Below are 57,671 nucleotides of genomic sequence, written 5' to 3'. Positions count from 1 at the left end.
ATGTGTCCAGAGCGGTGAAGGGGGCTTTGACCCCGGGAATCAGGGTTTCTGTCAGGGCTCGGTCGTATTCTTGCGGAAAATCGAAGGGGTGTTCGACAAAAATATCGATGGGGGTTTCCGGATGGGTATCGCTGAATAGCTGAAATACCTTCATTCCCTTGTCCCGTGCCCACCTTTCACGGGTTTTGCGGTCTGCGAAATCTTCAGCTCGAACCGGTATGGTGGGGCGATAGTCGAGGTCTTTTAACGCCTGCAAAGCGGCGAGAATGTTTTCAGGCACCAATTCGATAACCAGATCCGCGTCTTTGGTGTAACGCAGGTAGCCATGAGCATTCACGGCCAGACCTCCCGCCACCAGGTAGCGGACATTCGCCCTGTTCAGGGCGGTGATGATGGCTTCGAAGCTGTGCAGGCGCATGGCATTCAGAATACAACAAAAAAGGCCGGTCAGATGACCGGCCTTTTTCGTTCGCTCGGATCAGAACTGGCTCAGGAAGCCATTTCCTTGATGCGGGCATTCAGGCGGCTCTTGTGGCGAGCAGCCTTGTTCTTCTTGATGATGCCCCGGGTAGCCATGCGATCCAGATAGGGGATGGCTGCCTTGTAGGCTTCTTCGGCCTTGGCCTTGTCGCCGGCGTCGATGGCCTTGAGGACCTTCTTGAGACCGGTGCGCATGGCAGAGCGCATGCTGGCGTTGTGCTTGCGACGCTCTTCCGACTGGCGGGCGCGCTTCTTTGCGGACTTGATGTTAGCCAAGACTAGCTCCTGATGAATCTGCTTTCGGGTTCAGGTACCGCCCCTGGCGATTTGGCCCTGGGCGCGGCAACCTCCGGTGACAGTGGCACCGAAAGCCGCGTATCATGCGGAAAAACCGGCTTCCTGTCAAGGGTGGCAGGTGGAGTACGCAGTTCCCAGTTCCCAGTGAACAGAGGGTGCCGGCCGGGGCCGGGTGCCAATGCCTGAACGAAGGGGCGAAGTTGCAGCGCTTAAGCAGAAAAAACAATAACTTGGCCAGTCTCCCGTCAGCCCGTCGCGCTTCGGATTGGCCGCTGTGCCCAAGGGCCGGCATGGTCGCCGCTGTTCCTTTCTGGCCGGCCGAGGGTCGGGCATGAGTCTGTTGCGTTCGACGGGGCTGGTGGGTGGCATGACCCTGCTGTCGCGCATTCTCGGCTTCGTGCGCGACGTGGTGTTTGCCCGTTTCTTCGGCGCCGGGCCGGTCATGGATGCCTTCTTCGTCGCCTTCAAGATTCCCAATTTCATGCGCCGCCTGTTTGCCGAAGGTGGTTTCTCCCAGGCCTTCGTGCCGGTCGTGGGGGAGTATCGCAGTCAACGCGAGCATGCCGAGGTGCAGGCCCTGGTGGATCGCGTGGCCGGGGTGCTGGGGGGCTTTCTGGTTCTGATCACCCTGATCGGAGTGATTGCCGCGCCCTTGCTGATCCTGATGTTTGCGCCGGGTTTTGATGGCGAAGACGGGCGCCGCGAGCTGGCCACGGCCATGCTGCGCTGGACCTTCCCCTATCTGCTGTTCATCTCCCTGGTTTCGCTGGCGGCCGGCATTCTCAACACCTACGGGCGCTTCGGGGTGCCGGCCTTCACGCCGGTGCTGCTCAATATTGTACTCATCGCTGCCGCCATCTGGGGGGCGCCACTGTTCGAAGAGCCGAGCATGGCCCTGGCCGTGGGTGTGTTCGTGGCCGGGGTGGTGCAGCTGCTCTTCCAGATCCCCTTTCTCCGCCGCCTGCGTCTTCTGCCCCGTCCGCGCTGGGACCGGCGGCACGAGGGCGTGCGCCGCATCATGCGCCTGATGGCGCCGGCGGTCTTTGGATCCTCGGTGGCCCAGATCAACCTCCTGATCGATACCATCATCGCTTCCTTTCTGGTGGCCGGCAGTGTCAGCTGGCTGTACTACTCGGATCGATTGATGGAATTCCCCCTCGGTGTCTTCGGCATTGCCCTGGCCACGGTCATCCTGCCCGGTCTCAGTGCCCGCCATGCCGAAAAGGATCCGGTGGCCTTTTCCGATACCCTGGACTGGGCACTGCGTCTGGTCTGGCTGGTGGCGGTGCCGGCGGCGGTGGGATTGCTGTGCCTGGCCGGGCCCATGCTGGCCACCCTGTTTCAGTACGGCGAATTCAGCGAGCACGATACCCTGATGGCCAGCTACAGCCTCATGGCCTATGCCATGGGCCTGGTGGGTTTCACCCTGGTCAAGGTGCTGGCGCCGGGCTATTTCGCGCGCCAGGATACAAAGACACCGGTCAAGGCCGGTGTGGTGGCCATGGGCTCGAACATGTTGCTCAATCTGGCCATCGTCCTGCCCATGGTGCTCCTGGGCTTCGCGGCGCCTCACATGGGGCTGGCGCTGGCCACGTCGCTGGCGGCCTTCATCAATGCCGGCCTGCTGTTTGCGGGCCTCTGGCGCCGGGGCATTTATCGTCCCCGGTCTGGCTGGCGACGGCTGTTCCTGCAGGGGCTCGCCGCCAATGCCTTGATGGCGGTGGTGGTTCTCTGGCTGGCCGGGCCTCTCGAGGGCTGGGTGACGGCCGGCGCCCTGGAACGGGTCGGGCAGCTGGCCATCTGCATTGGGGCCGGCATGGTGGTCTATGGCCTCATTCTCCTGCTTCTGGGCCTGCGACGGCGGCATCTGGACGGCGCAAGCACGCCGGGCGGCTGATATAATGCGGCGTTTTTGCGGGGGCCGGTCGATTGCCCGGGCCCCATCATCCGGGAGCCTGCCGCTTTGCGCCTGATTCGTGGCCGTCACAACCTGCACCGGGCCCGCCGGGGCGGGGCCGTGACCGTTGGTAATTTCGATGGTGTGCATCTCGGCCACCAGGCCATGCTGAACCGGGCCCGGCAGGCGGTTGCGGACGGGCCACTGACAGTGATCAGCTTTGAACCCCGGCCTCTGGATTACTTTCTGGGCGAGCGGGCACCGAGCCGGGTGACCGGTCTGCGAGATCGTTGCCGCCTGTTGGCCGCGGCCGGTGTGGATCAGTTTCTCCTGCTGCGTTTCGACGCCGCACTGGCCGGCCTGTCACCCCAGCGCTTCGAGGAGGAGATTCTCGTCGGGGGACTGGCGCCGGACTATGTTCTGATCGGTGATGATTTCCGCTATGGAAAGGCTCGTGCAGGGAGCGCGGATAGTTTGCGGGTGGCCGGTCGGCGGCATGGGTTTCGCCTGGATGTGATGCCCACGGTCGAGGGTGAGGGCACTCGCGTGTCCAGCACCCGGATCCGCGAGCGCCTGGAGGGCGGCGACCTGGAAGGAGCGGCGCGACTGTTGGGGCGCCCGGTGCAGGTCAGTGGCCGGGTTCGTCACGGGCGCCGTCTGGGACGGGAACTGGCCTATCCCACGCTCAATCTGGCCGTGCATGAACGCCTGGCGATTCGCGACGGGGTCCATGTGGCCCGAGTGACCTTGCCGGATGGGCACGGTGTTCGCCCGGCCATTGCCAGTCTCGGCCGGCGTCCCACCGTGGATGGGCGCCGTCGCCTGCTGGAAGTGCATGTATTCGACTGGCAGGGTGAATTGTATGGGCAGCATGTCTGCGTGGACCTGCTGCATCATCTGCGGGATGAAGAACGTTTCGAGCATCTGGAGGCCCTGAGGGCCCAGATGGACAGAGACAGCCGCCAGGCCCGGGCCTGGCTGGCTGAACAGACACACACAGACGACAGGGCAGGGTGAGACGGTGACCGATTACAAAGCCACGCTCAATCTTCCGCAGACCGATTTCCCCATGCGCGGGAATCTGGCCAAGCGCGAGCCGGACCGGCTCAAGGCATGGGAAGACAGCGGTCTGTATCAGAAGATCCGTGAGCGCTTCCAGGGGCGACCGAAGTTCATCCTGCCCGATGGCCCGCCCTACGCCAATGGCGATATTCACATCGGCCACGCGGTGAACAAGATCCTCAAGGACATGGTGATCAAGTCACGCACCCTGGAAGGCTTCGACGCGCCCTATGTGCCCGGCTGGGATTGTCATGGCCTGCCCATCGAGCTGAAGGTGGAGGCCAAGGTCGGCAAGGTGGGCGACAAGGTGGATGCCCGTGCCTTCCGCCAGGCCTGCCGCGACTATGCCCATGAACAGGTGGATCGCCAGCGCAGGGATTTCAAGCGCCTGGGGGTGCTGGGGGACTGGGATCGCCCCTACCTGACCATGGATCCCCAATACGAGGCGAATCAGCTGCGTGCCTTCGGCAAGATGATCGAGCGTGGTCATCTCTACAAGGGCTACAAGCCGGTGCACTGGTGCATGGACTGCCGTTCGGCCATGGCCGAGGCGGAAGTGGAGTATCAGGATCACACCTCGCCGTCGGTGGACGTGCGTTTCCCGGTGGTGGAAGTGGCCGACCTGGCCGCGCACTTCGGGATTGATGCCGGGCAGATCGATGGCCCGGCCTTCCTGCCCATCTGGACCACCACGCCCTGGACCCTGCCCGCCAACCGGGCGGTGGCCCTGAACGCGGATCTGGAATACGGCCTGTATGCCGTCAAGGGGCCGGAGGGGCAGGCCTTCACCGTGCTGCCGGTGGTCATGATGGACGAGGTGATCCAGCGCTGGGGCTGGTCGGACCCCCGTCAGCTGGCTGTCGTGGCGGGTCGTGAGCTGCTCAAGCTGCGCCTGCAGCACCCCTTCCTGGATCGGGAATCCCCGGTGGTGCTGGGCGAGCATGTGACCACCGAATCCGGTACCGGTGCCGTGCACACTGCCCCGGGCCATGGTCAGGAAGACTACCTCATGGGCCTGCAGTACGGCCTGCCCATGGATCATCAGGTGGACGAGCGGGGCGTATTCACCGCCGATGCCGAGCATGTGGCCGGTGAACATGTGTTCAAGGCCAATCCCCGCCTGGTGGCCCTGCTGGAAGAGAAGGGCATGCTGCTGCATCACGAGAAGTACCAGCACAGTTATCCCCATTGCTGGCGGCACAAGACCCCGGTGATCTTCCGCGGTACGCCCCAGTGGTTCGTGAGCATGGACCGGGGTGGCATGCGCGAGGCGGCACTCAAGGAAATCGGCCAGGTGAAGTTCACCCCGGAGTGGGGCGAGAACCGCATTCGGGCCATGGTGGAAAACCGGCCGGACTGGTGTATCTCACGTCAGCGCAGCTGGGGCGTGCCCATTGCGCTCTTCCTGCATCGCGAGAGCGGCGAGCTGCATCCGGAAACCCCGCGCCTGCTGGAGGAAGTCGCCAGGCGGGTGGAGCGGGAGAGCATTGACGCCTGGTTCGAACTGGACCCGGCCGAGCTGCTGGGCGAGCAAGCCGCCGAATACGACAAGGTTACCGATATCCTGGATGTCTGGTTCGACTCGGGCATGGTGCACTTCTGTGTGCTGGAGCAGCATGAGCAGCTTCAGTTCCCTGCGGATCTCTTCCTGGAAGGCTCGGATCAACATCGTGGCTGGTTCCAGTCTTCCCTGCTGACCTCCGTGGCCATCAATGATGTGGCGCCCTACAAGGGCGTGCTCACCCACGGTTTCACCGTGGACGAGAAGGGCCGCAAGATGTCCAAGTCGGTGGGCAATGTGGTGGCCCCGCAGAAGGTCTTCAATTCCATGGGCGCCGATGTGCTGCGTCTGTGGGTGGCGGCCAGTGACTATCGTGGCGAGATCGCCGTCTCCGACGAGATTCTCAAGCGGGTGGCGGACAGCTATCGCCGCATGCGCAACACCCTGCGCTTCCTGCTGGCCAACATGGCCGGCTTCGAGCCGGAACAGCATGCCCTCAAGCCGGAGGAGATGCTGTCACTGGATCGCTGGGTGGTGGCGCGTGCTGCCAGTCTGCAGGAGGATATCCGCGGGGCCTACGATCGCTACGAGTTCCATACCATCTACCAGCGCATCCACAATTTCTGCGTGAATGACCTGGGTGGCTTCTATCTGGATGTGATCAAGGATCGCCAGTACACCACCCAGGCGGACAGCATTGCCCGGCGGTCCTGCCAGACGGCTCTGTGGCATATCGCCGAGGCCATGGTGCGCTGGCTGGCCCCCATCCTCTCCTTTACCAGTGAAGAGATCTGGTCGCATCTGCCGGGCGACCGCAGCGAAAGCATCTTCCTGGAAACCTGGTACGAACTGCCGACCGCGGACGCCGGGGATGTCGACTGGGAGTCCGTCATTGCCGTGCGCGATGAAATCTCCCCGATCCTCGAGCGCCTGCGCAACGAAGACCGCATCGGGGCTTCCCTGGATGCCCGTGTCACCCTGTATTGTGACGGCGAGCTGCAGTCGCAGCTGGCTGCCCTGGGAGAGGAGCTGCGTTTCGCCCTGATCACCAGCGAGGCCCGTGTACTGCCGGCCAGCGAGCGGGGTGACGAAGCGGAAGCCGCCAGCGAAGTCGAGGGTCTGTGGATCCTCGCCGAACGCTGCGATCACGAGAAATGCGTACGCTGCTGGCACCGCCGCAGCGATGTGGGCGAGAACAGCGAACACCCCGAGATCTGTGGCCGTTGCGTGAGCAACGTGGCTGGCGAGGGCGAGGTTCGGCGTTACGCCTGAGGTAGAACAGAGGAACCACCGAAATCGCCGATCACACCGAAAAAAGGAAGATCGATCAAAGAGGCACAGAGAATCGATTCTTGCCTTCATCCAGCTGGCTTCGGTGTTTTTCGGTGTGTTCGGTGGTTTCAAGGTTTTTTTCATTCAGCCAGGAGAGCTGCAATGCTGGGTGTTGACATCAAGAAGCCGAAGGGGACGGGTGCGCTGATCTGGCTGATCCCCTCGGCTGTCATTGTGGTGCTGGACCAGATCACCAAGCTGTGGGCCGAACGAGCGCTGGATTTTGCCCAGCCGGTGAACGTGCTGCCCTTTCTCAACTGGCGGCTGCTTTACAACGAAGGGGCGGCCTTCAGCTTTCTGGCCGATGCCGGCGGCTGGCAGCGCTGGTTCTTCATTTCCCTCACAACCGTCGTCAGCATTGGCATCATCGCCTGGCTGCTTTATCTGCCCCGACGGGGTGAAGGCCGTTTGGCCTGTGGCCTGGCCTTCATTCTCGGTGGTGCGGTGGGCAATCTCATCGACCGCATTGCCTACGGCCATGTCATCGACTTCATCGATGTCTTCTACGGCAGCTGGCACTGGCCGGCCTTCAACATCGCCGACTCCGCCATCACCATCGGCGCCATTCTGGTCATCATCGACAGCTTCTGGCCGCAGCGGAAGGGAGTCTGACCCAACCCCCTCGTGACCGTAATCGTAATCGTATTCGGCATTCCCAAACATTGAGAAACCCCCGATCACGACTACGCTCACGAGGGTGGCATAACCCCCCGACACAGCAGGGTTTTTCCCACCACCTGGCCCTGCGGTACAATACGCCCCAGCAAGTGCCACCACTCCCTTGAGGCGGTCCCATGCAAATCCTGCTCACCAATCCCCGCGGATTCTGCGCCGGTGTCGACCGCGCCATCGAGATCGTCGAGCGGGCGCTCGAGATCTACGGTGCCCCCATCTATGTCCGCCATGAAGTGGTTCACAACCGCTATGTGGTCAACCGCCTGCGGGATCAGGGTGCCGTGTTCGTGGAAGAACTGCATGAGGTGCCGGATGACGCCATCGTCATCTTCAGCGCCCACGGGGTATCCAGGGCCGTGGAGGAAGAGGCCGAGCGTCGTGGCCTGAAGGTCTTCGATGCCACCTGCCCGCTGGTGACCAAGGTTCACCTGGAAGTACATCGCTACGCCCGCGAGGGACGTGACGTGATCCTTATCGGGCACTCCGGGCATCCGGAAGTGGAAGGCACCATGGGGCGCTTCGATACCCGCTGGGGCGGGAAGATCCACCTGGTGGAAGTGCCCGAGGACGTGGCCGGTCTCCAGGTCAACGATCCCGAGAGCGTGGCCTTCGTGACCCAGACCACCCTGTCCATGGATGACACCGCCCAGGTCATCGAGGCGGTCCGACAGCGCTTCCCGGCCGTCGCCAGCCCCCGCAAGGAAGATATCTGCTACGCCACCCAGAACCGCCAGGATGCCGTCCGCGGCCTTGCCGGCCAGGTGGAGGTGATGCTGGTGGTGGGTTCGCCCAACAGCTCCAACTCCAATCGTCTGCGCGAGATGGCCGAACGTGAGGGCGCCCGCGCCTGGCTGGTGGATGGCCCCGAGGATCTCAAGCGTGAATGGTTCGAGGGTGTGGGCAAGGTAGCGGTGACCGCCGGTGCCTCGGCTCCGGAAGTGCTGGTCCAGCGGGTGGTGGAACGCCTTCGGGAATGGGGTGGCCAGGGTGCGGAGGAAACCAGTGGTCGCGCCGAGACGGTCACCTTCTCCCTTCCGCGATTGCTGAGGACCCGGCCCTCGGACAAGGCGAAATCTGCTTCCTGATCGGTGCCGCATGATCAGCATTCGGGGGAGGGCATTCTGTCGGGATCCCGGGTGCTGCGCACGCGCCCCATCACATTGATGATCACGGCCCGATCCGCCGTGGTCTCACCCCGTCGGCACATCAACAGGGTGCCATTCGTGCTCCTTCGGCCATCCGTCCTCAGTGTGAATGCCTGGCGGTTGGCCTGAAGGCCAGGTGCCGAACCCGGGATGACGCGCAGTATCTGATCGGGATCCCGCAGGCGGTTGCCACTGCCCCCATGCTGGTGTCGGTATATGAGCCACCCCTCGGACCATGCCTGTGTATTCCGTTCGCAACTCAAGCCATCAATGGTGGGGCACAGCGTGACCGGCACCCCGAGTCGAATGGATGCGTCACGTGCAAAGTGCAGACTGCTGACCAGCCGATTGGTGGCCGCCGTCATGCGGGCTTCCTGTATCGTGCGATCCAGGCTTGGCAGCCCCAGGCCCAGTAGCAGACCGGCGATGACCAGCACGATCAACAGCTCCAGAAGTGTCATTCCCCTTACACGGATACTCCCCACGTCTCCCCCTCCAGACTGACGGCTTGTTCAGGAGCACGTTAATGACGGGAGATAGCGGCTCGCAATAGCGGGACAGACGATGTCTGAAATATCTGACAGGACTTGCAGAAAAAACGGCAGGGGCGGGGCAAGAAGAAAGACCGGGGTGCGAGGTGCACCCCGGTCGTTTCATGCACATCGTATTCGGCTTCAAAGACCGCTGGCGTCGAGGAAGTCCTCGTCGTGCGGGTTGCCGCTGGTGTTGGAGAAGCTGCCAGTGTCCTCGGCCTGGTTCAGCAGTGCACTGCGAGTGTTGTAGAAGGCACTCGAACTGGCGGACTGATTGCTGGAGCTCAGGAAAAGGGCAGCACCGCCGGCCACATGGGGTGCGGCCATGGAGGTACCACTCATGGTTTCCGTACCCCCACCGGCCGAGGTGGAGAGGATGCTGGCGCCCGGCGCGGCAATGGCGACCGGAGCGGAGTTGTTGCTCGTCCAGCTGGCGCTGCGATCGCCCCAGTTCGACCAGCTCGTCCAGTCGTCGTTGGAGTTGGTGGCGCTGACCGTGATCACGGCATCGTCATAGGCAGCCGGAACGGCACCCGCGGCATCGGCACCGGAGTTACCGGCGGCCACAACCATCACCACGCCCGCGTGCTTGGCATTGCAAAGCGCCTCATGATAGCTGTCATCGCCGCTGAAGCCATTGCTGGTGCATTCGCCGGTCTTGGAGCCGCTACCGCCCAGGCTCATGTTGCCAACCACCGGCTCACCCAGTTCGATGGCCTGCTGGGTTACCCAGTCCACGCCGGCGATTACACCGGAGCGGCTGCCAGAGCCGTTGTCACCGAGCACTTTCACCGCCCAGAGAATGGCATCCGGGGCAACGCCGACCACGTCGATGTCATTGTCCAGAGCGGCAACGGTGCCGGCCACATGAGTACCGTGACCATGGCCGTCGTCCCAGTCGGCGGCGCAGCGACCACCGCGGCAACGTTCAATTGCATAACCACCGGCCACATTCAGGTCGTCGTGGCGGGGGTCAATGCCCGTGTCGAGGATGTAGACGTTGATACCGGCGCCGGTGTTGGGGTTGTCCTGTGAACCCACGCGGTCAATGCCCCAGGGCACGGTCTGGCCGCCGCCACCGCCGCCGCCGCCGCCACCACAATGGGGGCAGTTGCCTTGAGCGATGCTCATTTCGGTATCAATGTTGACACTGGCAACTCGGGGGTGATTGCGCAGCGAAGCCAGACGGGCTTCGGGCACGGAAGCGGAGAAGCCGGTCAGGGCAGCGCCATAGACATGCCGGGGCTGCAGGCCAAGGCCATGAGCAAAGTTTCGCGCCTCGGCACGATTGTTTACGTGTTCAGCGGCCGGACCACCGTCATTCAGGCTGACAATGACGTCGATCATCCGGTCGTTGTTGGCCAGCGCTACGCTGGAGGTAAGAACAAGGCTCGCCGCGCAGGCGATCAGTAAGGTCTTCAATCTCATGTCAAACTCCCATTTAAGTCCGTCAATGACACTCAGCTCACGAGTCCCCCCCGGGATCGGGCGCACCCGATCCTTCACCGTCCTGGAACCCGTTTGCATCATCCATGGGAGCGAATGAAGCAAGGCGCCACCATGACGCCTTGAAGAAATAAGCTAGTCGAGGATATGACAAATGCAAGTTGAATCAGTGGGAAGTGGGACAAGAGGTGGTGGCTAACCCTGATCGCGTCTGTTGATAAATAAAGCAAGTCATTGATAGAAAACATATATGGTGTTTCTGCCGCTTGTGGCGTTTTAAAAGAACGGAAAGTTGCGTATTTCATTCTTGTAAAAGAAAAGCCGGGGCAGTGCCCCGGCTTTAATTCGCTTGCCTTATTGATGTTTTATTGTGTTGCTTCCTTACAAACCGCTGGCATCGAGGAAGTCCTCGTCATGCGGATTGCCACTGGTGTTGGAGAAGCTGCCAGTGTCTTCCGCCGTGTTCAGCAGGCCGCTGCGGATGTTGTGGAAAGCGCTGGCATCCGCCGACTGCGGGTTCGAACGCAGCAGCAGGGCCGCACCGCCGGCCACATGAGGGGCGGCCATGGACGTACCACTCAGGCTCTCGGTGCCGCCGCCCAGGGCGGTGGACTCAATTGCGGCGCCGGGGGCTGCAATGGCGACCGGAGCGGAGACATTGCTGGTCCAGCCCGCGCTGTCATCACCCCAGTTCGACCAGCTGGTCCAGTCGTCGCCTTCCGAGGTGGCGCTCACGGTGATCACAGCATCGTCATAGGCGGCCGGAACGGAGCCGGCGGCATCTGCGCCGTCATTGCCGGCAGCCACCACGAAGACCACGCCCACGTTCTTGGCGTTGCAGATGGCTTCATGCATGGCGTCGTCGCCGCTGAAGCCGCTATCCGTGCACTCGCCGCTCTTGGAGCCGCCGCCGCCAAGGCTCATGTTGGCAATGGCCGGTTGACCACTGGCCTGAACCTGTTCGGCGACCCAGTCGATGCCATCAATGATGCCGGCGAAGCTACCGCCACCACCACTGTCGAGCACCTTGACCGAGTGCAGGGTGACATCCGGGGCGACACCGACCACATCGATGTCGTTGTCGATGGCACCGACAGTACCCGCCACATGGGTACCATGGCCCTGGTCATCGTCCCAGTCAGCCAGACATTCGTCGTTGCTGCCGCCGGCGAAGGGACCACCACCGGGCCCGCCACCGCCTTCTTCACAGGTTTCAACGGCATAGCCGTTGCCCAGGTTGTCGGCCAGATCGTCATGGCTGGCATCAATGCCGGTGTCCAGGATGTAGACGCTGATGCCGTCACCCGTGTTGTTATTGCCGTCGGCGCCCACGCGCTCGATGCCCCACGGTGTGGTCTGTTCGCCATCATCACCGTTATCGTCGTCGCCGCCATTACCACCGCAATGGGGGCAGTTGCCCTGCATGGTGGTGACTCGACCGTTGATGGTGACGCTGTTCACACGTGGGTGATCACGCAGGGCCTCTAGGCGGGCTTCGGGAACTGAGGCGGCAAAGCCGGTCAGAGCCGCCCCGTAGACGTGGGCAGGTTGCACACCAAAGCCGGCTGCAAAGTTGCTGGCTTCGGCCCGGTTGGCCGCCGCTTCGCTGGCGGGACCGCCATCATTGAGACTGACAATGACATCCACATGACGATCGCTGTTCGCCATGGCGGAGAAAGACGCAACAGCCAGAGCAGCCGCTGCAATGCTTGAGGTATAACGCATGTAATCCTCCCAAAATTAAGGTTTTGATAAACCTTGCGTCACCATGAACAGCACCCCCGCCCCGCTGTGACAGAATCCTCTGTCTGATGCTGTCAGGCCGTTCCCTGAGTGAAGAAACGCAAAGTGGCATCCGCAGATACCAGTTTGTAGGCCTAGGCCAGGACACCTGACATTGCAATGAAAATGGGGAATTGTTACCAAAAAATAGAAGACCAGTTGAGATCGAAATGCGATTGATGGCCCGCCACTGTCGGCATCTGGTGATATTTGGGGCAATCGGTTTTTTTTGCTATCGACCTGTCAGATTCCGCGGATTGTTTAGGGCTATGATGAAAAAAGAAAGGCCGGGGCAAGCCCGGCCTTTCCTGCTTCCTGATTTGGCGTTCGCTCGGACTCAGAGTCCGCGAGCATCCAGGAAGTCTTCGTCATGCGGATTGCCGCTGGTGTTGGAGAAGCTGCCTGTATCTTCCGCACTGTCCAGGAGAATGGAACGCGCGTTGAAGAAAGCACTGGAATCCTGGCTTTCATTGCTGGATGCCAGGATCAGTGCAACGCCACCGGCCACATGGGGGGCAGCCATGGAAGTGCCACTCATGGTCTCAGTGCCACCACCGGTCGAGGTGGAGAGAATCGCAGCACCCGGCGCGGCGATGGCGACCGGAGCGGAGTTGTTGCTGGTCCAGTCAGCACTATCGTCGCCCCAGTTGGACCAACTGGTCCAGTCGTCACCCACTTCGGTGGCGCTGACCGTGATGACGGCATCGTCGTAGGCGGCCGGAACGGCATCGGCCGCATCGCCGCCGTCGTTACCGGCAGCGGCCACCGTGATCACACCGGCATTGCGGGCATTGCAAAGGGCCTCGTGATAGCTGTCGTCACCGACAAAGCCATCATCCGTGCATTCACCGGTCTTGGAGCCGGAACCGCCGAGACTCATGTTCGACACCACGGGTTCACCCAGGTCGATGGCCTGTTGGGTCACCCAGTCAATGCCTTCAATGACACCGGATCGGCTGCCGGACCCACTATCGCTCAGCACCTTCACGGACCAGAGGATGGCGTCAGGGGCCACGCCGACCACATCGATGTCATTGTCCAGCGCCGCGACCGTGCCGGCCACGTGGGTGCCGTGGCCGTGGCCATCGTCCCAGTCAGCGGAGCAACCACCACCGCGGCAATTCTCCACGGCGTAACCACCGGCCACGTTCAGGTCGTCATGATCCGGGTCGATACCGGTGTCGAGGATGTAGACATTGATGCCGGCGCCGGTATTGGCGTTGTCCTGGGAGCCAACCCGTTCAATACCCCAGGGGACGGTCTGATCATCGCCGTCACCGCCACCGCCGCCACAATGCGGGCAATTACCCTGAGCGATGCGCACCTCGCCATCCATGTTCACGCTGGCGACACGGGGGTCGTTACGCAGTGCATCAAGACGGTTTTCGGGAACAGAGGCGGCGAAGCCGGTGAGAGCGGCTCCGTAGACACGAGTCGGCTGAATGCCGACGCTGTTCGCCACATCACGGGCAACCGCACGGTTACTCGCATGTTCTACAGCGGGACCGCCGTTCTCAAGGCTGACGATCACGTCGATCATGCGGTCATTGTTCGCGGAAGCAGTCGAGAAGGAAAGGGCCAGGACAGCCCCGACAAGCATACTGCTGAAACGCATAAGACACTCCAAGTTCAGGTTTGTGGAAACCTTTGCGCATGCAAGCAGAGACCCCCCCTGCTGTATGTGCCCCTTTTCCCTGGGTCACTGCCTGCGCTGTCCTTGAGTGTCGAAAACGCAAAGTGATGTCCGCAGACATCGACTTTCAGGCCTAGGCCAGGACTACGGTATTTGCAAGAAAAATGGGTTCTTGTTCCCAAGAATGGGAGTCGCCAGGGAAGGAGTGAATCGCCGGAAAGACACGCCTGTCGCGCATTATGGCCACGTCGGCCCAATTCGGAGAAAATGATTATCGACGATACGAGCTTCCGGCAAGGTTGGCGCTCATGGACGGGGCGCGCCATTGTGGCTGAGTGGCCAAATCGCTATAATCCGCCGCCTGTTGCCGGAGTAGCTCAGTCGGTAGAGCAGCGCATTCGTAATGCGAAGGTCGCAGGTTCGACTCCTGTCTCCGGCACCATTGAATCATCGAGGCCATCCAGTTTTGGGTGGCCTTTTTTGTCGGTGGGGGCGGGAACCCGCGACCTTCCATTGTTTGATGCGAAGGTCTCCGGTTGCGGGGCTCGTCCCTGAGCCCCGCCCTTCGCTGCGCTCCGGGCTTCGCGACAGATCGCTCCCGGCGATCTGTTCGACTCCTGTCTCCGGCACCACAGTCTCAACGAAGCCACCCAACCCTGGGTGGCTTTTTTATGCCTGAAGGCAACCGCCCGGCTCGTTGTCGTTGTCGTAATCGTAATCGGCTTCTGATCAGCAGCAGCGAGCCTTGAACTCCGAGAAAAAAAGCTAACACCCCGCGCTGGTGGTATTTTTTTCGATTTCTCTCGTAGCATCGAAAATGCCGACAACGACAACGACAACGACAACGACAACGACAACGACAACGACAACGAGTGCCGCCGTCTTCCCTCATCCCGGATGCCTGAAGGCAACCCCCCGGTTCGTAGTCGTAGTCGTAATCGTAATCGGCCTTTAAACAGCAGCCCCGAGCCCCGAACAAAAAAGAACCAAAACTCCGCCCTGGTATTGTTTTCCGGATTTCGCTCGTAGCTCGTAGCTCGCCGCTTGAAAAAGCCGATTACGACTACGATTACGACTACGAGGACACGGCGGATTAGGGGAGGCCATTTACGCTAGAATGACCCGCACCCAGCAATCCCCCGTCCCGGAGCACGAATGATGCGCCTGACCCTCACTTTCCTGGCCAGCCTGTTTCTCCTGTCACTGCTCACCGCCTGCGGTGACGAGGGGCCTTCCCATGGCCCGGGGCAGGGGAGTCGGGAGGCGGCGGAAACCGATGACTTCTATCTGCAGTCCGCCTGGCCGGCGTACCTTGCTGCCCACGGTGCCGGCAGCCCGTTCACCCCGGCACGCAGTGACTGGGAGCGGGTGGAGGCGCTGGAGAGCAGTGAACGCCTGAGCGAGGATGCACTCTGCGGGACGGTGGAGGAGGCCACCGAGGCCTGGGCCCGGGCGCGGGATCTGCTTGGACCATTGCAGGCGGAGCATCTGGATATCACCCTTCGCGGCCGTGAGCTGGACGATGGCCTGGCCGAGGGCCTGTTGCAGCGCTGGGGTTTCAGGGATGACTCGCTGGCCGGGATTGACCACCGCGTGCGCTTCCGGCGTGCCGGTGAATGTCTGACCATCGAGCGCGTGGAAGCGCGCCACTATTGTCGTCGCGGTGTGGAGCGGGGCGCGCGCTGTCTGTGATGATCCATTCGCTGCGCCTCGGGCTGGTCGCTGCCACCCTGCTGTGCCTGCTGGGCGTGGCCTTCCTGCTGCTGCAAAGGGTGGGCAGTGAGCGGGATCCGGCCGAGCCGGTGGGACTGCCGTCACTGGCCAGCGGATCGGCCATTGATTGGCATGACTGCGATGACCGCGTTCCCGGCGGTGTCCTGGCCCGCTGTGCCTGGTTTGACACCGGTGTGCGTGACGGCGCGGGTAACGCCGTTCGTCTGCCATTGCTGCTGATACGGCGTGACGGGGAGCCGGCTCACGGGCCGCTCACGGTCCACCTGCCCGGCGGGCCGGGGGCCCCCGGTGGTACGGACAGTGATTCCGCCTGGATGTGGGGCGCGTGGCTGCTGTCCAACCGTTTTCCCGGGCGCCTGCTGGTCTTTGATCCGCGCGGCACGGGCGAGGCGGAGCCGCGTCTTGCCTGTCCGGGCCGGCAGCAGCAGGTGAGTCAAATGCTGGCCCAGGCCATGAGCCCCCAGGAGGAAGCAGCCGCTTCCCGCGACCGGCTGGCGGCCTGCCGCCAGCAGTTGCTGGATGTTGGTATCGAGCCGGAGCAGTTCGCGGCCCACCACATGCTGGTGGATGTGCCCGATATCCTCGATGCCATGGGCGAACACCGGGTCCGGCTGCTGGGACTGTCCCATGGCTCTCGGCTTGCGCTGGCCCTGATGCGCGAGCACCCCCGGCGGTTCTCGGCGGCGATACTGGATGGCGTGTTTCCGCCCCATATCGATCCGCTGGGCAGCCTCGCCGAGGTCTACGGGCAGTCGCTGGAGCGACTGTTCAGCCATTGCCGGCAGCAGGATGACTGTCGTGAGCTGGAACTGGAGTCCCGTTTTGACGCCCTGTATGAACGCCTGGCCGCTCAGCCGCGTCCGGTCAGCTTCCTGGGGCCGGGCGGGTCGGCGAAGCTTATCTGGCTGGACGAGCGCCGCTTCTCGGATATTGTCTTCGCCGCGCAGGCCTACCCGGAAAGCCTCGCCGACCTGCCGGCGGCCATTGTGGCCGCGGAAGGGGGCGATTTTTCCCGCCTGGCGTCACTGCTGGATCAGGTGCTTCTGCCAGCCCTGAGCCCCGACGGAAATGACCCGGTGTACTGGGCCTCCATTTGTGCCGAGGCGCCTGCCGTGGATGCCCATGCACTGGATGGAAAGATCGAATCGGCCAGCCACGGGCACCGATTGTCACCCTCACTCTGGCACTACCATCCCTGCGACAACGGTTGGGGTGGCCAGGGTCTGCCGAACGCCTTCCGGGTGCCCGTGCGTGTCAATCACCGGGTATTGCTGGTGGCGGGGGAGCTGGACCCGGTCACGCCGGCCGCCTGGGCGGTAGATCAGGCCAATCGGCTGCCCGATGCCCATCTCCTGCTGGCCCGTGGCCGAACCCACGGTCTGGTGTTCAGCAACCGCTGTGTGAGTGAGGCGGTGATGGATTTCCTGCGTGATCCGTCACGTTCGGATCTGCCTGGCGCCTGCCCGGCACCGCGTCGCGTCTTCGACATCCCGGGCGGCGGTGACTGAGGAAGGTCTGTACAGAGCTTCCTCAGGTGGTCACCTCAGCGGTAGGGATCCTTGTGGTCAGCGCCTACTTCCTGCCCGCAGTGAAAATCCAGGCGGCGTGCCTCGGACAGGGTGATCTGAATCAGGGTCTCGTAGTCGTCAAAGGCTTGGGATTCCTCGCTTTCCAGGCGCTCGTGCCGGGAGCGGGTGCGCGGCGACTGTTCGATCAGGGCGCAGCAGTCCTTGTAGGGCTGGATGGCATTCTCGTATGTGGCAATACGCCGTGCGATGTCCACGATCTCCTGCTTGTCCAGCCCCACCAGGGGGCGCAGGATGGGCAGGGTCACGGCGCGGGATTTGCTCACCATGTTCTCCAGGGTCTGGGAAGCCACCTGGCCCAGGCTGTCGCCATTCAGCAGTGCCAGCGCCCCGGTTTCTTCGCACAGGCTTTCAGCCACCCGCGCCATGAAGCGCCGGAACATGATCACGCCATAGTCGCTGGGTGACGCCAGCATGGCCAGGTCGAAGTGGGTGTAGGGCACCAGATAGAGACGGGAATGGATGGTAAAGCGGCTCAGGTGACGGGCCATGGCCACCACCTTGTTGCTCTCCGGGTCGTTCTGCTGCTGGTGGGTGGCCGTGAAGTGAATGAAATCCTGGGGGCAGCCGCGTTTGGCCATCATCCACGCCGCCACCGGGGAATCGATGCCACCGGAGAGCATGGTCATCAGGCGCCCCCCACTGCCCACCGGCAGGCCACCCATGCCCGGCAGCCGCTGGCAGAAGACATACAGGCCTTCCGGATAGATGTTGATCTGGAAATTGCGATCGGGACGATTCAGGGATACCGCTTCCCAGTCGCTTTCGCGCACGATTCGGGCGCCCAGCTCCCTCTCCATTTCACTGGAGCGGCCGGGGAAGCGCTTGTCCACCCGGTTGATGCTGACGCGGAAACGCTCGCCCCGACGATGACTTTGCCGGGCCAGCTCCAGCAGGTGCTCGGCGGCTTCCGCCATGTGGCTTTCATCCGGCCGCTGGGCGGCGGGGATCCAGCGGGTCGGATAGATCCACACCAGCCCGGCCGCCTCGGACAATGCCTGAATGGCCCGGTGCAGGCTGTCACCGGCCGTTTCCGGCACTTCCACGTAAAGGCGCTTGTGCTGCCAGCGCACCGGCCATGGCAGGCCTTCCGCCTTGAGACGCAGGCGAATGTTCTCCCGCAGACGCTGCTTGAAGTCATTCAGGTTGCGGCCTTTCAGGGCCAGCTCCCCGTAGGTGAGCAGGATGCGGTTGATGCCCTGGTCCGGGTGCTGGATGAGCGCTTCGGCTTGAGTCATGTCGCTTCTTCAGTGGCTGTCGTTGGCGGCCGGAAAAGCCGCCCATGATAACATTGACGCCTCATTGCCCGCCCCGTCGCCGGGCCATTTTGCGCTCTGGAGTGTGTCGTGCCGGCAGTACAGTCGCCGTATCAGCATCCCGACGGCCGCATCGAGCGGGAACTGGAGGTCAAGCGTAGTCGTTTCATTACCCGGATCGGCCACGCGGACAGCCGCCAGGCGGCCATGGATTTCATCGCCGATTGCCAGCGTGATTATCCGGATGCCCGCCATGTCTGCTGGGCATTCGTGGCCGGCAACCCGGCTGGCGGCGCGGAAATGGGCTGCAACGATGCCGGTGAACCCGCCGGCACGGCCGGCAAACCCATGTTGTCGGTGCTGGAACACAAGAATCTCGGAGATGTGGTCGCCGTCGTCATTCGCTATTTCGGCGGTATCAAGCTGGGGGCTGGCGGTCTGGTGCGCGCCTACGGGGCGGCCGTCCAGGCCGCGCTGGACGGTCTTCCGCTGGTCTGGCGTCGGCCCACCACGAACCTTGAGCTGATCTTCGGTTTCGAGCATGAAGATCTGGTCCGGCGTCTGGCCGCCGCCGAGAATGCCGAGCTCGGTGATCCGGTATACGGTCAGCAGGTTCGCCTGCCGCTCACGCTGGTGGACGATCGGGTGGAGGCATTCAGCCGTCAGCTGACCGAGCAGAGCCGTGGCCAGATCCGAATCCGGCAGGACGATGATCGTCAGCCGACTGATCAAGAGGAGACAGGATTGTGAGTGATGACGCCCGGTCGGAACTGCGACTGGAATCCGGCGAGTACGCCCGCGTGGTGGCGCCGGCCCTGGCGGCTGCGGCGGAAACTGCGGCCGAGCGGGGGGACCCGAAGCTGTTCAATGACATGGCTTCCATGCTGGCCCTGATGTGGATGGTTTCGGCCCTGGTCTCGCGCTTTCGCGAAGCGGTTCCCGCCGAGCAATGCGCCTCTTCCGAGGAAGCCTTGAAGGCGGCGCCACTGGGTGCCTGTGCCCTGGTGTTCACGGAATCCGGGCTGGAGGAATCAGCCGTTGATGAATGCCTGTCGGCATTGCACAGCGCCGGGCGCATGCTGGAAGCGGAGCGGATTCATGAAGCCGGTCGCGCGAGCCTGGATGAAGCCTGGCAGGCGCTGGAGCGGGGGCAGCACGAGGCCGGTATCGAGGCCCTCCGGCACTGTGCCCGCGAGCTGGCCACCGCCGTGGATACCTGGGAGGCGGCGCGGGGCAGGCCGCCGCAGTAGGCCCTTGGCGGCGGGCGCGAATGGATGCTTCAGTAATCAGTAATAGGTTCGGCAGTCGATCCAGCGTGTCTGCCCCCATTCCCGTTCTTCGCAACGGAAGTCGCCCCGGGCCGTGGTGGGCCGATGATGAGGATCCCGTGCGGTTGCCGGGTCTTCTGGGTCTATAAGCCGCAGGGCATGGAGTTGACGTGCTTCCCGTTGATCCTGAAGGGACTGCCTGCATCGGGTATAGCCGGTGGACGGAAAGCTGTGGCCTTCCTGCTCACAGCGCTCATGATCCTTCATGGCCTGATCAATGGCCGCCTGACGGTCACGTGCCCGTTGATCCTGTACGAAGTTGGCGCATGCGGCCAGCATTGAGACCAGGATCAGGGTCAGGCAAAGCTTGGTGAGATTTGATGCCGGCATGATGCCTTCTCCCGGTTCGGTGTGCGTTTCCTGTTCTTTCTGGCAGAATTGACGCAGTATTGCAACGATACCGGCCTGCATGCACTTTCGGGACAGGAGCACCGCGCGGCATGAATAGCACAGGGCAGGTAGCCGTCACCGACAGGGATGTGGATAGCCAGGTGCGCTCGGAGATGATCCGGCGTCTGTACACCTATTCCTTTCCCGTTCACATTGTCTCCATCCCTGCCGCGTTCCTCATTGCTGCCCTGTTCGCGGAGGTGGCCAGCCCACGAACACCGTGGATCTGGGCAGCCAGCCTCGCGGGCGTGGAGGCGCTTCGCTTGCTGGCCTGCCTGCTGTTCTTTCACCTGCGTGGTCATGTCACCGCGCCGCGCCTCTGGTTCGCGCTCTTCGCCCTGGGCCTTGCCGCCGCCATGCCCGTGTGGGGATTTGCCGGCGTGCTGTTCTTCGAGCCCGAGCAACCGGTGTATCAGGTTCTGGTGGCCATCATGTTGATCGGGATCATGGGGATTGCACTGCCCTTGCTGGCGCCGGTGCTCTGGCTGTACATGTCCAGCCTGGTGGTGGCCCTGGGGCCGGTGTTCGTCATGCTGCTTCACAGCCGGGAGACGCTCAGCGATGTCACGGCGGTATTGATCCTGTTGGCGGTTCTGGTTTTGGCCCTGGCGGCCATTCGCATTCATCGCGACCAGGTGGACGCCGTGGCCGCACGCCACTCCTATGCGTCGGCGGCAGAATCCCTGCGTCTCGAGGTGGATGAACGACGCAAGATCGAAACCGAGTTGCGGCGACGGGAAACCAGCAGCCAGCGACGCAAGGCCTTGCTCATGGATCTGGCCAGGGATCCCGTGATTGCCGATGGCGATCTCAAGCGAGCCTACGGCAGTGTCGCCCGGAAACTCACCCGGGGTCTTGCCCTGACGCGGGTCAGCGTGTGGGTGATCTGCAGCGAATCCAGATTGCTGCGCTGTGAAGTGGTACTGGACGGCGATCGGCTGGACATGGAACCGGCTGTCTCCATGACGCCCCGATTTGACGGTAATCTCCGACGCTCACTCCGGCATTCGAGGACGCTCGTCATTCCGGATACCCGCTCGGACGTCAATGCCCGGCATTACTGGGACGACTATTTCAAGCCGCTTGGCATCCTCTCGGTCATGGTTACACCTTTCCGGCGTCAGGGGCGGGTACGCGGTTTCGTCATGGCCGAATCGCGTATTCAGCGCTTCTGGACGGAAGATGACGACAACTTCATGAGTTCCGCCGTAGACTTCATCTCACTGGCCATGGCGGCGGCCGATCGTCACAAGGCCCAGCACCGTCTGCAGGAAATGGCGACTCTGGACAGCCTGACCCGTCTGCCCAATCGCAACGCCTTTCAGGAATTCGTGCGTGACACCTTGCAGCGGGCTCGGGAAGAGGGCACGCGTGTGGGTCTTTTGTTCGTGGACCTGGATCGATTCAAGGCAATCAATGACTCCATGGGGCACCACGCGGGCGATCTGGTGCTGCAGGAAATGGCCCAGCGTCTTCTCGACAGCACCCGCGAGGGAGATTGGGTGGCGCGCCTGGCGGGCGATGAGTTCACCGTCATCGTCCGCAATCCGGAAAGCCTCGAAACGTTGCGCGGTATCGCCAACCGCATGCGAAAGAACCTGATCCGGCCCATGATGCTGGAGGGCACGGAAATCACCCTGACCTGCAGCATCGGCATTTCCCTGTTTCCGGATGATGCCGATGAGCCGGAACGCCTGCTGCAGAATGCCGATGCCGCCATGTACGAAGCCAAGAAGGAGGGGCGCAATCGCTATGCCTTCTTCACGCCGGAATTGCGGGAACGGGCCGTTCGCCGGCTCAATCTGGACACCGAACTGCGTCGGGCCGTCGAGGAGGGTGCTTTCGTTCTGCACTATCAGCCCATCGTCCGTTCCGATGATGGCGGCATGATTGGTGTGGAGGCCCTGGTGCGCTGGCCTCGCGAGGACGGCGAGATGATTTCTCCCGGTGAATTCATTCCCCTGGCCGAGGAGACCGGTCTGATTGTTCCCCTGGGCGAATGGGTGCTCAACGAGGCCCTGCGGCAGGTCAATGAATGGGAAACCACCGTGGGCGAGTCGCTCAGTGTCAGCGTCAATTTCTCCATGGTGCAGTGTCGCCAGGGCGGGTTGCCGACAGTGGTCAGCCGTGCCCTGAGTCGCCATCAGGTGTCGCCTCAGCGGCTGGTGGCGGAAGTGACGGAAAGTGATGTGCTGATCGGTCAGCAACAGTATCAGGCCACATTCGATCGCCTGCGGGAGCAGGGTGTTCGGGTGGCCATGGATGACTTCGGCACCGGCAGTTCATCACTGGGGCAGCTCAAGCGTCTGCCGGTGGACGTGCTGAAACTGGATCGTTCCTTCGTTCGTGACATTCTCACGTCCAGCCAGGACGAAGCCATTACCCGCGCCGCCATTTCCATGGCCAATGCCCTTGGCCTCAGCGTCGTTGCGGAAGGGGTGGAAACGGAAGCGCAACGCCAGCTGCTGATTGATGCCACCTGTCCCTTCATGCAGGGCTTTTTCTTCAGTCGCCCCCTGCCGGCTGCGGAGATCAGCGATATCCTCACCGGCAATCAGCGCCTGCCCCTGACCGGCTAGGCAAGCCCGGTCATTGCCACCATTCAAACCTGAACCTGACCCCCGCTTTTCCGCGGAGAACCAAAAAAAGCCCCGCACACTGGCGGGGCTTCTTGCGCTGCCTTGCAAGGCCGGATCAACCGGCCGTTTCGGCGCCGGCCGCCTTCTTGCTGACCTTTTTCTTCTTCTTCGCCTTGCCGGCGTGAGCCTCGGGCGGACGCTCCGGTTCCAGTTCGTCCACCGCAATGGCGGCCGCCGTGGCCTTGGCCGCTTCCCGAACGAGTTCAGCCTCCTGCTCGGAGAGGACGTTTTCCTTCACGCCCCGTTCCAGCGCTTCCTCCAGGTTGTTCGGGTTCAGGCGGAGCTTGAGCTCCTTCTGCAGTCGCGCTTCCAGCGGTTCGGCGGCCAGTACCCGCTCCATGGCGTATTCCACCTTGCCCACCGGATCATTCGGATCGTTGCTGGCCCAGACGCCACGGGTCAGGCGATCACGAGCCGCCGAGGGGGTCAGCAGCAGGGAGGCCACCTGATGACCGAGACGGTCATTGGGCCGGCGATAGCTGCGGCCGATGGGCATCACCACCCACTTCACCAGGCGACCCAGGAGCGGTGAGGGGAAGTTGCGGAAGATCTCTTCCAGGCGATCCTCGATGGTGTAGAGGGAGTCCTGGCAGGCCCAGTGGACCAGTGGCAGATCCGAGGCCGGGCGGCCCTGATCCTCGAACTGCTTGAGCATGGCGGAGCCCATGTACAGGTGGCTCAGCACGTCACCGAAACGGGCGGACAGCTTTTCCTTGCGCTTGAGTTCACCCCCCAGCAGAAGCAGGGTCACGTCGGCCGAGAAGGCAAAAGCGGCGCTCATGCGCGAGAAGTGGCGGTAATAACGGCTGACTTCGCCGGCTTCCGGACTACGGATGAACAGGCCGCGAGAGAGCCCGGTAACGAAGGCCCGCACCGCATTGCTGATGGTGAAACCGATGTGGGCGAACAGAGCGCGGTCGAACTTGCGCACGGCCTCGCCTTCATCTTCCATGCCCACGCATTCCATTTCCTTGAGCAGGTAGGGATGACAGCGAATGGCGCCCTGACCGAAGATCATCAGGCTGCGAGTCAGAATGTTGGCGCCTTCCACGGTGATGCTGATGGGCACGGACTGATAGGTGCGGGCCAGGTAGTTGCTCGGCCCCATGATCACGCCCTTGCCGGCATGCACGTCCATGGCGTCGTCCACTACCTGGCGCATGCCTTCGGTGCAGTGGTACTTGAGGATGGCCGACAGTACCGAGGGTTTCTCGCCCAGGTCCAGGGCGCCGGCGGTCATCCGGCGCATGGCTTCCATGCGGTAGGTGTAACCGGCAATCCGGGTCATGGCTTCTTCCACCCCTTCGAACTTGCCGATGGGGGTGCGGAACTGCTTGCGAACCCGGGCATAGGCCCCGGTGGTGCGGCTGGACATCTTGCCCGCACCGGTGCCGAGTGCCGGCAGGGAAATGGCGCGGCCCACGGACAGGCAGTTCATCAGCATGCGCCAGCCCTGGCCAATGTACTCCTCGCCGCCGATGAGGTACTCCATCGGTATGAATACGTCCTTGCCGCGGGTGGGGCCGTTCTGGAAAGAGGCATTGAGCGGGAAATGGCGCTGGCCGATTTCCACCCCGGGGGTGTCGGTGGGGATCAGGGCCAGGCTGATGCCCAGGCTCTTCCTGTCGCCCAGCAGGCCGTCCGGGTCATAGGCCTTGAAGGCTACGCCCAGCAGCGTGGCCACGGGTGCCAGCGTGATGTAGCGCTTGTCCCAGCTGATGCGGAAGCCGAGCACTTCCTTGCCGTTGTGTTCGCCCTTGCAGACGATGCCGGTATCGGGAATGGCGCCGGCATCGGAGCCGGCATGGGGGCCGGTCAGGGCAAAACAGGGGATTTCTTCGCCCTTGGCCAGGCGCGGCAGGTAATGATCCTTCTGCTTGTCCGTTCCATAGTGCAGCAGCAGCTCACCGGGTCCCAGGGAGTTGGGCACCATGACCGTCACACCCACCGAGGGGCTGCGGCTGGCCACTTTCATCACCACTGAGGAGTGGGCCAGTGCCGAGAAGCCCAGGCCACCGTACTCCTTGGGAATGATCATGCCGAAGAAGCGGTTGTCCCGGATGAACTTCCAGACCGGCGCCGGCAGGTCATTCAGCTCATGGGTGATCTGCCAGTCGTCGATCATCTTGCACAGCTCTTCGGTGGGGCCGTCCACGAAGGCCTGCTCCTCGTCCGTCAGCTGGGGCGAGGGGTAGCTCAGGAGCTTGTTCCAGTCTGGCCGCCCGGTGAAAATATCGGCGTCCCACCAGGTGTTACCGGCATCCAGCGCCACCCGTTCGGTTTCCGAAATGGGCGGCATCACGGAGCGGAACCACTTCAGCAGGCGCGCACTGAGCAGTGCGCGGCGCAGGGGCAGTACGTTCAGTGGAATGGCAATGGCCAGGAACACGATGCCGGCAATCAGGGGGAATGCCCCGCTGATCAACCAGTTGGCGCCAATGAGGGCGGCGAAGGCGGCAGTCCAGACGGTCAGCCTGGAACGGGAATAGGCCAGGGCCAGAGCCAGTGCTACGGTGACGAGAAACCAGACGAGGCCGGACATGGAGTCCTCCTGAATCGATGATGTCGTAAGGAAAGCTTTCTGTGCCCGCGAGGGCGAATTCAAACGCTTGTTTTATCGGGCGCTCAGCATACCATAACGGGCGTCGGTGACCACGTGACCCAGGTCAAGTCGAGGGTTCGGTCACGCGCATGGAAAGATCCACCGCCCGAACGTGCTTGGTCAGAGCCCCGATGGAGATGTAATCCACGCCCGTCTCCGCCACCGCCCGCAGGCCTTCCCGGTCCAGGCCACCGGAGGCTTCAAGACGGGCATTGCCGGCGGCAAGGTCTACCGCCTGGCGCAGCATGGGCAGGTCGAAATTGTCCAGCATCACGATATCCGCTTGGGCTGCCAGTGCTTCGCGAAGTTCCTCCAGGCTTTCCACTTCCACTTCCACCGCAATTCCCGGATGGCTGCCACGGGCCGCGTTGACGGCCGCCTTGATGCCACCGCAGGCCGCGATGTGATTCTCCTTGATGAGAATGCCGTCGAACAGACCGCTGCGGTGGTTCTCGCCACCACCACATCGAACCGCGTATTTCTGCGCGGTGCGCAGGCCGGGGATGGTCTTGCGGGTGTCGAGAATGGTGGCCCGGGTTCCGGCGACGATCGCCACATGGGCCCGTGTTTCCGTGGCCGTGGCCGATAGGGTCTGGAGGAAATTGAGTGCCGTGCGTTCGGCGGTAAGCAGGCCACGGGCCGGTCCTTCCAGCTCGCACAGCACCTGCTCTGGCTCCACCGCATCGCCGTCCCGTACCCGCCAGTGGATCCGGATGGCAGGATCCACACTCAGGAAGACGGCTTCCGCCCAGGGGGCTCCGCAGAATACGGCCTGATCCCGGGTGATGATCCGGGCCGTCGTGGTGGCGCTGGCCGGAATGAGTGCGGCGGTGATATCGCCTTCACCCAGGTCTTCCTCAATGGCTGCGCTGACCTGGCGAGGCAGATCGTCCGGTACTGGAATCACGATTGGCTCCTGAGCGAAATGGCCGGAGCGCGGATTATACAGGGGATGTGTCGTCTATTGCGGAGTGCGGAGGACGAGTACGCCGTCGCGTTGTTCCAGCTCCAGGGGGCCGAGAAAGTTCATGCCCAGCAGGACCTTGTCCATGTCCATGGCGGGGTTGATGCTGGCGCGGATATCGTCCTGCCGGATACCGCCAAGATTGACGTTCAGTCGGGTTGCGTAACTGTTTACCCGGCCACCCGCTGTCAGGGTCGGGATGATATGCCCTCTTTCCAGGCCAATGCGGTCGGCCAGATGGCCGGGTACCGATATGGTCGTTGCTCCCGTGTCGAGCAGGAAGGTGACCGGATACCCGTTGATTTCCCCCTCGGCCAGATAGTGACCCTGGCGGTTCCGTTGCAGACGGAGTTCCAGTTGCTGGTCGTTGACGGCGGTGGCACCGACCTGCCGGTTGGGATGTTCGCGATCGTCGAGTACCCCTTCGAAGGCCAGGGTCAGCACTCCCAGCAGGGTGAGAAAGGCGAGCAGGGCCATGACCATGGCCATGCGGTTTTCGTTGGCGGCACTCATGGGCGGATTATGGCCCCAAATGGAGCCGGCTCGTCAAAAAAAACCGCGTGGCCGAGGCCGGCCACGCGGTTTTTTGGGTCAATTGTTCGTGTGCGGCTCAGAACACGAGTCCGTGGCGCGCGGCCACCATGAACATCAGCATGGGGATGGACAACACCACATTGGTGCGGGAGGCCATGGTGGCAATCTTCTTCGCTTTGGCCTTGGCCTCATCGGAGGCTTCCACCAGGCCCAGCACCTTCTTCTGGTTGGGCCAGATCAGCACCCAGACATTGATCAGCATGATGGTACCGAGCCACACGCCGATCCCCATGGGAAGACCGTAGGAGGCATCGAAGCCACCCGCGAAGCCCAGGGAAAAGGCATTGGCAAACTGCTGGATCATGGACAGATAGATCGCGCCGGAGACCCAGGTCACCACGGCCGCCCAGCGGAACCAGAGCAGGGCGCGGGGTGCCACGTACTGGTTGATGGCCGCCGGGCCGGGCCCTCCCGAGTCCGCACCGGCCGCTGCCACGGCCGGCATCTGCACAAAGTTGAAGTAGTAGAGCAGGCCAATCCAGGTGATGCCGGCGATGATGTGAGTCCAGCGCCAGAATTCCAGCATCTGGAAGTTGAGCCAGCTGGCACCGGCGGCCAGATTCACGGCCACGGCCAGTATGAAGGCCAGCAGGATGCCGAGGATCCAGACACCCTTGATGGAGTTGAGTGGGTTCATTGATTCACCTCTTGGTCAGTGCTTGACAGGGCATGCGATAATATCCGTGTCCGCTCCGGCTCCGGAGTGGACGGTTTCCTAAAACCCTAGGACAGATCAGCCAGATTACAAGCTGGTTGCTTCTGAATTATCCGCAAACATCCTATCTTCGCGCCGAGGTGACTCGGTGGCGGGAACCAGTCAACGCACGTTGAAGGAGTCTGATAGTGAGCCACGAGTTGATGCAGCTGCCCTACGCCATGGACGCCCTGGAACCGCATATTTCACGGGAGACGCTGGAATATCACTACGGCAAGCATCACCAGACCTATGTGAATACGCTCAACGACCTGATCAAGGACACGCCGGATGCCGATCTTGATCTGGAGAGCCTGATCCGAAAAGCCTCGGGCAAGCTGTTCAACCAGGCCGCCCAGGTCTGGAATCACAATTTCTACTGGCAGTCGCTGAGCCCCAATGGCGGGGGCGACCCGGAGGGTGAGCTCAAGGTGGCCATCGAAAGGGAATGGGGTTCCGTGGACGCCTTCCGCAAGGCATTCACCGACAGTACGGTGGCCAATTTTGCCTCCGGCTGGGGCTGGCTGGTGAAGAAGGCCGACGGTGGTCTCGCCATTGTGCAGACCGATGACGCCGAAACCCCGCTCACGGATCCGAGTGTGACTCCGCTGCTGACCTGCGATATCTGGGAGCATGCCTACTACATCGATTACCGCAATGCGCGGCCGAAATACATGGAGGCGTTCTGGAAGCTGGTCAATTGGGAATTTGCAGCCAGGAATTTTGCGGGCTGATACCTTCCGTCATCTGTCTGCTCCGCCCCCTGACATTGCGGCAGGGGGCGGGTTATCATCCAATCCATGTCACAGCGCCCAAGTGAGTCCATGTCCCAGTCCAGCTCCCGCCGCTATCTCAAGGATCCGGTCAGCTACGATCCTTCCGACACGCCGCGCCCCATGCCGGCCAGTCCCGAGCCGCCGCCCAGTCCCTGTGTGGGTGTCTGCACCATGGACGATGATGGCCATTGCATGGGCTGCCTGCGCAGCCTCACCGAAATCGCCCAGTGGACGGAGCTGAGCCCGGAAGAACAATGGGACATCGTCCGTCAGTTGCCGGAACGTGATCCGGCCATGGGCGCCTGAAGCCCGCCGGGAGGTCAGCCAGAGCATGGATCCGGTCAGCCTCTCCATCTTCGTCAATCGCATCAACGCTGTCTGCGAACAGATGGGTGCCGTTCTGCGGCGGGCTGCCTTCTCGCCGAACATTCGTGATCGCCTGGATTTCTCCTGCGCTCTGTTCGATGCGGATGGGGCCCTCTGCGCACAGGCCGCCCACATTCCCGTTCACCTTGGCAGCATGGCCTTCGCCATGGGGGGTGTGGTTCGCCATCGTGACTGGCAGGACGGTGACATCCTGGTACTCAATGACCCCTACCTGGGCGGTACCCACCTGCCTGACGTGACCGTCATCATGCCGGTTTTCCTGGGTCAGGCCCTGGCCGGCTTCGTGGCCAATCGTGCCCATCATTCCGACATCGGCGCCGACACGGCGGGGTCCCTGCCCCTGTCCCGCACCCTGGAGGAGGAGGGGGTGATCATCCCGCCCACGCTGTTGGGCAAACGCGGGGAGATTGACAGCGATTGTCTTGCCGGACTGACGCGGCGCATGAACCGCCCCGAGCAGGTGGCCGCTGATTTCTCGGCCCAGGTTGCCGCCGCGCGCTCAGGCCGGGATCAACTGGCTCCACTCCTGCAAGGCATGGGTCTGTCCGCCTGGAAGCAGCACTTGCAAGCCGTCAATGACTACGCTGAACGGCTGGCAGGCCAGGCCCTCGCCCGAATCCCCCATGGCCGTTACCACTTTTCGGACTGCATGGACGATGACGGTTTTGGTCACTGGGATCTGCCCATCAGGCTGGCGATGGTGGTGGGGCCGGATGGGGTCTCACTGGATTTTTCCGGCAGCTGCGAGCAGGTGGCCGGCAACATCAACTGCCCCCTCTCGGTCACGGCGGCGGCCGTATTGTACGTCTTCCGCTGTCTCATGCCGGAAGAAACGCCGGGTACCGCCGGCGCCTTTCGGCGTATCGTGATCCATGCCCCCGAGGGCAGCCTGCTCAATGCCCGGGCTCCGGCTGCCGTTGCCGCCGGTAATGTCGAGACCAGTCAGCGCATTGTGGATGTGGTGATCGGTGCCCTGGCCGAGGCCATGCCGGATCGCATGCCCGCGGCCAGCCAGGGCAGCATGAACAACCTGGCCATGGGATCCCGGCATGGTGCAGGCTGGGACTATTACGAGACCCTGGGGGGCGGCACCGGTGGCCATGCCCGGGGCAGGGGGCTGGATGGTGTTCACAGTCATATGACCAACACCCTCAATACCCCCGTCGAGGTGATCGAGATGGCCTGGCCGCTCCAGGTGCTTCACTATGGTTTTCGGCCCGCTTCCGGCGGCAGTGGGCAGAATCCGGGCGGTGACGGTATCGTTCGCTGTTATCGTTTCCTGGAGACGGCCGAAATCAGCTTGTTGACCGAACGTCGGCGTCACGGGCCCTGGGGATTATCCGGTGGCGGCGAGGGAATGGCTGGCCGCAATCGCCTCAACGGGCGGGATCTCGGGGGGAAATGCCATCTCCGGGTTCGCGCGGGCGACTGTCTGACCGTGGAGACCCCGGGGGGTGGCGCCTGGGGCCGGGCCGGGCGGGCGTGATACAATAAATGCCGTCAACGCGCCAAATTCCGAATCGCAACGTGAGTGGCAATGACAAGATCGACTTCCCTCAAGCACCTGCTTATTCTCGTTCTGCTTCTGCCCATGGCCTGCGCCCGCTTTGGTGGTGGCGAAATTGATCCCGACGACGACCGCTCCATCGCCCGGGGCGTCCATGCAGAACTTCGGCATGCCCCGGTTCGGGGTGCGTCCGGTCTGGATGTCGAGGTAGAAGACGGCGTGGTCACCCTGACTGGTGGGGTTCAGGAGCCTTCGGGCATTGGTGACATCGTCATGCGAGTGGAGAGCCTGCCGGGCGTTCGCCGCGTGGTGTCGAACATCGAATTTGACGGTCGCGATCGGGATCGTGAGGAGCAGGCCGCTCCACCACCCGAGATGGAGCGCCAGAATCACGACTAGCCCGACCGTGAATGGACGGAGGGTCATTTTTTCCTCAATCAATCCGAGAAGTGTGAATCATGGATATCGAACAGAAAATCAAAGAGCAGTTGGGTGATAACGCGATCCTTCTTTACATGAAGGGAACGCCGGATTTTCCCCAGTGTGGCTTTTCGGCGCAGACCGCCCAGGTGATGAAGCAAATCGGCGTGCCGTTCGCCTATTTCAACATCCTGGAAGACCAGGAACTGCGTGAGCGTCTCAAGGAATATTCCAACTGGCCCACCTATCCTCAGCTGTACGTGAAGGGTGAGCTGATCGGTGGCTGTGACATCATCATGGAAATGTTCCAGTCGGGCGAGCTGGAAAAGGAGCTCAAGGCAGCCAGCGAGGGGTGATTGCCTTGCCCCACCCCGAGTGGTCATGCGCCGGCTGCAGGGCGCCCGGGGTGGGCTCTTTCGACGGCACTAGTTGCCAATGGCTTCTTCGTACTGATCGCGAAATCGATTGACGATTTGGCAGAACAGTTCCGCCGTTTGTTCGGCATCGTAGGCCGCCGAATGGGCGGCGCTCTCATCCCAGCTCAGACCGGCGGCATGGGCGGCTCTGCGCAGAACCGTCTGCCCAAAGGCTACGCCACCCAGGGTGGCGGTGTCGAAACTTGAGAAGGGATGGAAAGGGTTGCGCTTGATGCCGGCCCGTTCCACGGCGGCATTCATGAACTGCAGGTCGAACCAGCTGTTGTGCCCCACCAGGATGGCCCGGGTGCAGCCGGTTTCCTTGACCTGGCCGCGAACCTGCTTGAAAAGTCGGCCGAGGGCGTCCCGTTCATCCATGGCCGGGCGAAGGGGATGATCCGGGTCGATGCCGGTGACTTCCAGTGCCGCCGGCTCGATGTTCGCGCCTGGAAACGGCCGCACGTGGTAGCGGTAGGTCTCGCCCCGATAGAGCTCCCCTTCGTCGTTCATGTGCAGCAGCACGCCGGCGATTTCCAGCAGGGCATCGGTGGCGGGGTTGAAGCCGCCGGTCTCCACATCCACCACCACCGGGAGAAAGCTGCGAAAGCGGTCGGCAATGCGTGGGCCGTTGTTTTCCAGTCGTTGTTCCTCGCTCATCAGGGCTCCAGTCGGCTTGAGGTCCAGGCCACACTTTCGCCAGCACGGAAAGGAATGACGATTTCCTTTCCACCCATGGGCAGCTGATCCGGAACACTCTTGTCCTTGCGCTCCAGACGAACCGAGCCCTTGTTCCGGGGCAGACCGTAGAAATCCGCGCCGTTGAAACTGGCGAAGGCTTCCAGATTCTCGAGTTTCCCGGCCCGGTCGAAGACTTCCGCGTAAAGTTCCAGGGCGGTATGTGCCGAGTAGATGCCGGCGCAGCCACAGGCTGATTCCTTGGCGCCCTTCGGATGTGGCGCACTGTCCGTCCCAAGGAAGAATTTGGGAGAGCCACCGGTGGCGGCACTGACCAGGGCGCGACGGTCTTCCTCCCGTTTCAGTACCGGCAGGCAGAAATGATGAGGACGCAGCCCGCCCCGAAAGAGTGCGTTGCGGTTTTCCAGGAGATGCTGGGGAGTGATGGTGGCCCCGACCCGCAACGGCGCGGATTCAACGAACTCCACCGCTTCCCGCGTGGTGATGTGCTCGAAGACCACCCTCAGGGGCGCGAAGTCTTCCACCACCCGGCTGAGCACTTCATCGATGAACCGCTTCTCGCGATCAAAAAAATCCACTTCATGTCGTGTGACTTCCCCATGCACCAGCAGGGGAATGTCGTAATCGGCCATGGCATCCAGGGCCGGGCGCACATGCCGGATATCGGTGACACCGGAATCCGAATTGGTGGTGGCACCGGCCGGATACAGCTTGAAGGCATGAATATCGGGATGATCGGCCGCCGCCCTGACAGTTTCCTCGCTGGTGTTGTCCGTGAGGTAGAGCGTCAACAGCGGGCGAAAGCCGCTGTCTGACGGTGTCGCGGCGAGAATGCGGTCCCTGTAGGCCTCGGCCTGTTCCACCGTGGTGATGGGTGGCTGCAGGTTGGGCATGATGATGGCACGGCCAAAGATGCGAGCGGTTTCCGGTACCACGGCCTTCATGGCCTCACCATCACGCACATGCAGATGCCAGTCGTCCGGCCGGGTAATCTCGAGTTGATCCATGAGCGTTACGGATTCCTGCTGATCATCGGGACGGCCATTGTAACAGCCGCGCCAATGCATCGCTGAAGCGCCGCTGACGGTCGTCTGACGGTCGTCCTGTCGTGGCAATCGCAAGTGGACGGTCACCCGGTCGTCTGATCAGAGAGCTCCTGGTTGTCTTGCAGGAAATGCATCCATTCCACGCCGAAGCGTACTCCGAAGCCGGTAATGTCCGTGCCGATGTGTCCCAGCCCGCCCTTGCGGTGGCCGGCAGAGAGATCCACATGAACCCAGGGGATATCCGTGCCCACGAAGCGGCCGAGAAAGCGGGCGGCATAGAGATGATCCGCTTCTGCGGGGGGGCGGCACTGGAGAACATCTGCGACACCGGATTCGAGATCCTCGTCGTAGTCTTCGGCATAGGGCAGGGGCCAGACACGCTCGCCCGTACGTTGGCCACAGTCAAGCAGGGGCTGAATCCAGTCCGGGCGGTTGCTGATGGCACCACTGATGCGATGGCCCAGCGCGGTCACGCAACTGCCGGTAAGCGTCGCGTAATCGAGAATGGCGCGTGGCCGTTCCCGACGGGCCAGAGCCAGGGTGTCGGCCAGTACCATGCGACCCTCGGCATCGGTATTGACGATTTCGATGGTGGTGCCGTCCACGGCCGTGACCACATCATTGGGTTTGGCTGCCCGGGAACCGATGTGATTCTCCGCCAGGGCCAGCCAGCAGTCCACCGGCTGGGTGAAGCCAAGGCGGCTGAGGGCAAGCAGACTGCCCAGAGCCACCGCGCTTCCTTGCATGTCGCCATGCATGCCGTACATGCCGTCCGCACTCTTGAGATTGGTGCCGCCGGTATCGAAGCAGATGCCCTTGCCCACCAGTGTAAAGGGTTGGCCGCTCGCCCCGCTGGGACGATATTGGAGGTGCAGAATGCCCGCATCCTCGGTCGGGCTCGCTTCCACGACCGACAGGAAGGCTCCGGCCCCCAGACGCCGCAGTTCCTTCACGCCGAGAAAACGGCTTGTCCAGCCTTCCCGTTCTGCCAGTGTCTCGGCCAGTTCCCGGTAACGGCCGGGGGTCAGGTGATTGGGCGGCAGGTGGGTCAGCCAGCGGGCCAGATTGTTGCCTTCCGCCGTGGCTTCGGCCCGATGAATATCGGGGGCACCCAGGTTGCCGAACAGTGTCAGCGCTTCCGCGGCGGCTGGGTCCTTTGGTGGTTTACCCAGCTTCGGCAGGGGAAACCGGGCGGCCAGCAGCGCGGCGACGGCGGCTTCCGCCAGGCGCTCGGCCGGACGCGCGTGCATGCCGCAATTGATCAGGGCGATGGCCTGCGGGTGATCATCCATCAGGCCGGCCATGGCTTTTCGCATCAGATTGAGCGCCCCGAAGGTGTCGATCCGGTCACTCACCCGAAGCAGTGCCAGGCGGGCCTCGCCGGCCGAAAGGAAAAAGGGGCCGCTGCCCTCCGGTGATTGTGCCAGGCGAGCCTGCGCACGCTTCGCAATGGACGTCGGCAGGTGGTGGCCCGCGCCGTTCGCCGTTTGAAATCCGCCCGCCTCGCCGTCAGCGTCCATGATCAGGATCATGGCATCAAATTCCCGGATTCTGTTCTCATCCGGCAGGCTTGTGTCCTGTTTTATCTGGATTTTCGGACATTCGGGCAATACCGTCGACATGGCTGAATCCTTGACCTTGAGAGGGTAAAAAACGATCATAGCGCCTGTTTGAAGCAGGCGGCGAGGCTGGCCTTCGGGACGGGCCTGCCGTCTTGCCATGCCCGAATCAGCCTTCCCCGCGCATTCCGCGGCCCCGCGGCCCCGGTAATGCTGCCACCCGGCATCCTACGCCAGGGCGCCGGAGATTGAAGCAAATTCCTTCGTACAAGGACCTATTTCATGGCGGACAACGAACGATTCAAAGATGTGGACCCGGAAGAGACCCGGGAGTGGATTGAGTCACTGGAATCCGCTCTCGCCATCCATGGTCCCGAGCGCGCGCACTATCTGCTCGAGCAGCTCATTGACCATGCCCGTCGTTCCGGGGCCTATTTGCCCTACCGGCCCAATACGGCCTATCTGAACACCATTCCCACCGCGCGTGAACCGGGCTACCCCGGCGATCGGGAGATGGAAAAGCGCATCGAGGCCATGATCCGCTGGAATGCCATGGCCATGGTGGTGCACGCCAACCGCAAGGGTACCGAGCTGGGCGGTCATATCGCCAGTTATGCTTCTTCGGCCATTCTCTATGAGGTGGGTTTCAACCACTTCTGGCGGGCGCCCAGTGAGGATCATCCGGGTGACAAGGTCTATATCCAGGGCCATTCCTCCCCGGGGATCTATGCCCGCAGCTACCTGGAAGGCCGCCTCAGCGAGGAGCAGCTGCTGCATTTCCGCGAGGATGTGGGCGGCAAGGGCATCACTTCCTATCCCCACCCCTGGTTGATGCCCGATTACTGGCAGTTCCCCACCGTATCCATGGGGCTTGGCCCCATCATGGGTATCTATCACGCCCGCTACATGCGTTATCTGGAGCACCGTGGCCTGATCGATGCCAAGGACGCCAAGGTCTGGTGTTTCCTGGGTGACGGGGAAATGGATGAGCCGGAATCCCTGGGCGCCATCAGCCTGGCCGCCCGCGAGGGCCTGGACAATCTCATCTTCGTGGTCAACTGCAATCTGCAGCGCCTGGATGGTCCGGTGCGCGGCAACGGCAAGATCATCCAGGAGCTGGAGGCCGACTTCCTCGGCTCCGGCTGGAATGTAATCAAGGTGATCTGGGGCAATCGCTGGGATCCCCTGCTGGAGAAGGACACCCAGGGTCTGCTGCGCCGGCGCATGGAAGAAGCCGTGGACGGCGAATACCAGAACTTCAAGGCCAAGGGCGGCGCCTACACCCGCGAGTATTTCTTCGGCAAGTATCCCGAGCTGAAGGAAATGGTCGCCAATATGTCCGATGAGGAAATCTGGCGCCTGAATCGAGGGGGGCATGATGCCCGCAAGGTCTACGCCGCCTATCACGCCGCCACCCGTCACAAGGGCCAGCCGACGGTCATTCTGGCCAAGACGGTCAAGGGCTTTGGCATGGGCAAGGCGGCCGAGGCGAAGAACATCGCTCACCAGCAGAAAAAGCTCGGTGAAGAAGACCTCAAGTATTACCGTGACCGTCTGAACCTGCCGATCTCGGACGAAAAGATCAATGACGTGCCGATCTATCGGCCCAAGGAAGACAGTCCCGAGATCAAGTACATGAAGGGGCGGCGCAAGAAGCTGGGCGGTTACCTGCCGGCCCGCGAGGATCGCTCGCCGAAACTTGAAATCCCGGCCATCGATATCTTCAAGCAGTATCTCAATGGCACGGATCGCGAGATTTCCACCACCATGGCCTTCGTGCGCATGCTCACTTCACTCACGAAGGACAAGAAGATCGGCAAGTACATCGTGCCCATCATTCCCGATGAGGCGCGGACCTTCGGCATGGACGGCCTGTTCCGTCAGCTGGGCATCTATAGCTCCGTGGGGCAGCTTTATGAACCCCAGGATGCCGACCAGCTGATGTTCTACAAGGAAGACAAGAAGGGGCAGATCCTCCAGGAAGGCATTACCGAGGCCGGTGCCATGTCCTCCTGGGTGGCCGCAGCCACTGCACCAGCCAACTGGGGTGTGCCCACCATTCCCTTCTACAGCTACTACTCCATGTTCGGTTTCCAGCGCATTGGCGACTTTGCCTGGGCGGCCGGGGACATGCAGGCCCGTGGCTTCCTCATGGGGGGAACCGCCGGTCGTACCACGCTGAATGGGGAGGGCCTTCAGCACCAGGACGGTCACAGTCACATCCTGAGTTCGACCATCCCCAATTGCGTGTCCTACGATCCCACCTTCGCCTATGAAATGGCGGTGGTGGTGCATGACGGCCTCAAGCGCATGTACGAAGACAAGGAAAACGTCTTCTACTACATCACCATGATGAACGAGAACTATGCCCATCCGGCCATGCCGGAGGGAGCGGAGGAAGGCATCCGCAAGGGCCTCTACCTTTTCCGTCAGGGTGACAAGCGCAAGAAGAAACGGGTTCAGTTGCTGGGTTCGGGCACCATCTTCCGGGAAGTCATTGCTGCCGCCGAATTGCTGGAAGAGGATTTCGGTGTTGCCGCGGATATCTGGAGCGCCCCCAGCTTTACCGAATTGCGTCGTGACGGCATGGACGTGGATCGCTGGAATCGTCTGCACCCGGATGCGAAGAAGCCACGCCGTTCCTGGGTGGAAAAGCAGATGGAAGGCTTCGACGGCCCGGCCGTGGCGGCAACGGATTACATCCGCGCCTTCCCGGACCAGATTCGTCCCTGGATGAATCGTCGTTACCTGACTCTGGGTACCGATGGCTATGGTCGCAGCGACAGTCGCGAGAATCTGCGTCGCTTCTTCGAAGTCAACCGTTACCACGTTGCCATCGCGGCCCTGAAGGCCCTGGCCGATGAAGGTCAGCTTGATGGCAAGAAAGTGGCCGAGGCGATCAAGAAATATGGCATCGACCCGGATGCGCCCAACCCCGTCACGGTGTGACGGGAGGCTGCAAGGGACAGGCTGGGCCGGCTCGAAACCGGTATAAATGAAATTTGGATACAACCTGGAAAAAGGCAACCCCATGGCGGACAAGATCCAAGTCAAGGTCCCGGACATCGGTGATTTCGATGCGGTCGAGGTCATCGATGTGCTGGTGTCGGAGGGTGACAGTGTCGAGGCCGAAGACGGCCTGATTACGCTGGAAACCGACAAGGCGGCGATGGATGTGCCGGCGCCGGAGGCGGGCAAGGTGGTCAGTCTGAAGGTATCCGCCGGCGACAAGGTTGCTGAAGGAACGGTCATTGCTGAACTGGAGGTTGCCGGAGACGGGGGTTCGGATGAAGGCGCCTCTGCTGACGATCGTGATTCGGGCGACGCCGGAGAAAGCGAAGCGTCCGCGACGGATGCGCCGAGTGAAGAGGCATCCGGCGACCGGGAAAAGGCCGCCCCGGCGGGTGAAAGAAAGGAAGTCGAGATTACCGTTCCCGATATCGGTGACTTCGACGAGGTCGAGCTGATCGACGTGCTGGTGTCGGAAGGTGATGAGGTCGAGGAAGAGCAGGGTATCGTCACCCTGGAAACCGACAAGGCCGCCATGGATGTACCCGCGCCCCACGCCGGAACCATCAAGTCCGTGAAGGTCAAGGCCGGTGACAAGGTTTCCGAAGGCAGTGTGGTTGCGGTGATGGAAGCCCTGGTGGGCGGTGGCGAGAGTGAAGCCGCCGCCGATAGCGCGTCATCTGAGTCTGTCGCCCCGGCGACGACCGGGAAGGGTGAGGTGGTAGCGACCGAAACCAGGGACACGGCCGGCACTGACAAGCGCGCCGACCGGGGCTCCCTGCAGGCCATAGACGAGTCCGGTTTCGCCAAGGCCCATGCCACGCCATCGGTGCGCCGATTCGCCCGGGAGCTGGGCGCCGATCTGGTCAAGATTCACGGTTCCGGCTACAAGGGCCGCATCACCCATGAGGACGTCAAGAAATGGGTGAAGTCCCAGCTGCGGGGTGCCGGCGGTGGCGCCGGTCTGCCCCAGGTGCCGGAGATCGATCACTCCAAATTCGGTGATGTGGAACGGGTGCCGCTGGGCCGCATCAAGAAGATATCCGGTCCCCGCCTGCAGGCCAGCTGGGTCAATGCGCCTCATGTCACCCAGCACGACGATGCCGACATCACGAAAATGGATGCCGTGCGCAAGGCGCTCAAGTCCGACGCCGAATCCATGGGCATCAAGATGACACCGCTGGCCTTCATCATGAAGGCCTGTGTGCACGCCCTGAGGGAATTCCCCGATTTCAACAGTTCGCTGGACCCGGATGGCGAACACCTGATCATGAAAAAGTACTTCCATCTGGGCTTCGCCGCGGACACCCCCAATGGTCTGGTGGTGCCCGTGATTCGGGACGTGGACGAGAAGAATGTCTTCGATGTGGCCCGGGAACTGGGTGAGCTGGCGGAAAAGGCCCGCAACGGCAAGCTGCAGCAGAAGCACATGCAGGGCGCCTGCTTCACTGTCTCCAGTCTTGGCGGTATCGGAGGTACGGCCTTCACGCCGATCGTCAATGCACCGGAGGTGGCCATTCTCGGTGTCTCCAAGGCCGAGATGAAGCCGGTCTGGAACGGCCAGGACTTCGAGCCACGCCTGACGCTGCCCCTGTCCCTGTCCTATGACCATCGGGTCATCGACGGCGCCGCCGCCGCCCGCTTCACCCGTTACCTGGCGGATGTCCTGGCCGATTGCCGGAATCTGGTGATGTAAGAAAGGAAAGCTTCAAGCTACAAGTCCCAAGCTACAAGCAGGCACTGCCAGCTTGTAGCTTGCAGCTTGTCACTTGAAGCTGGACCAACTCGAAGCCCGTTCATCGGAATTTGAACACAAACTGGAAGAAGGCACTCCCATGGCCGACAAGATCCAAGTCAAGGTCCCCGACATTGGCGATTTCGATGAAGTTGAAGTCATCGACGTGCTGGTGTCCGAGGGTGACAGTGTGGAGGCCGAAGAGGGCCTGATCACTCTTGAGACCGACAAGGCCGCCATGGATGTGCCGGCGCCGGAGGCGGGCACGGTGGTGAGTGTCAAGGTGAGTGCCGGTGACAAGGTCTCGGAAGGGACGGTGATTGCCGAGCTGGAGGGGGCGAGTGCATCCTCGGGCGACAGCGACAGCGACAGCGACAGCGACAGCGACAGCGACAACGACAACGACAACGACAACGACAACGACAACGACCAGGGGACGGCGGCGGGAGCTTATGCTGGCAAGGCCGACAAGCATTGCGATCTGCTGGTGCTGGGTTCGGGGCCCGGGGGATACACGGCGGCGTTCCGGGCGGCGGATCTGGGGCTGAAGGTGATTCTGGTGGAGCGCTACGAATCCATTGGTGGTGTCTGCCTGAACGTGGGCTGTATTCCCTCCAAGGCCCTGCTGCATGCGGGCAAGGTCATCGATGAAGCCGCCGCCATGGCCGACCATGGCGTGGATTTCGGGAAACCCAAGATCGATCGCGGCAAACTGCGTGAATGGAAAAACCAGGTCATCGGCAAGCTGACCGGGGGTCTGGCCGGTCTGGCCAGAAAGCGCAAGGTGGAGATCGTGACCGGAAGCGGTCGTTTTGCCGACGATCATCATGTGGTGACCGAGAAGGACGGCAAGGAAACAGTCATTCATTTTGACAAGGCCGTGATTGCAGTAGGCTCGCAGCCGGTGGAACTGCCTTTCATTCCCCATGATGATCCGCGGGTGATGGATTCCACCGATGCCCTGGAGCTGGAAGAACTGCCGAAGAAGATGCTGGTGGTCGGTGGCGGCATCATTGGCCTGGAAATGGCCAACGTCTACGCCGCCCTGGGCGTGGAAATCGATGTGGTCGAGCTTACCGATCAGCTGATGCCGGGGGCGGACAAGGATATCGTCAAACCCTTCCACAAGCATGTGGCGAAACGCTACGGCCGCATCATGACGGGAACGAAGGCCAGCAAGTTCGAGGCGCACAAGCAAGGCATCAAGGTCACCTTCGAGGGCGAGGATGTGCCCGGGCCCACCTATTACGGGCGGATTCTGGTGGCCGTGGGGCGTGCCCCCAACGGCGGGCGAATCGATGCCGACAAGGCTGGCGTGAACGTGGACGAGCGAGGCTTCATTGCCGTGGATCGTCAGATGCGGACCAACGTGGAGCATATCTTCGCCATCGGCGATGTGGTCGGCCAGCCCATGCTGGCCCACAAGGCCACTCATGAAGGCAAGGTGGCGGCCGAGGTGGCCGCCGGGCAGAAGTCCCATTTTGATGCCCGCGTCATCCCCTCGGTGGCCTATACCGATCCCGAGGTGGCCTGGGTGGGTTTGACTGAAAGCGAGGCGAAGAAGGACGGGATTCCTTACGAGGTCGGCAGCTTCCCCTGGGCGGCCAGTGGCCGCGCCCTGTCGCTGGGCCGCGATGAAGGCATCACGAAGTTGCTGTTTGACCCGAAAACGGATCGCCTGCTGGGCGGTGCCGCCGTGGGCCCGAACGCCGGTGAACTGATCGCCGAAATGGCCCTGGCCATCGAGATGGGCGCGGATGCCACTGACATCGGGCTGACGGTGCACCCCCATCCGACACTCAGTGAAACAGTGGCCTTCAGTGCGGAAGCCTTCGAGGGCACCCTGACGGATCTCTACGTTCCCAAACGAAAGAAATAGGATTCCGCCGCCGGCTCATTCCGGTGGCGAGGGTCAACTGGCGAGCAGCTGCCCGGTAATGTCCTGCATGATCCGGGCGTGCTGCCTGTTGGCGGGCAGCGGCCCCGCAATTCGCTGGCCGGGGCCCGCCTGGCTGGTATCCATCAAGGCCAGCCGGCCTGGCCTGGAGCCATCGGCCTGGCGATAGATCACGACAAAGGGCTTCAGACGCGCTTGCGGTCGGCTGCCCACCACCATGCCCCAGGCGCCGTTCTCCAGGGCGACATCGGTTCCGGGCGGGTAGATGCCCAGAATTCGGGTCAGGTGATCGGCCAGTTCCTTTCCCCACCGTCCCGGTGCCATCCGGGTGACCTGTATCAATGCCTCATGGCCATTCAGGGCCGGCGTTCTCGGCCAGTCGGATGTCATTGCGTCATAGGCGTTGGCGATCCCGAGAATCCGGTAGGGCAGGCGAACGTTGTCTGCCTTCAAGCGATCCGGGAAGCCCTCGCCATCCAGCCGCTCCTGATGGTTTCGAATAATGGACAGCACCTCGGGATCCAGACCGCTGTTTCTCAGCATTGCCGCACTGTCCGCGGGATAGGCGCGGATCTTTTCCCAGTCATCGATCTTGAGATTCGGTTTGCTGAAGACCAGTGACGCATCCATGTTGAGCTTGCCGACTTCGTGCAACAGGGCGGCGATGGCCAGGGCAGCCTGGCTTCGGTTGGGGAGACCCAGCTGATGACCCAGCAGCAGGGACAGGCAGCAGCAATTCACGCTGTGCTCCACCAGGCGGTCGTCGTAGTCGTGGATGGCCATGAGCCAGAGCATGGCGTCGGTATGATTCAGCATCTCACGATCCAGGCGGGCAATGATCGGGCTCAGTCCCGACAGATCCACTGGCAGACGTTCCTGAAGCCGCACCATCAGGCTGGAAAGCATCCCCAGCGCCGTATCGCGAGCCTGGCTGGCAGAACGAAAGCGGACGCGGAGGTCATCGAGGAAGGGTATCCGTTCACTCGGCAGGGGTGTGCCGGCGGGAACGGCCACCTGGCTGCGTTGCCGATCCACCCAGACATGACGGCAATACTGGCGCAGAGTGGCGATTTCATCGTCACTTTGAATTTCGAATCCCTGAAACGGAAAGGGAGTGTCCGTCCAGGGTCGATCCAGCTGGCTGACATAATGCCCGCGGACGAGTGCCTCCACCGGCATTTTCATCAGGTGCCTGGTATCCGTCATTTTCTTCCGCCCCCCGCGTCTTTCGGTCAGCCGGTGGGCCAACCCCGGGAAACGCGTCCCGGCTTCCGTGCATGCCTTTGTGTCTGCACACCCTTGTGATGCCTGCCCCCAGTATCGGGGCTTATGTAACATATTTCCGAATCAACAGACAGGCGGCACTCATTGTCGGCGGAACGGTGTCAACCATTGGTCTGCCGATGAGCGGCGTCGGCCCGGTTCGGCGGATTCCGGTAGAATGGCGCCCCTGATCAGCGCCCGCTTTTGCCGGGCAATCGTCCCACAGCCCTGGCAATACCATGAACAGCGAATCGGATCGCACAGCGAATCTCTCCGTCAGCCACCAGAGTCATTGCCGCATGCCGACGCGGCATGGTTGTTTTCGAATGCATGTATTCGAGGAACAGGGCAGTGGTCGCGAGCATGTGGCCCTGGTCATGGGTGAGCCGGAGTGTGCCGACGCCGTGCTGTGCCGGGTTCATTCCGAATGCCTGACCGGCGAGGTGCTGGGCAGCCTGCGTTGTGATTGTGGCAGTCAGCTGGATGATGCCATGCACCGCATAGCCGAGGCCGGTTGCGGCGTGCTGGTCTACTTGCGCCAGGAAGGCCGGGGAATCGGACTGACCGAAAAGATTCGTGCCTATGCCCTGCAGGATGAGGGTCTGGATACGGTTGAAGCCAATGAAAGACTCGGATTCGACGCGGATCTGCGCCAGTACGGTCCGGCCGCGGAGATTCTGCGCTGGCTGGGCGTTTCCAGAATCCGCTTGATGACCAACAATCCGGCCAAGCTGGCGGCCCTGCGGGCGGAAGGGGTGGAAGTGGCCCGGCGGGAAGCCATTATCGCGGATCCGAATGCCCACAATGAGGGGTACCTGAATACCAAGCGGCTACGCATGGGGCACTTGTTCGAGCCGGACAACAGTCAATCCTGAGCCGGTTCAGCGGTATTTCAATGGGGAAAATTCATGCTAGCATCAGCATGAAACGACCGTTTGAATTGCCCGGTGAACGTTCATTCCTCGCGAGGTACCCACAGTGAGTTCGAAGGTCAATCCCGAGTTGGATGCGCGGGAGGAGCTGGCCAATGCCCTGACTCATGGTCTCGGGGCCGTGGCCAGTGCCATCGGTGGCGTCGTGCTCGTGGTATTGGCCGCCATCCATGCAGGTCTGCTGGAGGCACTGACAGCGGCCGTGTTCGCGGTTTCCCTGGTCGTGCTGTACCTGGCGTCAACCCTGTACCATTCGGCGCGTCACCCGCTGGTTCGCTATCGTCTTAAGATTCTGGATCACTGTGCCATCTTTCTGCTGATCGCGGGAACCTATACCCCCTTCACTCTGGTCGGTCTGGGCGGCGCCTGGGGCTGGTCCCTGTTCGGGGTGATCTGGAGTCTGGCAGCGCTGGGGATTGTCCTGAAACTCTTTTTCACCGGCCGCTTCCGGCTGCTGTCGACCGCCACCTACGTGGTCATGGGGTGGCTGGCGATCATTGCCTTCGTGCCCATGACGCAGCAGCTGCACCCCGCGGCGCTCACCTGGCTGATCATCGGTGGTGTCACCTATACGGCCGGGACGATTTTCTACCACAATCATCGCATTCCCTATGCCCATGCCGTCTGGCATCTGTTCGTGCTGGGCGGCAGTGTCTGCCATTTCGCGGCGGTCAGCCTGCAGTTCTTTGCCACCGGGTAGGGATTCACAACTGGTGTGCCAGGCGGATATGGCCTTTGCTCACTCAATCGAGGGTGATCGTCTTTCCAGCAGCAGGGTATCGCGCCAGCTTCCGTTCATTCTTGCGATCTTCTCCCTGAGCCCCACTTCACGGAATCCATGGGCGGCGAACAGCCGCCGGCTGCCGAGGTTCTCGGGAAACACGATCGCCTGCAGGGTCCACATTGCCTGGTGTTCCCCATGGCGAATCAGGTGGTCGAGCACCTGATGACCGAGGCCGTGACCGCGCGCCCGGTCACGAACGTAGAGCTGCACTTCGGCCACTCCCCGGTAGCAGGCTCGTCGGCTGGTGGGGGCCAGCGCACCCCAGGCGAGGATGTCTCCATTGTCCGCTTCGATGACATGAACGGAATCGGCGTGCTTGCCGTCCAGCCAGTCCGGCCAGTCGCGCGGTACACTGGCATCCGTTTCGAAGCTGGCCTGGCCGGTGGCGATGCCCTGCAGGAAAATGTCCCGCATCTGTGGCCAGTCGGCTGCTTGTGCCTTTCGCAGTGGATGACTCATGACGAAAATCACCCTTGGTTCGGGGTGTTCAGGGCGGACAGGGCATCCTCGACGGATCGACACAGGATCAGGGCAGTCAGGTCACCTCCCCGCAGAAAGCCTTCCCCGTCCGCCTGCTTCATCCAGTCCAGAAGGGGGCGATAGTAGTCATTCTCGTCAATCAGCAGCATGGGTTTGCAGTGCAGGCCCAGCTGTCGCCAGGTCAGCACCTCGAACAGTTCATCCAGCGTGCCGAGGCCGCCGGGCAGCGTCAGAAAGGCATCTGAAAGATCAATCATCCGCTGCTTGCGGGTGAGCATGTCGGTCACCACTTCCAGCCGGGTCAGGCCGCCGTGTCCGGCTTCGACATTGACCAGGTTTTCGGGGATGACACCAATCACCTCGCCGCCGGCCTCCAGTGCTGCATCGGCCAACAGGCCCATCATGCCCACGTGGCCGCCGCCATAGACCAGCGTGTGACCGGATTCAGCGAGCGCGCGTCCCAGCCGGCTGGCGAGGGCGCCATAGCCGCTGCCCCGGCCGGTACGGGAGCCGCAGAATACACAGATATTCGCCACTGCATCCTTCCCTGCGAAAATGAACCGTCATTCTAGCAGCCGCTCTCAATACCCGTTCCAGACAGCATCCTTGGCTCCGCGAGTTCCTAGGTCAATGTGTCCCATTCCCGGAAAAAGTCTATCCTGACGTGGTAAAGGCTTTATGATTGGGGTTTGGCGGGCGCGACGGAATTTGTCCCTGTGACCTGCGCATTATTATCCGCGTGCTGATAGAATTAGATCGCGGGTAATCGCTTGTCGGCAGGGCGGTCGGTTGGCCTCGGGCATTCAGCCGGAGTGAGAGTCAGTCGGTGGCGGTCTGTTTGCGAGGCCGGCCTAGCGGGCGATTGGGGCGGCCGGCCTCATCGTAGCGTTCCGGCCAGAGCTGTTCGGGGCGAAGGCCAAGGGCATCGGCAATGGCGCGTTCCATTCTCGGGTACGGTTTTCGCAGTGCCAGAGTGGCGGCGTCTCGTGACACACCCTGGTCCCGTGCAACCTGGGCCAGGGAGGAACCGCGCAGGCGCAGTTGGTACTTGATCCACTCACGCCGTTGCCGACTGTCTTGGGGCATTGATGAAGGGTCGATGAATAGCATGATGTTATTGGCAGCCGCTTGCCGCTAGGTGAGGCAGTATCTTGCCAAGGTTTGCGTGACATTACCAGTAGGCTCCGGTAATTGGATTCAATGCGCTCATTTGGCCGTGAGAGGTCGAATTGATACGGGCGATAGGAGCCTTCAATCAAGGCATCGGTCTACCGGGCAGGCCATGCCATCATGGAAGCGCCAGGGATAGAGCGACATCGGTCGCGCCAGTCTCAAGCGGAGACACAGGAGTATTGCATGCTCAAGGCACGCCTCAGACGCTGTGCAGAACTTGTTGGTAATGGCGCCAGTCTCGCGCGCGCCACCGGAATTCCTCGCCGGACGCTGGAGACCTATCTGTCGGGCATTGCCGAACCCAAGGCATCCCGCCTGAATCGGATTGCCAGAGCGGCGGGTGTCTCTGGACATTGGTTGCTGACCGGTGTAGGGCCGGAGCGGCCGGATGATGAGACCGCCGTGGCGGAATTCGTCGCCATCGAACGCCCTGCGGTGGGCCAGGTCGGCGACGTGGTGACCAGTGGCGGGGATGAAGCGGGTTACAGTCGCATCGCATTTCAGCGTGACTGGCTGCGACGCAATGGCTGGACGGAAGACGCGCTGCGCCTGGTGGAAACCCGGGGCGACGGGATGGCGCCCACCGTACACGATGGATCCCTGCTGCTGGTGGATACGTCCCTGGATGACATCCGTGAAGAGGGTGTCTATGTGCTGGAAGGGCAGGATGCCTTGATGGTGCGCCGCATCCAGTTCGATCTGGAGGGTGGCGTGATCGCAACCAGCGACAATCCGGCCTATCGCGAGCAATACCTGCAAAGGGAACGAGCCGGAGACCTGGCCGTATTCGGCAAGGTGGTGTGGGTGGGCAATCCGCTCTCCTGAACGGATCTGGACAGACCTGCTATGTTTCCGGGGAGGTTTAACCACCCAAGGAGACCTTCCATGCCACTTCCCAGAATCATCGGAATCATTCTGATCGCCGTGGGTATCGCCCTGTTGTTCTTCGGCTGGCAGGCCAGCGAGTCAGTCGGAGAGCAATTGCGGGAAGAACTCACTGGCCGTTACAGTGACCAGACCATGTGGTACCTCATCGGTGGCGGCGCGGCCGTCATTGGGGGACTCTTGCTGGCCATCTTCGGCGTTCGACGCTGACTTCCGCCTCCATCTGCTTGCCCCGGCAGGGTATTCCCCTGCCGGGATGTCTGCCTGTGCCTGTCGGATTGTTCCTGTACGCGCTCGCGGCTGAGACCGCCGGGAGGGCGGTTTTCCGCCTTATGTGAAACCATCGCCGCGATAGGTTGTATAAATATCGTATAAAAAATAAATGCTTATTATTCCGGTTGGTAGGTCAGAATGAAATAGTTACGTATCAGTCTTGTATATTTCTTGTTCATGGGCTAGTTTTGATTCTGCTGGCAAGGCAATCGCCTTGCGCAGGTTCGTGACCAGTGACCCGTAATGGGTGGAGGTGTGAGATGGGCTTGAGCAGAAAGGTTCTTTCCTTGCTGATCCTGGGGCTTTTTGCAATGGCAGCCACTGGCTGTTTCAGCAGCTCCAGCAGCAGTGATCCCGATCGCCCGGGCGGCGGTGATGACAATGGCAACGGTGAGGCAACGGCCGAAGTCCGGGCGTTCCATGCATCGCCGGACGCCGGCAATGTGGATGTCTACGTGAATGGGGATCGGGTGCTGGAAGATGTGTCCTTCCCGGCGGCCAGTCCCTATCTGGAAGTGCCAGCAGCCGAACTGACCGTGCAGATTGTCCCGGCCGGTGGCGACCTGGCTGATGCCGTGATCGAGGAAACCGTCACCCCGAGCGAAGGAGGGCAGTTCAGCTTCATTGTCTGGGGCTCGGTGGAGGCCGGGAATCTGGCCACAGCGGTGCTGGACGACGGTAACGACGGTGTCGCCGACGGTTTCGTGAAGATCCGGCCCGCACACCTTGCCGTGGGGGCACCGGAAGTGGATCTCTATGTGACCGCGATTGATGCGGATCTGTCCGAGGCGCAGCCGGTGGCGGCCGGTCTCGAATTCGGCGATATTGCCGACGCCTATATCGAGGCGCCGGCCGAGGTCAGTCGCCTGCGTGTCACCGTCGCAGGTACCACGGATGTGGTGTATGACTATGTGGCCGACTTTCCCCAGTTCGCGGGCGCTTCCCTGCTGGCGGCCGCCCTCAACACCGATCAGGGCTTTTCGCCCATTCTGATCGGTGCTGCCACGGGGTCCGACAGTCTGCCCTTCATTCCGCTGATTGACCAACAGGCCGAACTGCGAGTGGTGCATGGCAGCCCCGATGCCGGTCCGGTGGATGTGGAAGCGAGCATTGACGGGGGCGATACCTGGGTAACTCTTGTGGAAGGCCTCGAGTACTTCACGCAGACCGGGTATGTCCGTGTTCTGGGTGAGCTGGACTACGATGTCCGCGTGCTGGATGCCGATGGCAATATCGCGGCCGAACTGGAGCTCTCACCGGGAGCCGGCAATGCCTACTCCGTGTTTGCGCTGGGCAGTGTCGGTGCCGGCAACATTACCTTCCTGGCGGAAGGTGATCTGACGGCGCCGGTGGAAGAGGGGCAGTTCGCCCTGCGCGCCGTGCATGGCATCGCCACCGGCCCCACGGTCAACGTGGAAGCCGATGGCGCGGCCGTCATTGAGGATCTGGAAGAACGGACCGCCAGTGGTTTCGGGGAATTCCCCGCAGCCAGTTATGAAGTGGAGGTGGTTACCGCCAGTGGCGGTGACAACGTGATCGGTCCACTGACCGTCGAGTTTGCGTCCACGGCCGTGTACACCGCCGTCGCCCTTCCGGAAGACGCGGAAGGCAACGCCGGCAACACGCTTTGGCTGATCGAGGACCGGATTTCCGCGGACGACTGAGCGCTTGAGTCAGTAACGAGTGTCAGGGCCGGCGCCTTTCGGGGTGCCGGCCTTTCTGCATTCCCTCCCGGCGGTCGATGCGTCGACGCCGCCCATCACCTGCCCATTCCTTTCTGCGCAAGAGTTGCCATAATTGAGATACGATTCACCTTATGTAGCATCAATGGAGCCCGGATATGTGTGCCATGAAAGCCCGTTCCGCTGTCTTGCTCGCCACAGCCACATGCTTGGCAATTCCGGCCGTTTCCCTGGCTGAACCCTACCTTCCTTCGGATCCCAGGGCGCTTTCCATGGGTGGAGCCTCCACGGCGACGGCACATGGACCCAATTCGGTACTTTACAATCCGGCTCTTGCTTCACCCAGGCTTCGTCGTTACAGCACGGGCATCACTCTCGCCACCGTCGGGGGCTCTGTCGCGGATCGCGAGGAGTTCATTGATGCATTCGATGAGTTCGATGACTCCAACATCGTCGATCGCATCGAGGTGGATCTGCGCGCCTTCAACGATACTTTCGGCATGATCCGAACCCGGATCGACAATGACGAGTACAACACCAGTGATGAACTTCAGGCTGATATTGACCTTCTCTCACAGGATTTGAACGTGGTGGACATGACCCGTGAGGAGCTCAAGGAGCTGGTGGGTAACATGTCCGATAAACCGGTCACCTTTGAATTGCGCGGCTCCGGTGCGTTCGGGACCCGGATCGGCAGCTGGGGTACCGGCCTGCATTATCAGTCCCGCGCCTACGGGGGCGGGGCTTTCCTGCTGGATGACGCGGATTTTGATCTCGTGGACTCGGTTTTTGGTGAAGCGGCCGGGATTGTTGGCTGCCTTGAAGATGCGGCCGATGGCAATGGTGTGGACGATCAGCGCCTGCAGGAATGTCGTGATCTCGATTTGCCGGATGAACAGACGGCTGACAACTTCCTCTCGGAGTTCCAGTTTCAGGGCGCGGTGCTGAGTGAGTTCGGTCTGACGCTGGCCAGGGATTTCAATGTCGGCGGGCGCACCCTGGCCGTCGGCTTCACGCCCAAGCAGGTGGAAGTCAGTACCTATGATTACATCGTCCGGGTGCAGGACGAGGACGATGTGGATATTGAAGATCGGGAGCAGACCCACAGCAATGTGAACCTGGATCTCGGCTTCGCCATGCCCATCACCGAGCAGCTGCGGATCGGGGCCAGTATCCGCAACCTTCTGTCGCAAAGCTATGGCACCGTGGAGGGCAATGAGATTCGTCTGGAGCCGCAGGTTCGGGTGGGGGTGAGCTACGACCGGCGTTTCTACACCCTGGCGGCGGATCTGGATCTGACCGAGAACAGACCCATGGGCTTTGGTCCCGAGACCCGCTTTCTGGCGCTCGGCGGTGAACTTCACCCCCTTTCCTGGCTTCACCTCCGGGCCGGTTACCGCTTCAATCTGGCTTCCTCGGACCTGATCGATGATGTGGCCTCAGTCGGTTTCGGACTCTCGCCCGGGCCCTTGCAGTTCGACGTGGGCGTGGCCGGCAATGACAACGAGGTCGCCGGCTATCTGCAGTTTGGCTTTGTCTTCGGAGCCCGGCATTACTGAGGTGGTGCGGGAATCGGAACGACGCGTCGGCATTCTTGTTTTCGATGGCGTCGAGGTGCTGGATTTCGCCGGCCCCTTCGAGGTCTTCTCCGTTGCCCGTCGCGGCTCGGATCATTCACCGGATACCGTTTCTCCCTGCCCTCCGGTTCTGATGGCGCCGCAGGCCGGGAATGTGTGTACCACCGGTGGCATGAACATCAGGGTGGATCATTCCATCGATTCGGTGTGCGGCCTCCATGCCCTGGTGATTCCCGGGGGGTATGGTGTGCGCGCCCTGATGGGAAACCCCCGTCTGCTCGATTGGCTGCGTGCCAGCGCGGTCGAGAGCCTGTTGATGATGTCGGTGTGTACCGGTGCGGGGGTTCTGGCACGCGCCGGCCTGCTTCGTGGCCGGCGGGTGACCACCCATCACCGTTATCTGGACTGGCTGTCCGAGCTTGAGCCGGATTGTGAAGTGGTGGCAGATCAGCGCTTCGTGGACGCAGGGGATCTGATTACCGCCGGCGGGATTTCGGCCGGAATCGACGCGGCCCTGCACCTGCTTGAGCGTTGGGAGGGAACAGCTGTTGCCGAGGAAACGGCGCGTTATATGGAGTACCGGCGCCAGCCCGTCTGATTACCGCTTCCCGTTTTTCCGTGACGCAAAAAAAAACCGCCGCAAATGAATTTGCGGCGGTTTTGATAATCCTTGCAATGCCGGGACGATCAGCGCTCCAGCATATCCAGCTTTCCGGGTTTGCCGTCCCAGTCGTCGGCATCCTCCGGCGGCTCCTTCTTTTCGGTCAGCACCGGCCAGTCCCGGGAAAGCTCTTCATTGAGTTCCAGGAAATGCTCCTGACCGTCCGGCAGATCGTCTTCCGAGAAAATCGCCTCGGCCGGGCATTCCGGCTCGCACAGGGTGCAGTCGATGCACTCCTCGGGGTCGATCACCAGCATATTGGGGCCCTCATGGAAACAGTCCACCGGGCACACCTCCACGCAGTCGGTGTATTTGCACTTGATGCAGTTTTCAGTGACGACGTAGGTCATGAGGTCTGGCTCCCCTGACGAGGGTGAAACGTGTTCAATCGGAAGACGCGTATTGTGCCACAAGTGGCGGGCGGGGGCAGGGGGCTATCGTCCGACCGGCTTGCGCACGTCCTGAATGTGAAACCCGTCCAGACCACGATCCAGGTCATCGAAGTATTGCTCAAGGCAGAAGCGCACGCTGGGAAATGCCAGTGAATCCCAGGGGATCTCCTGACGCGTGAACAGCCCGGTTTCCAGGCTCTCCCGGCCCGGAGCGAAGCGTCCATCCACCAGTTCACCACGATACATCAGGTGCACCTGGTTGACGTGCACCACATGGCTCATGGACAGGGCGCTGCCAACGCGAACCTCGGCGCAGGCCTCTTCGCGGGTTTCCCGCGCCGCCCCTTCCCGGGTGGTCTCATCGTTTTCGAGAAAGCCCGCCGGAACCGTCCAGTAACCGTGCCGGGGCTCGATGGCCCGCCGGCAGAGCAGGATGCGATCTTCCCAGACGGGTACGCAGCCAACCACCAGCAGAGGGTTGCGGTAATGAATGGTGCCGCATTGCTCGCAGACGAAGCGGGGCAGATCATCGCCCTCGGGGATCAGGACACTGACGGGATGGGCGCATTCGGAGCAGAATTTCATCGGAATCCGGTGAACACTGGGAAGAATGGTGCCCGGGGTCGGACTCGAACCGACACGGCCTCGCGGCCGGGGGATTTTGAATCCCCTGCGTCTACCAATTTCGCCACCCGGGCAGGCGGCGGGCAGATTATCATGTCTTGGCCGTCGATGTCTCGATGTCAGCGGTTCTTCCCCGCTCAGCGATCGTGGTCGGGGAGTGGTAGAATCCGCCCGCCATGAAACGTCGCAGCGACTATCATTTCCATCTTCCCGAAGCGCTCATCGCCCAGCAGCCTCTGCCGGAGCGTTCGGCCAGCCGTCTGCTGTGTCTGGACGGGGCCAGCGGCGAGATTCATGACCGCCACTTCCGGGAACTGCCCGAACTGCTCGCCCCCGGTGATCTTCTGGTCTTCAATGACACCCGGGTCATTCCGGCCCGCCTGTACGGCCGCAAGGCCAGTGGTGGCCGGGTTGAGATCCTGGTGGAACGGGTCATTGCCGCCGATCGCTGTCTTGCCCATGTGCGCGCCAGCAAGTCGCCGCGCCCGGGCAGTGAGATTCGGGTTGGTGACGATGCCCGCATTGAAGTGACAGGGCGGCAGGACGCCCTGTTCGAGCTCCGTCTTCTGGAAGGCAGCCTCTCGGCACTGCTGGAACGGGAAGGCCACATGCCGCTGCCGCCCTATATCCAGCGCGAGGATTGCAGCGAGGATCAGGAGCGCTACCAGACGGTGTATGCGGCGGCACCCGGCGCCGTGGCAGCCCCCACGGCGGGACTGCACTTTGACCAGCCCCTGCTGGCCAGGCTTCGGGCGCGGGGGGTGGAAGAGGCTCGGGTGACCCTGCATGTGGGGGCTGGCACCTTTCAGCCAGTGCGGGTGGACGATCTGGACGATCACCAGATGCACAGCGAGTGGCTGTCCGTCAGTGAGGCCACCTGTAAGGCCATTCGAGCCACCCGCGCTCGCGGCGGCCGGGTGGTCGCGGTGGGCACCACGGCGGTTCGTTCCCTGGAAACCGCCGCCGCCGGGGGTGAGATCAGGCCCTACGAGGGGGAAACGCGGCTGTTCATTCGGCCGGGCTATCGCTTCCGGGTGGTGGATCGCCTGATCACGAATTTTCATTTGCCGGAATCCACGCTGCTCATGCTGGTCTGCGCCTTTTCCGGCTATCCGCAGACCATGGCGGCCTATCGCCATGCAGTGGATTCCGCCTACCGTTTTTTCAGCTATGGCGACGCCATGTTGCTGGATCCGGCTTGATATCGCCGCCTGAGTCCCCAAGTCCAGGGGAGCATCGGCATTGGCGGCCGGGTGCCGATGGGTCACCCTGGAAAGGAGTGTTTTCTTGCAATTCGAACTGCTGAAACAGGACGGCCGCGCCCGCCTGGGCAAGCTGCGTTTCGAGCGTGGCGAGATCGATACACCGGCGTTCATGCCCGTGGGTACCTACGGCACGGTCAAGGCCATGCTCCCGGAGGAGCTCAGCGAGCTCGGTGCCCAGATCATTCTCGGCAACACCTTTCATCTCATGCTGCGCCCCGGCACGGAGGTGATCCGCCGTCACGGTGACCTGCACGATTTCATGAACTGGCAGGGGCCGATTCTCACTGATTCGGGCGGCTTTCAGGTCTTCAGTCTGGCCGAACGGCGCAAGATCACCGAAGCCGGCGTCGAGTTTGCCTCGCCCGTGGATGGATCGCGGGTGTTTCTGGGCCCGGAGGAGTCCATGCAGGTCCAGCGCGAACTGGGCTCGGACATCGTCATGATCTTTGACGAATGCACGCCTTTCCCCGCCACCCGGCAGGCCGCGCAGAGTTCCATGGAGCTCTCCCTGCGCTGGGCCAGACGCTCGAAGGAGGCCCACGGGGACAACCCCTCGGCCCTGTTCGGCATTGTCCAGGGCGGCATGTATGGGGATCTGCGTCAGCGTTCCCTCGAAGGGTTGCTGGAGATCGGCTTTGATGGCTATGCCATCGGTGGACTGTCGGTGGGGGAGACCAAGCCTGAGCGTGATGCCGTTCTCGACACACTGGATCCCCTGCTGCCCGGCGATCGGCCCCGTTACCTGATGGGCGTGGGCACGCCGGAGGATCTGGTGGAATGCGTTCGTCGCGGCATCGACATGTTCGATTGTGTCATGCCCACCCGCAATGCCCGCACCGGTTTCCTGTTTACCCATGAGGGCATCGTCAAGATCCGAAATGCCCGCCATCGGGAAGACACCGGCCCCCTGGATCCCCATTGCGATTGTTACACCTGCACGCACTATAGCCGGGCCTATCTGCGCCACCTGGACAAGTGTGGGGAAGTGCTGTCGGCGCGGCTGAACACCATTCACAATCTGCATTACTACCAGCGTCTGATGCGGAAAATGCGGGAAGCGATCAAGTCTGGTACCTTTGGGGGTTTTGTCGCCGACTTTTACGACCGTTTGGGCAAGCCGGTTCCGCCCCTGGACTGAATCGCCCGAGGGGCCTGGTTTTATTGTCTTTTAAATCAGTTAGTTAAATCGAGGATAACTGTTATGGATTTCTTCATTGCCAGTGCCTATGCCCAGGATGCCGCTGCGGAAGGCAACCCCTGGTTCAGCCTCGTCTTCATGGGCCTGATCATCGTCCTGTTCTACTTCCTTCTCATTCGGCCCCAGACCAAGCGCCAAAAGGAACACCGCCAGATGGTGGATGCGCTCAAGGAAGGTGATGAGGTGGTGACCCAGGGCGGCATTCTCGGTCGCATTGACAAGGTGGACGAGCAATTCGTGACCCTGAACGTTGGTGGCGGCCAGAAGCTGCAGATCCAGCGTCACGCCGTTGGCTCGCTGGTGCCGAAGGGCACCTTCGAGGACAAGTAATCCCGCAGCCTGAGGCTGCGCCCAGTCGAAATCCGGGTAGCACATCATGATCAACAAGTTTCCGGCCTGGAAAAACCTGCTGGTGGTGGCGGTTCTTGCCGTGGGCACGGCACTCGCCCTGCCCAATATCTTTGGCGAGGATCCGGCCGTCCAGATCAGTGGTACCGAGCGCGCCGAGCTCAATCAGGACGCCAGAGACCGCATCCTGAGAATCCTTGAGGAAGAAGAAGGGCTGAGCCCTCACCGCCATGGGATGGAAGAGGGCCAGTTCGTGGTTCGCTTCGCCAGCGGGGAGGAGCAGGATCGCGCTCAGCTCCGTCTGCGGGCCGAACTGGGCCGTGACTTTCAGGTGGCGGTCTATCAGGCGCCGGCCATGCCGGACTGGATGCGCAACCTGGGTTTCCAGACCATGAATCTCGGCCTGGATCTGCGTGGCGGGGTGCATTTCCTGCTGCAGGTGGACATGGATGCCGTGGTGGAGCAGGCCGTCGAGCGCTTCGACGGCAACATCCGCACACTCCTGCGTGATGACCGGATCCGCTACACCGGCATTGAGCGGGAAGAGCGCGGGCTCACCATCAGCCTGCGTGATGCGGATCAGCGCGAGGCCACCATTCGCCGCATCAGCCGCGAGTTTCCCGAGCTGAACCTCAGTGCCGGCGAACGCCCCGAAGTGATCGTGGTGCGCATCAGCGATGAAGAAATCGAGGACGCCAAGCGAAATGCCCTGGAGCAGAACCGCACCACCCTGCGCAATCGCGTGGATGAACTGGGCGTGGCTGAACCGCTGGTGCAGCGCCAGAATCCGGACCGCATCGTGGTTCAGTTGCCCGGCGTGCAGGACACCACCCGAGCCAAGGACATTCTCGGCGCCACCGCACAGCTCGAGTTCCGCCTGGTGGACGAGGACAACGATCCCTACCGGGCCCAGGAAACGGGCCGGGTACCGGTGGGTTCCCGTCTCTACCAGCATCGGGACGGATACCCCGTTCTGCTGCGACGGGATGTGATTGCCACGGGTGACCAGCTGACCGGTGCGGGCACCGGCTTTGACCAGGAAACCGGGCGGCCCATGGTAACGGTGAACCTGGATTCCCAGGGTGGCCGCCGCATGGGTGAAACCACCCGCGAGAACCTGGGCCGGGGCATGGCCGTGGTCTATCGCGAGCGAATCACCGAGACCCGCATTGAGAACGGCGAGGAGGTCCGGGAGTCCCGCGAGGTGGAAGAGGTCATCAGCGTGGCCACCATCCAGGGCATCTTCAGTAACCGTTTCCGGATCACGGGGCTGGAAAGCGAACAGGCCCGCAACCTGGCACTGCTGCTGCGTGCCGGCGCTCTGGCGGCCCCGGTGGATATCATCGAGGAGCGCACCGTGGGTGCCAGCCTGGGTGCCGACAACATCCAGGCCGGCATCATGGCCATCAGCTTCGGTTTCCTGCTGGTGGTGCTGTTCATGCTGGTCTACTACAAGGTCTTCGGCCTGGTGGCCAATTTCGCCCTGTTCTTCAACCTGGTGATGGTGGTCGGCCTCCTGTCCGCCCTGCAGGCCACCCTGACCCTGCCGGGCATCGCCGGCATCGTGCTCACGGTGGGCATGGCCGTGGACGCCAACGTGCTGATCTTCGAGCGAATACGCGAGGAACTGAAGGCCGGCAATACGCCACAGGCGGCCATTCATGCCGGCTACGAGAAGGCCTTCTCCACCATCGCCGATGCCAACGTGACCACGCTGATTGCCGCCATCGTGCTGTTCAGCTTTGGAACCGGGCCCATTCAGGGCTTTGCCATTACCCTGTCGCTGGGCATCATCTGTTCCATGTTTACCGCCATCCTCGGCACCCGGGCCGTGATCAACCTGATCTACGGTGGTCGTCCGGTGAAGGCCCTGGCCATCTGATGCGGAGAAAGAACTGATGGATTTCTTCAAGAAAGAGACGCACATCGACTTTGTCGGCCGGCGCAAGCGCATCCCCGCCATGGTCCTGTCCGTGGTACTGATGGTCGTTGCCATCGCCGCCCTTGGCGTGAAGGGGCTGAACTTCGGGATCGATTTCACCGGTGGTTTCGTGGTGGAGGTGGGTTATCCCGAAGCCAAGGAAGTGGCCACCGTCCGCACCACCCTGGTGGAAGCCGGCTTCGAGGAAGCGGTGGTGACCACCTTCGGCACCGATCGGGAAATCCTGATTCGCCTCGGGCCGGAAACCGGCGGGGTTGAGGCCGGTGAAGGCGAAGACGCCATGGCGGCCCAGGCCATGGTCAGCGACCGGGTGCTGGCAGCCCTGCGTGACCAGAACCCGGAGGTGGAAATGCGCCGGGTGGAGTTTGTCGGCCCTCAGGTGGGTGCCGAGCTGGTGGAACAGGGTGCCCTGGCGGTGCTGTTCGCCCTGATTGGCATCCTCATTTACGTGGCTTTTCGCTTCCAGTACAAGATGGCGCCCGGTGCCATTGCCTGTCTGGTTCACGATGTGGTCATCGTGCTGGGGGTGTTTGCCATTACCCAGATCCAGTTCGACCTGAGTGTGCTGGCGGCCATCCTGGCGGTGATCGGTTACTCACTCAATGACACCATCGTGTTGTTCGACCGGGTGCGGGAGAACTTCCCCAAGATGCGCAAGGCCGATGCCATCGACGTCACCAACCGTTCCGTCAACCAGATGCTGTCGCGAACAGTGGTTACCAGTGGTACCACCCTGCTGGTGTTGCTGTCACTGCTCAATTTCGGGGGTGAGGTGATCTTCGGTTTCGCCCTGGCCCTGACGGTGGGTGTGGTCGTGGGTACCTACTCGTCCATCTACGTGGCGGGCACCACATTGATCCTCATGAATCTCAATCGTGAGGATCTTCTGCCGCCGAAGAAGGAAGAAGACGGCGAGGCCGCGCCGTACTCGCAGCCCTGATTCCTGGCTGCTGCAGGCAACAAAAAAGCCCCCGCCTAGGCGGGGGCTTTTTTTAGGTTCTTCGCGGAAAAGCGGGGAGGGCCGAGCGGTTAGGGGCGTCGGGTTGGTGGGGGCGTGCCCGGAACCGCCGCAAGTACGTCCCTGTAGGCTGCGAAATCAACGTCCTGTTGATTACGCTTCCGGGCACGCCCCCACCAACCCGACGAATCACCGCTCTGGAAAGGGTCTTGGTGG

At 62.1% G+C, this 57,671-nt stretch carries 51 protein-coding genes and 2 tRNA genes (1 of these 53 running past the window's edge); 31 read left to right on the top strand and 22 right to left on the bottom strand.

Annotated elements, in window-relative coordinates; translation table 11 throughout:
* Window positions 1-418, bottom strand: partial view of a DUF6036 family nucleotidyltransferase gene (locus RBH19_RS05830; RefSeq protein WP_306727884.1) — the 5' portion only. The gene continues 95 nt to the left of window position 1, outside the view; only the first 418 of its 513 coding nucleotides appear in the window; it begins with the start codon at window positions 416-418; the stop codon falls past the left edge of the window.
* A gap of 71 nt (window positions 419-489) precedes the next feature.
* Window positions 490-756: a 30S ribosomal protein S20 gene (rpsT, locus tag RBH19_RS05825; protein ID WP_306727883.1), complete on the bottom strand. Its 267-nt coding sequence runs from the start codon at window positions 754-756 to the stop codon at window positions 490-492.
* A 352-nt stretch (window positions 757-1,108) separates the two neighbouring features.
* Between rpsT and murJ the strand changes: the two genes are divergently transcribed.
* The 5 genes from murJ to ispH all read left to right on the top strand — a co-directional run bounded on the left by murJ (window position 1,109) and on the right by ispH (window position 8,329).
* The gene (gene murJ / locus RBH19_RS05820; protein WP_306727882.1) at window positions 1,109-2,674 is read left to right on the top strand and encodes a murein biosynthesis integral membrane protein MurJ; all 1,566 of its coding nucleotides are present in this window, start codon (window positions 1,109-1,111) and stop codon (window positions 2,672-2,674) included.
* 66 nt (window positions 2,675-2,740) lie between these two features.
* Entirely contained in the window at window positions 2,741-3,691 is a 951-nt protein-coding gene (locus RBH19_RS05815; protein WP_306727881.1) for a bifunctional riboflavin kinase/FAD synthetase, read from the top strand.
* 4 nt (window positions 3,692-3,695) lie between these two features.
* A complete protein-coding gene (ileS, locus tag RBH19_RS05810) occupies window positions 3,696-6,509 on the top strand; it encodes an isoleucine--tRNA ligase (RefSeq protein ID WP_306727880.1) in 2,814 nt (937 codons plus the stop codon).
* 162 nt (window positions 6,510-6,671) lie between these two features.
* The gene (gene lspA / locus RBH19_RS05805) at window positions 6,672-7,181 is read left to right on the top strand and encodes a signal peptidase II (RefSeq protein ID WP_306727879.1); all 510 of its coding nucleotides are present in this window, start codon (window positions 6,672-6,674) and stop codon (window positions 7,179-7,181) included.
* A gap of 182 nt (window positions 7,182-7,363) precedes the next feature.
* Window positions 7,364-8,329: a 4-hydroxy-3-methylbut-2-enyl diphosphate reductase gene (gene ispH, locus RBH19_RS05800; RefSeq protein WP_306727878.1), complete on the top strand. Its 966-nt coding sequence runs from the start codon at window positions 7,364-7,366 to the stop codon at window positions 8,327-8,329.
* Window positions 8,330-8,343: 14 nt separating this feature from the next.
* On the opposite strand, the gene RBH19_RS05795 is transcribed toward ispH, so the two are convergent.
* The 4 genes from RBH19_RS05795 to RBH19_RS05780 all read right to left on the bottom strand — a co-directional run bounded on the left by RBH19_RS05795 (window position 8,344) and on the right by RBH19_RS05780 (window position 13,765).
* Window positions 8,344-8,874, bottom strand: a complete 531-nt coding sequence (locus RBH19_RS05795) for a GspH/FimT family protein (protein WP_306727877.1) — start codon at window positions 8,872-8,874, stop codon at window positions 8,344-8,346.
* Between the two features lie 189 nt (window positions 8,875-9,063).
* Entirely contained in the window at window positions 9,064-10,350 is a 1,287-nt protein-coding gene (locus RBH19_RS05790) for a S8 family serine peptidase (protein WP_306727876.1), read from the bottom strand.
* A 399-nt stretch (window positions 10,351-10,749) separates the two neighbouring features.
* Complete coding sequence (locus tag RBH19_RS05785) at window positions 10,750-12,093, bottom strand: S8 family serine peptidase (RefSeq protein WP_306727875.1); 1,344 nt, start codon at window positions 12,091-12,093, stop codon at window positions 10,750-10,752.
* Window positions 12,094-12,487: 394 nt separating this feature from the next.
* Entirely contained in the window at window positions 12,488-13,765 is a 1,278-nt protein-coding gene (locus RBH19_RS05780; RefSeq protein ID WP_306727874.1) for a S8 family serine peptidase, read from the bottom strand.
* 384 nt (window positions 13,766-14,149) lie between these two features.
* Here RBH19_RS05780 and RBH19_RS05775 point away from each other — a divergent pair.
* From RBH19_RS05775 to RBH19_RS05765, 3 genes are all read left to right on the top strand, one after another.
* Window positions 14,150-14,225 (top strand) — tRNA-Thr (locus tag RBH19_RS05775).
* A 713-nt stretch (window positions 14,226-14,938) separates the two neighbouring features.
* Window positions 14,939-15,475: a hypothetical protein gene (locus tag RBH19_RS05770; RefSeq protein ID WP_306727873.1), complete on the top strand. Its 537-nt coding sequence runs from the start codon at window positions 14,939-14,941 to the stop codon at window positions 15,473-15,475.
* Entirely contained in the window at window positions 15,475-17,025 is a 1,551-nt protein-coding gene (locus RBH19_RS05765; RefSeq protein ID WP_306727872.1) for an alpha/beta hydrolase, read from the top strand. The genes RBH19_RS05770 and RBH19_RS05765 overlap by 1 nt, the downstream gene beginning before the upstream one ends.
* A gap of 35 nt (window positions 17,026-17,060) precedes the next feature.
* Here RBH19_RS05765 and thiI read toward each other — a convergent pair whose 3' ends face one another.
* Entirely contained in the window at window positions 17,061-18,341 is a 1,281-nt protein-coding gene (gene thiI / locus RBH19_RS05760; protein WP_306727871.1) for a tRNA uracil 4-sulfurtransferase ThiI, read from the bottom strand.
* A 108-nt stretch (window positions 18,342-18,449) separates the two neighbouring features.
* Here thiI and RBH19_RS05755 point away from each other — a divergent pair, with 108 nt between their 5' ends.
* Together RBH19_RS05755 and RBH19_RS05750 are read left to right on the top strand one after the other, a co-directional pair.
* Window positions 18,450-19,109 carry a YigZ family protein gene (locus RBH19_RS05755; RefSeq protein WP_306727870.1) on the top strand — a complete coding sequence of 220 codons (660 nt, stop codon included), beginning with the start codon at window positions 18,450-18,452 and terminating at the stop codon, window positions 19,107-19,109.
* Entirely contained in the window at window positions 19,106-19,609 is a 504-nt protein-coding gene (locus tag RBH19_RS05750; protein WP_306727869.1) for a hypothetical protein, read from the top strand. The genes RBH19_RS05755 and RBH19_RS05750 overlap by 4 nt, the downstream gene beginning before the upstream one ends.
* 36 nt (window positions 19,610-19,645) lie before the next feature.
* On the opposite strand, the gene RBH19_RS05745 is transcribed toward RBH19_RS05750, so the two are convergent.
* On the bottom strand, window positions 19,646-20,017 hold the full coding sequence (locus RBH19_RS05745; protein ID WP_306727868.1) for a hypothetical protein: 372 nt from the start codon (window positions 20,015-20,017) through the stop codon (window positions 19,646-19,648).
* A 110-nt stretch (window positions 20,018-20,127) separates the two neighbouring features.
* Here RBH19_RS05745 and RBH19_RS05740 point away from each other — a divergent pair, with 110 nt between their 5' ends.
* A complete protein-coding gene (locus RBH19_RS05740; RefSeq protein WP_306727867.1) occupies window positions 20,128-22,656 on the top strand; it encodes a putative bifunctional diguanylate cyclase/phosphodiesterase in 2,529 nt (842 codons plus the stop codon).
* 115 nt (window positions 22,657-22,771) lie between these two features.
* On the opposite strand, the gene RBH19_RS05735 is transcribed toward RBH19_RS05740, so the two are convergent.
* The 4 genes from RBH19_RS05735 to RBH19_RS05720 all read right to left on the bottom strand — a co-directional run bounded on the left by RBH19_RS05735 (window position 22,772) and on the right by RBH19_RS05720 (window position 27,513).
* Window positions 22,772-25,258 (bottom strand): acyl-CoA dehydrogenase, encoded by a 2,487-nt coding sequence (locus RBH19_RS05735; RefSeq protein ID WP_306727866.1) that lies wholly within the window; start codon window positions 25,256-25,258, stop codon window positions 22,772-22,774.
* A 124-nt stretch (window positions 25,259-25,382) separates the two neighbouring features.
* Window positions 25,383-26,225, bottom strand: a complete 843-nt coding sequence (gene nadC / locus RBH19_RS05730; RefSeq protein ID WP_306727865.1) for a carboxylating nicotinate-nucleotide diphosphorylase — start codon at window positions 26,223-26,225, stop codon at window positions 25,383-25,385.
* A 54-nt stretch (window positions 26,226-26,279) separates the two neighbouring features.
* The gene (locus RBH19_RS05725) at window positions 26,280-26,795 is read right to left on the bottom strand and encodes a retropepsin-like aspartic protease family protein (protein ID WP_306727864.1); all 516 of its coding nucleotides are present in this window, start codon (window positions 26,793-26,795) and stop codon (window positions 26,280-26,282) included.
* A gap of 97 nt (window positions 26,796-26,892) precedes the next feature.
* Window positions 26,893-27,513: a urate hydroxylase PuuD gene (locus RBH19_RS05720; RefSeq protein WP_306727863.1), complete on the bottom strand. Its 621-nt coding sequence runs from the start codon at window positions 27,511-27,513 to the stop codon at window positions 26,893-26,895.
* A 206-nt stretch (window positions 27,514-27,719) separates the two neighbouring features.
* On the opposite strand from RBH19_RS05720, the gene RBH19_RS05715 reads away from it, so the two are divergent.
* From RBH19_RS05715 to grxD, 5 genes are all read left to right on the top strand, one after another.
* Window positions 27,720-28,304 (top strand): superoxide dismutase, encoded by a 585-nt coding sequence (locus RBH19_RS05715; RefSeq protein WP_306727862.1) that lies wholly within the window; start codon window positions 27,720-27,722, stop codon window positions 28,302-28,304.
* Window positions 28,305-28,394: 90 nt separating this feature from the next.
* Window positions 28,395-28,652, top strand: coding sequence for a DUF1289 domain-containing protein (locus RBH19_RS05710; RefSeq protein ID WP_306727861.1), 258 nt, complete (start codon window positions 28,395-28,397; stop codon window positions 28,650-28,652).
* Window positions 28,653-28,677: 25 nt separating this feature from the next.
* Entirely contained in the window at window positions 28,678-30,219 is a 1,542-nt protein-coding gene (locus tag RBH19_RS05705) for a hydantoinase B/oxoprolinase family protein (protein ID WP_306727860.1), read from the top strand.
* A gap of 51 nt (window positions 30,220-30,270) precedes the next feature.
* Window positions 30,271-30,639, top strand: a complete 369-nt coding sequence (locus RBH19_RS05700) for a BON domain-containing protein (RefSeq protein ID WP_306727859.1) — start codon at window positions 30,271-30,273, stop codon at window positions 30,637-30,639.
* 59 nt (window positions 30,640-30,698) lie between these two features.
* On the top strand, window positions 30,699-31,016 hold the full coding sequence (gene grxD, locus RBH19_RS05695; protein WP_306727858.1) for a Grx4 family monothiol glutaredoxin: 318 nt from the start codon (window positions 30,699-30,701) through the stop codon (window positions 31,014-31,016).
* A gap of 69 nt (window positions 31,017-31,085) precedes the next feature.
* On the opposite strand, the gene rnt is transcribed toward grxD, so the two are convergent.
* The 3 genes from rnt to RBH19_RS05680 form a co-directional block, all read right to left on the bottom strand.
* On the bottom strand, window positions 31,086-31,733 hold the full coding sequence (rnt, locus tag RBH19_RS05690; RefSeq protein WP_306727857.1) for a ribonuclease T: 648 nt from the start codon (window positions 31,731-31,733) through the stop codon (window positions 31,086-31,088).
* Window positions 31,733-32,779: a dihydroorotase gene (gene pyrC / locus RBH19_RS05685; RefSeq protein ID WP_306727856.1), complete on the bottom strand. Its 1,047-nt coding sequence runs from the start codon at window positions 32,777-32,779 to the stop codon at window positions 31,733-31,735. The genes rnt and pyrC overlap by 1 nt, the downstream gene beginning before the upstream one ends.
* A gap of 122 nt (window positions 32,780-32,901) precedes the next feature.
* The gene (locus RBH19_RS05680; protein WP_306727855.1) at window positions 32,902-34,440 is read right to left on the bottom strand and encodes a M17 family metallopeptidase; all 1,539 of its coding nucleotides are present in this window, start codon (window positions 34,438-34,440) and stop codon (window positions 32,902-32,904) included.
* 219 nt (window positions 34,441-34,659) lie between these two features.
* Between RBH19_RS05680 and aceE the strand changes: the two genes are divergently transcribed.
* From aceE to lpdA, 3 genes are all read left to right on the top strand, one after another.
* Entirely contained in the window at window positions 34,660-37,326 is a 2,667-nt protein-coding gene (gene aceE / locus RBH19_RS05675; RefSeq protein WP_306727854.1) for a pyruvate dehydrogenase (acetyl-transferring), homodimeric type, read from the top strand.
* A 46-nt stretch (window positions 37,327-37,372) separates the two neighbouring features.
* On the top strand, window positions 37,373-39,082 hold the full coding sequence (gene aceF, locus RBH19_RS05670) for a dihydrolipoyllysine-residue acetyltransferase (RefSeq protein WP_306727853.1): 1,710 nt from the start codon (window positions 37,373-37,375) through the stop codon (window positions 39,080-39,082).
* Between the two features lie 139 nt (window positions 39,083-39,221).
* Window positions 39,222-41,000 carry a dihydrolipoyl dehydrogenase gene (gene lpdA, locus RBH19_RS05665; protein WP_306727852.1) on the top strand — a complete coding sequence of 593 codons (1,779 nt, stop codon included), beginning with the start codon at window positions 39,222-39,224 and terminating at the stop codon, window positions 40,998-41,000.
* 33 nt (window positions 41,001-41,033) lie between these two features.
* Here the strand turns inward: lpdA and RBH19_RS05660 are convergent, their stop codons facing one another.
* A complete protein-coding gene (locus tag RBH19_RS05660; protein WP_306727851.1) occupies window positions 41,034-42,224 on the bottom strand; it encodes an HD-GYP domain-containing protein in 1,191 nt (396 codons plus the stop codon).
* Window positions 42,225-42,520: 296 nt separating this feature from the next.
* Between RBH19_RS05660 and ribA the strand changes: the two genes are divergently transcribed.
* The gene (gene ribA / locus RBH19_RS05655; RefSeq protein WP_306727850.1) at window positions 42,521-43,156 is read left to right on the top strand and encodes a GTP cyclohydrolase II; all 636 of its coding nucleotides are present in this window, start codon (window positions 42,521-42,523) and stop codon (window positions 43,154-43,156) included.
* 103 nt (window positions 43,157-43,259) lie between these two features.
* Complete coding sequence (gene trhA / locus RBH19_RS05650) at window positions 43,260-43,913, top strand: PAQR family membrane homeostasis protein TrhA (protein WP_306727849.1); 654 nt, start codon at window positions 43,260-43,262, stop codon at window positions 43,911-43,913.
* A 39-nt stretch (window positions 43,914-43,952) separates the two neighbouring features.
* Here the strand turns inward: trhA and RBH19_RS05645 are convergent, their stop codons facing one another.
* From RBH19_RS05645 to RBH19_RS05635, 3 genes are all read right to left on the bottom strand, one after another.
* Entirely contained in the window at window positions 43,953-44,456 is a 504-nt protein-coding gene (locus tag RBH19_RS05645; RefSeq protein WP_306727848.1) for a GNAT family N-acetyltransferase, read from the bottom strand.
* Window positions 44,457-44,464: 8 nt separating this feature from the next.
* On the bottom strand, window positions 44,465-45,013 hold the full coding sequence (locus RBH19_RS05640) for an LOG family protein (RefSeq protein ID WP_306727847.1): 549 nt from the start codon (window positions 45,011-45,013) through the stop codon (window positions 44,465-44,467).
* A gap of 283 nt (window positions 45,014-45,296) precedes the next feature.
* A complete protein-coding gene (locus RBH19_RS05635; protein WP_306727846.1) occupies window positions 45,297-45,563 on the bottom strand; it encodes a helix-turn-helix domain-containing protein in 267 nt (88 codons plus the stop codon).
* A gap of 270 nt (window positions 45,564-45,833) precedes the next feature.
* Between RBH19_RS05635 and RBH19_RS05630 the strand changes: the two genes are divergently transcribed.
* From RBH19_RS05630 to RBH19_RS05610, 5 genes are all read left to right on the top strand, one after another.
* On the top strand, window positions 45,834-46,475 hold the full coding sequence (locus RBH19_RS05630) for an XRE family transcriptional regulator (RefSeq protein ID WP_306727845.1): 642 nt from the start codon (window positions 45,834-45,836) through the stop codon (window positions 46,473-46,475).
* A 60-nt stretch (window positions 46,476-46,535) separates the two neighbouring features.
* Window positions 46,536-46,745 carry a DUF3185 family protein gene (locus RBH19_RS05625; RefSeq protein ID WP_306727844.1) on the top strand — a complete coding sequence of 70 codons (210 nt, stop codon included), beginning with the start codon at window positions 46,536-46,538 and terminating at the stop codon, window positions 46,743-46,745.
* 329 nt (window positions 46,746-47,074) lie between these two features.
* Window positions 47,075-48,472 (top strand): DUF4397 domain-containing protein, encoded by a 1,398-nt coding sequence (locus RBH19_RS05620; protein WP_306727843.1) that lies wholly within the window; start codon window positions 47,075-47,077, stop codon window positions 48,470-48,472.
* Window positions 48,473-48,762: 290 nt separating this feature from the next.
* The gene (gene traF, locus RBH19_RS05615) at window positions 48,763-50,049 is read left to right on the top strand and encodes a conjugal transfer protein TraF (protein ID WP_306727842.1); all 1,287 of its coding nucleotides are present in this window, start codon (window positions 48,763-48,765) and stop codon (window positions 50,047-50,049) included.
* Window positions 50,024-50,665 carry a DJ-1/PfpI family protein gene (locus RBH19_RS05610; protein WP_306727841.1) on the top strand — a complete coding sequence of 214 codons (642 nt, stop codon included), beginning with the start codon at window positions 50,024-50,026 and terminating at the stop codon, window positions 50,663-50,665. Before traF ends, RBH19_RS05610 begins: the two co-directional genes overlap by 26 nt.
* A gap of 89 nt (window positions 50,666-50,754) precedes the next feature.
* Here RBH19_RS05610 and fdxA read toward each other — a convergent pair whose 3' ends face one another.
* From fdxA to RBH19_RS05595, 3 genes are all read right to left on the bottom strand, one after another.
* On the bottom strand, window positions 50,755-51,078 hold the full coding sequence (gene fdxA / locus RBH19_RS05605) for a ferredoxin FdxA (protein ID WP_306727840.1): 324 nt from the start codon (window positions 51,076-51,078) through the stop codon (window positions 50,755-50,757).
* 84 nt (window positions 51,079-51,162) lie between these two features.
* Window positions 51,163-51,705, bottom strand: a complete 543-nt coding sequence (locus RBH19_RS05600; RefSeq protein ID WP_306727839.1) for an NUDIX hydrolase — start codon at window positions 51,703-51,705, stop codon at window positions 51,163-51,165.
* 26 nt (window positions 51,706-51,731) lie between these two features.
* Window positions 51,732-51,818, bottom strand: a tRNA-Leu gene (locus tag RBH19_RS05595).
* 102 nt (window positions 51,819-51,920) lie between these two features.
* Here RBH19_RS05595 and queA point away from each other — a divergent pair.
* The 5 genes from queA to secF all read left to right on the top strand — a co-directional run bounded on the left by queA (window position 51,921) and on the right by secF (window position 57,437).
* Window positions 51,921-52,946, top strand: a complete 1,026-nt coding sequence (gene queA, locus RBH19_RS05590; protein WP_306727838.1) for a tRNA preQ1(34) S-adenosylmethionine ribosyltransferase-isomerase QueA — start codon at window positions 51,921-51,923, stop codon at window positions 52,944-52,946.
* 85 nt (window positions 52,947-53,031) lie between these two features.
* Window positions 53,032-54,147: a tRNA guanosine(34) transglycosylase Tgt gene (gene tgt / locus RBH19_RS05585; RefSeq protein ID WP_306727837.1), complete on the top strand. Its 1,116-nt coding sequence runs from the start codon at window positions 53,032-53,034 to the stop codon at window positions 54,145-54,147.
* A 63-nt stretch (window positions 54,148-54,210) separates the two neighbouring features.
* Window positions 54,211-54,537, top strand: a complete 327-nt coding sequence (yajC, locus tag RBH19_RS05580) for a preprotein translocase subunit YajC (protein ID WP_306727836.1) — start codon at window positions 54,211-54,213, stop codon at window positions 54,535-54,537.
* Between the two features lie 46 nt (window positions 54,538-54,583).
* Window positions 54,584-56,437 (top strand): protein translocase subunit SecD, encoded by a 1,854-nt coding sequence (secD, locus tag RBH19_RS05575; RefSeq protein ID WP_306727835.1) that lies wholly within the window; start codon window positions 54,584-54,586, stop codon window positions 56,435-56,437.
* A 16-nt stretch (window positions 56,438-56,453) separates the two neighbouring features.
* Window positions 56,454-57,437, top strand: a complete 984-nt coding sequence (gene secF, locus RBH19_RS05570) for a protein translocase subunit SecF (RefSeq protein WP_306727834.1) — start codon at window positions 56,454-56,456, stop codon at window positions 57,435-57,437.
* Window positions 57,438-57,671: the final 234 nt, after the last annotated feature.

Source organism: Natronospira bacteriovora (assembly GCF_030848495.1).
In the GTDB taxonomy this organism is placed as follows: domain Bacteria; phylum Pseudomonadota; class Gammaproteobacteria; order Natronospirales; family Natronospiraceae; genus Natronospira; species Natronospira bacteriovora.
This window is presented reverse-complemented; position numbering and strand designations above follow the sequence as displayed.

Bases quoted from the DNA above. Each gene is read 5' to 3' on its own strand.
- RBH19_RS05630 (WP_306727845.1), top strand. From the start codon at position 45,834: ATGCTCAAGGCACGCCTCAGACGCTGTGCAGAACTTGTTGGTAATGGC.
- RBH19_RS05705 (WP_306727860.1), top strand. From the start codon at position 28,678: ATGGATCCGGTCAGCCTCTCCATCTTCGTCAATCGCATCAACGCTGTC.
- grxD (WP_306727858.1), top strand. From the start codon at position 30,699: ATGGATATCGAACAGAAAATCAAAGAGCAGTTGGGTGATAACGCGATC.
- secD (WP_306727835.1), top strand. From the start codon at position 54,584: ATGATCAACAAGTTTCCGGCCTGGAAAAACCTGCTGGTGGTGGCGGTT.
- RBH19_RS05780 (WP_306727874.1), bottom strand. From the start codon at position 13,765: ATGCGTTTCAGCAGTATGCTTGTCGGGGCTGTCCTGGCCCTTTCCTTC.
- aceF (WP_306727853.1), top strand. From the start codon at position 37,373: ATGAAATTTGGATACAACCTGGAAAAAGGCAACCCCATGGCGGACAAG.
- RBH19_RS05765 (WP_306727872.1), top strand. From the start codon at position 15,475: ATGATCCATTCGCTGCGCCTCGGGCTGGTCGCTGCCACCCTGCTGTGC.
- ispH (WP_306727878.1), top strand. From the start codon at position 7,364: ATGCAAATCCTGCTCACCAATCCCCGCGGATTCTGCGCCGGTGTCGAC.
- pyrC (WP_306727856.1), bottom strand. From the start codon at position 32,779: ATGGATCAACTCGAGATTACCCGGCCGGACGACTGGCATCTGCATGTG.
- secF (WP_306727834.1), top strand. From the start codon at position 56,454: ATGGATTTCTTCAAGAAAGAGACGCACATCGACTTTGTCGGCCGGCGC.
- thiI (WP_306727871.1), bottom strand. From the start codon at position 18,341: ATGACTCAAGCCGAAGCGCTCATCCAGCACCCGGACCAGGGCATCAAC.
- ribA (WP_306727850.1), top strand. From the start codon at position 42,521: ATGAACAGCGAATCGGATCGCACAGCGAATCTCTCCGTCAGCCACCAG.
- RBH19_RS05700 (WP_306727859.1), top strand. From the start codon at position 30,271: ATGACAAGATCGACTTCCCTCAAGCACCTGCTTATTCTCGTTCTGCTT.
- lspA (WP_306727879.1), top strand. From the start codon at position 6,672: ATGCTGGGTGTTGACATCAAGAAGCCGAAGGGGACGGGTGCGCTGATC.
- yajC (WP_306727836.1), top strand. From the start codon at position 54,211: ATGGATTTCTTCATTGCCAGTGCCTATGCCCAGGATGCCGCTGCGGAA.
- murJ (WP_306727882.1), top strand. From the start codon at position 1,109: ATGAGTCTGTTGCGTTCGACGGGGCTGGTGGGTGGCATGACCCTGCTG.
- RBH19_RS05720 (WP_306727863.1), bottom strand. From the start codon at position 27,513: ATGAACCCACTCAACTCCATCAAGGGTGTCTGGATCCTCGGCATCCTG.
- traF (WP_306727842.1), top strand. From the start codon at position 48,763: ATGGGTGGAGCCTCCACGGCGACGGCACATGGACCCAATTCGGTACTT.
- aceE (WP_306727854.1), top strand. From the start codon at position 34,660: ATGGCGGACAACGAACGATTCAAAGATGTGGACCCGGAAGAGACCCGG.
- RBH19_RS05625 (WP_306727844.1), top strand. From the start codon at position 46,536: ATGCCACTTCCCAGAATCATCGGAATCATTCTGATCGCCGTGGGTATC.
- fdxA (WP_306727840.1), bottom strand. From the start codon at position 51,078: ATGACCTACGTCGTCACTGAAAACTGCATCAAGTGCAAATACACCGAC.
- RBH19_RS05740 (WP_306727867.1), top strand. From the start codon at position 20,128: ATGAATAGCACAGGGCAGGTAGCCGTCACCGACAGGGATGTGGATAGC.
- RBH19_RS05710 (WP_306727861.1), top strand. From the start codon at position 28,395: ATGTCCCAGTCCAGCTCCCGCCGCTATCTCAAGGATCCGGTCAGCTAC.
- RBH19_RS05645 (WP_306727848.1), bottom strand. From the start codon at position 44,456: ATGAGTCATCCACTGCGAAAGGCACAAGCAGCCGACTGGCCACAGATG.
- RBH19_RS05680 (WP_306727855.1), bottom strand. From the start codon at position 34,440: ATGTCGACGGTATTGCCCGAATGTCCGAAAATCCAGATAAAACAGGAC.
- RBH19_RS05770 (WP_306727873.1), top strand. From the start codon at position 14,939: ATGATGCGCCTGACCCTCACTTTCCTGGCCAGCCTGTTTCTCCTGTCA.
- RBH19_RS05600 (WP_306727839.1), bottom strand. From the start codon at position 51,705: ATGAAATTCTGCTCCGAATGCGCCCATCCCGTCAGTGTCCTGATCCCC.
- RBH19_RS05725 (WP_306727864.1), bottom strand. From the start codon at position 26,795: ATGAGTGCCGCCAACGAAAACCGCATGGCCATGGTCATGGCCCTGCTC.
- RBH19_RS05745 (WP_306727868.1), bottom strand. From the start codon at position 20,017: ATGCCGGCATCAAATCTCACCAAGCTTTGCCTGACCCTGATCCTGGTC.
- RBH19_RS05735 (WP_306727866.1), bottom strand. From the start codon at position 25,258: ATGTCCGGCCTCGTCTGGTTTCTCGTCACCGTAGCACTGGCTCTGGCC.
- RBH19_RS05635 (WP_306727846.1), bottom strand. From the start codon at position 45,563: ATGCCCCAAGACAGTCGGCAACGGCGTGAGTGGATCAAGTACCAACTG.
- lpdA (WP_306727852.1), top strand. From the start codon at position 39,222: ATGGCCGACAAGATCCAAGTCAAGGTCCCCGACATTGGCGATTTCGAT.
- RBH19_RS05660 (WP_306727851.1), bottom strand. From the start codon at position 42,224: ATGACGGATACCAGGCACCTGATGAAAATGCCGGTGGAGGCACTCGTC.
- queA (WP_306727838.1), top strand. From the start codon at position 51,921: ATGAAACGTCGCAGCGACTATCATTTCCATCTTCCCGAAGCGCTCATC.
- rnt (WP_306727857.1), bottom strand. From the start codon at position 31,733: ATGAGCGAGGAACAACGACTGGAAAACAACGGCCCACGCATTGCCGAC.
- RBH19_RS05790 (WP_306727876.1), bottom strand. From the start codon at position 10,350: ATGAGATTGAAGACCTTACTGATCGCCTGCGCGGCGAGCCTTGTTCTT.
- RBH19_RS05785 (WP_306727875.1), bottom strand. From the start codon at position 12,093: ATGCGTTATACCTCAAGCATTGCAGCGGCTGCTCTGGCTGTTGCGTCT.